The organism is Collinsella sp. AM10-26 (assembly GCF_003472525.1).
Classification (GTDB): Bacteria; Actinomycetota; Coriobacteriia; order Coriobacteriales; family Coriobacteriaceae; genus Collinsella.
Window position 1 is genome coordinate 5,930 of the sequence record NZ_QRMC01000006.1, and the last position, 57,413, is coordinate 63,342.

At 60.2% G+C, this 57,413-nt stretch carries 57 protein-coding genes and 1 tRNA gene (1 of these 58 cut by a window edge); 28 read left to right on the forward strand and 30 right to left on the reverse strand.

The window, feature by feature from the left end:
* From DW123_RS06305 to DW123_RS06425, 25 genes are all read left to right on the forward strand, one after another.
* On the forward strand, positions 1-1,968 hold a 1,968-nt coding region (locus DW123_RS06305; RefSeq protein WP_147351664.1), incomplete at its 5' end, for an ABC-F family ATP-binding cassette domain-containing protein.
* The gene (locus DW123_RS06310; protein WP_164473297.1) at positions 1,955-2,251 is read left to right on the forward strand and encodes a hypothetical protein; all 297 of its coding nucleotides are present in this window, start codon (positions 1,955-1,957) and stop codon (positions 2,249-2,251) included. The genes DW123_RS06305 and DW123_RS06310, both read left to right, overlap by 14 nt.
* A gap of 9 nt (positions 2,252-2,260) precedes the next feature.
* Positions 2,261-2,944: a site-2 protease family protein gene (locus tag DW123_RS06315; RefSeq protein ID WP_118273376.1), complete on the forward strand. Its 684-nt coding sequence runs from the start codon at positions 2,261-2,263 to the stop codon at positions 2,942-2,944.
* Positions 2,945-3,028: 84 nt separating this feature from the next.
* Entirely contained in the window at positions 3,029-3,841 is an 813-nt protein-coding gene (locus DW123_RS06320; RefSeq protein WP_118273375.1) for a ScpA family protein, read from the forward strand.
* A gap of 11 nt (positions 3,842-3,852) precedes the next feature.
* The gene (gene scpB / locus DW123_RS06325) at positions 3,853-4,572 is read left to right on the forward strand and encodes an SMC-Scp complex subunit ScpB (protein ID WP_118273374.1); all 720 of its coding nucleotides are present in this window, start codon (positions 3,853-3,855) and stop codon (positions 4,570-4,572) included.
* Positions 4,559-5,521, forward strand: a complete 963-nt coding sequence (locus DW123_RS06330) for a pseudouridine synthase (protein WP_118273373.1) — start codon at positions 4,559-4,561, stop codon at positions 5,519-5,521. The genes scpB and DW123_RS06330 overlap by 14 nt, the downstream gene beginning before the upstream one ends.
* A gap of 66 nt (positions 5,522-5,587) precedes the next feature.
* The gene (gene cmk / locus DW123_RS06335) at positions 5,588-6,274 is read left to right on the forward strand and encodes a (d)CMP kinase (protein ID WP_118273372.1); all 687 of its coding nucleotides are present in this window, start codon (positions 5,588-5,590) and stop codon (positions 6,272-6,274) included.
* Positions 6,275-6,277: 3 nt separating this feature from the next.
* Positions 6,278-7,006, forward strand: a complete 729-nt coding sequence (locus DW123_RS06340) for a lysophospholipid acyltransferase family protein (protein WP_118273371.1) — start codon at positions 6,278-6,280, stop codon at positions 7,004-7,006.
* A gap of 2 nt (positions 7,007-7,008) precedes the next feature.
* Entirely contained in the window at positions 7,009-7,908 is a 900-nt protein-coding gene (locus DW123_RS06345) for a 4-hydroxy-3-methylbut-2-enyl diphosphate reductase (protein WP_118273370.1), read from the forward strand.
* A gap of 2 nt (positions 7,909-7,910) precedes the next feature.
* Entirely contained in the window at positions 7,911-9,353 is a 1,443-nt protein-coding gene (locus DW123_RS06350; RefSeq protein WP_118273369.1) for a DUF512 domain-containing protein, read from the forward strand.
* Between the two features lie 10 nt (positions 9,354-9,363).
* A complete protein-coding gene (gene der, locus DW123_RS06355) occupies positions 9,364-10,698 on the forward strand; it encodes a ribosome biogenesis GTPase Der (protein WP_117735214.1) in 1,335 nt (444 codons plus the stop codon).
* Positions 10,691-11,374, forward strand: a complete 684-nt coding sequence (gene plsY, locus DW123_RS06360; protein WP_118273368.1) for a glycerol-3-phosphate 1-O-acyltransferase PlsY — start codon at positions 10,691-10,693, stop codon at positions 11,372-11,374. The genes der and plsY overlap by 8 nt, the downstream gene beginning before the upstream one ends.
* A 9-nt stretch (positions 11,375-11,383) precedes the next feature.
* Complete coding sequence (locus DW123_RS06365) at positions 11,384-12,391, forward strand: NAD(P)H-dependent glycerol-3-phosphate dehydrogenase (RefSeq protein WP_118273367.1); 1,008 nt, start codon at positions 11,384-11,386, stop codon at positions 12,389-12,391.
* Positions 12,392-12,409: 18 nt separating this feature from the next.
* Positions 12,410-13,081, forward strand: coding sequence for a ribulose-phosphate 3-epimerase (gene rpe / locus DW123_RS06370; RefSeq protein WP_118273366.1), 672 nt, complete (start codon positions 12,410-12,412; stop codon positions 13,079-13,081).
* Positions 13,082-13,087: 6 nt separating this feature from the next.
* The gene (locus DW123_RS06375) at positions 13,088-14,266 is read left to right on the forward strand and encodes a cysteine desulfurase family protein (protein ID WP_118273365.1); all 1,179 of its coding nucleotides are present in this window, start codon (positions 13,088-13,090) and stop codon (positions 14,264-14,266) included.
* On the forward strand, positions 14,263-15,072 hold the full coding sequence (locus tag DW123_RS06380; RefSeq protein ID WP_118273364.1) for a Nif3-like dinuclear metal center hexameric protein: 810 nt from the start codon (positions 14,263-14,265) through the stop codon (positions 15,070-15,072). Before DW123_RS06375 ends, DW123_RS06380 begins: the two co-directional genes overlap by 4 nt.
* Complete coding sequence (locus DW123_RS06385) at positions 15,069-15,788, forward strand: zinc ribbon domain-containing protein (RefSeq protein ID WP_118273363.1); 720 nt, start codon at positions 15,069-15,071, stop codon at positions 15,786-15,788. Before DW123_RS06380 ends, DW123_RS06385 begins: the two co-directional genes overlap by 4 nt.
* Before the next feature lie 2 nt (positions 15,789-15,790).
* Positions 15,791-17,005 (forward strand): bifunctional phosphopantothenoylcysteine decarboxylase/phosphopantothenate--cysteine ligase CoaBC, encoded by a 1,215-nt coding sequence (gene coaBC, locus DW123_RS06390; protein ID WP_233540143.1) that lies wholly within the window; start codon positions 15,791-15,793, stop codon positions 17,003-17,005.
* Positions 17,006-17,085: 80 nt separating this feature from the next.
* Positions 17,086-17,162, forward strand: a tRNA-Pro gene (locus DW123_RS06395).
* 294 nt (positions 17,163-17,456) lie between these two features.
* Positions 17,457-18,161, forward strand: a complete 705-nt coding sequence (locus DW123_RS06400) for a CDP-alcohol phosphatidyltransferase family protein (protein ID WP_117735207.1) — start codon at positions 17,457-17,459, stop codon at positions 18,159-18,161.
* A 66-nt stretch (positions 18,162-18,227) separates the two neighbouring features.
* On the forward strand, positions 18,228-18,662 hold the full coding sequence (locus tag DW123_RS06405; RefSeq protein WP_006236002.1) for an FHA domain-containing protein: 435 nt from the start codon (positions 18,228-18,230) through the stop codon (positions 18,660-18,662).
* 3 nt (positions 18,663-18,665) lie between these two features.
* Positions 18,666-19,544: a MerR family transcriptional regulator gene (locus tag DW123_RS06410; protein WP_117735206.1), complete on the forward strand. Its 879-nt coding sequence runs from the start codon at positions 18,666-18,668 to the stop codon at positions 19,542-19,544.
* A gap of 40 nt (positions 19,545-19,584) precedes the next feature.
* Entirely contained in the window at positions 19,585-20,115 is a 531-nt protein-coding gene (locus DW123_RS06415; RefSeq protein ID WP_117742765.1) for an adenine phosphoribosyltransferase, read from the forward strand.
* Positions 20,116-20,147: 32 nt separating this feature from the next.
* Positions 20,148-21,281, forward strand: a complete 1,134-nt coding sequence (locus tag DW123_RS06420) for an NlpC/P60 family protein (RefSeq protein ID WP_199406638.1) — start codon at positions 20,148-20,150, stop codon at positions 21,279-21,281.
* Positions 21,282-21,445: 164 nt separating this feature from the next.
* Positions 21,446-22,312 (forward strand): DegV family protein, encoded by an 867-nt coding sequence (locus DW123_RS06425; RefSeq protein ID WP_118273362.1) that lies wholly within the window; start codon positions 21,446-21,448, stop codon positions 22,310-22,312.
* 73 nt (positions 22,313-22,385) lie between these two features.
* Here DW123_RS06425 and DW123_RS06430 read toward each other — a convergent pair whose 3' ends face one another.
* Positions 22,386-22,997 (reverse strand): DUF1836 domain-containing protein, encoded by a 612-nt coding sequence (locus DW123_RS06430; RefSeq protein ID WP_199570204.1) that lies wholly within the window; start codon positions 22,995-22,997, stop codon positions 22,386-22,388.
* Positions 22,998-23,151: 154 nt separating this feature from the next.
* The gene (locus DW123_RS06435; RefSeq protein WP_199570203.1) at positions 23,152-24,090 is read right to left on the reverse strand and encodes an NAD(P)/FAD-dependent oxidoreductase; all 939 of its coding nucleotides are present in this window, start codon (positions 24,088-24,090) and stop codon (positions 23,152-23,154) included.
* Between the two features lie 118 nt (positions 24,091-24,208).
* Here DW123_RS06435 and DW123_RS06440 point away from each other — a divergent pair, with 118 nt between their 5' ends.
* Complete coding sequence (locus tag DW123_RS06440; RefSeq protein WP_117742762.1) at positions 24,209-25,510, forward strand: glycosyltransferase; 1,302 nt, start codon at positions 24,209-24,211, stop codon at positions 25,508-25,510.
* A 463-nt stretch (positions 25,511-25,973) separates the two neighbouring features.
* Here the strand turns inward: DW123_RS06440 and dut are convergent, their stop codons facing one another.
* Genes dut through DW123_RS06455 form a run of 3 tightly spaced genes read right to left on the reverse strand, consistent with a single transcriptional unit; the run spans position 25,974 to position 27,366 of the window.
* A complete protein-coding gene (gene dut, locus DW123_RS06445) occupies positions 25,974-26,417 on the reverse strand; it encodes a dUTP diphosphatase (RefSeq protein ID WP_118273360.1) in 444 nt (147 codons plus the stop codon).
* A gap of 4 nt (positions 26,418-26,421) precedes the next feature.
* Positions 26,422-26,865 (reverse strand): transcriptional regulator NrdR, encoded by a 444-nt coding sequence (nrdR, locus tag DW123_RS06450; protein ID WP_117742760.1) that lies wholly within the window; start codon positions 26,863-26,865, stop codon positions 26,422-26,424.
* Between the two features lie 51 nt (positions 26,866-26,916).
* Positions 26,917-27,366: a LysM peptidoglycan-binding domain-containing protein gene (locus DW123_RS06455; RefSeq protein WP_158553109.1), complete on the reverse strand. Its 450-nt coding sequence runs from the start codon at positions 27,364-27,366 to the stop codon at positions 26,917-26,919.
* 163 nt (positions 27,367-27,529) lie between these two features.
* Here DW123_RS06455 and lexA point away from each other — a divergent pair, with 163 nt between their 5' ends.
* Positions 27,530-28,174 carry a transcriptional repressor LexA gene (lexA, locus tag DW123_RS06460; protein WP_147330279.1) on the forward strand — a complete coding sequence of 215 codons (645 nt, stop codon included), beginning with the start codon at positions 27,530-27,532 and terminating at the stop codon, positions 28,172-28,174.
* Positions 28,174-28,878: a heparan-alpha-glucosaminide N-acetyltransferase gene (locus tag DW123_RS06465; protein ID WP_118273359.1), complete on the forward strand. Its 705-nt coding sequence runs from the start codon at positions 28,174-28,176 to the stop codon at positions 28,876-28,878. Before lexA ends, DW123_RS06465 begins: the two co-directional genes overlap by 1 nt.
* Here the strand turns inward: DW123_RS06465 and hflX are convergent.
* From hflX to DW123_RS06590, 25 genes are all read right to left on the reverse strand, one after another.
* Positions 28,863-30,152, reverse strand: coding sequence for a GTPase HflX (gene hflX / locus DW123_RS06470; RefSeq protein ID WP_117735198.1), 1,290 nt, complete (start codon positions 30,150-30,152; stop codon positions 28,863-28,865). The two genes, DW123_RS06465 and hflX, sit on opposite strands and share 16 nt — an antisense overlap.
* Positions 30,152-31,090, reverse strand: a complete 939-nt coding sequence (gene miaA / locus DW123_RS06475) for a tRNA (adenosine(37)-N6)-dimethylallyltransferase MiaA (protein WP_118273358.1) — start codon at positions 31,088-31,090, stop codon at positions 30,152-30,154. Before miaA ends, hflX begins: the two co-directional genes overlap by 1 nt.
* Positions 31,090-32,460 (reverse strand): tRNA (N6-isopentenyl adenosine(37)-C2)-methylthiotransferase MiaB, encoded by a 1,371-nt coding sequence (gene miaB, locus DW123_RS06480; protein ID WP_118273357.1) that lies wholly within the window; start codon positions 32,458-32,460, stop codon positions 31,090-31,092. Before miaB ends, miaA begins: the two co-directional genes overlap by 1 nt.
* A 45-nt stretch (positions 32,461-32,505) precedes the next feature.
* On the reverse strand, positions 32,506-32,823 hold the full coding sequence (locus DW123_RS06485) for a stage V sporulation protein S (protein WP_006235982.1): 318 nt from the start codon (positions 32,821-32,823) through the stop codon (positions 32,506-32,508).
* Positions 32,824-32,897: 74 nt separating this feature from the next.
* Complete coding sequence (locus DW123_RS06490) at positions 32,898-33,983, reverse strand: ATP-binding protein (RefSeq protein ID WP_118273356.1); 1,086 nt, start codon at positions 33,981-33,983, stop codon at positions 32,898-32,900.
* A 1-nt stretch (position 33,984) separates the two neighbouring features.
* Positions 33,985-35,535: a ribonuclease Y gene (rny, locus tag DW123_RS06495; protein WP_089573375.1), complete on the reverse strand. Its 1,551-nt coding sequence runs from the start codon at positions 35,533-35,535 to the stop codon at positions 33,985-33,987.
* A gap of 272 nt (positions 35,536-35,807) precedes the next feature.
* Positions 35,808-36,485: a regulatory protein RecX gene (locus DW123_RS06500; protein WP_117762991.1), complete on the reverse strand. Its 678-nt coding sequence runs from the start codon at positions 36,483-36,485 to the stop codon at positions 35,808-35,810.
* 11 nt (positions 36,486-36,496) lie between these two features.
* Positions 36,497-37,660 (reverse strand): recombinase RecA, encoded by a 1,164-nt coding sequence (gene recA, locus DW123_RS06505; RefSeq protein ID WP_304485477.1) that lies wholly within the window; start codon positions 37,658-37,660, stop codon positions 36,497-36,499.
* A 257-nt stretch (positions 37,661-37,917) separates the two neighbouring features.
* Complete coding sequence (locus DW123_RS06510; protein WP_118273355.1) at positions 37,918-38,448, reverse strand: CinA family protein; 531 nt, start codon at positions 38,446-38,448, stop codon at positions 37,918-37,920.
* Positions 38,449-38,460: 12 nt separating this feature from the next.
* Complete coding sequence (pgsA, locus tag DW123_RS06515) at positions 38,461-39,009, reverse strand: CDP-diacylglycerol--glycerol-3-phosphate 3-phosphatidyltransferase (protein ID WP_233505241.1); 549 nt, start codon at positions 39,007-39,009, stop codon at positions 38,461-38,463.
* Positions 39,010-39,108: 99 nt separating this feature from the next.
* The gene (gene rimO, locus DW123_RS06520; protein WP_118273353.1) at positions 39,109-40,458 is read right to left on the reverse strand and encodes a 30S ribosomal protein S12 methylthiotransferase RimO; all 1,350 of its coding nucleotides are present in this window, start codon (positions 40,456-40,458) and stop codon (positions 39,109-39,111) included.
* Positions 40,459-40,485: 27 nt separating this feature from the next.
* On the reverse strand, positions 40,486-40,983 hold the full coding sequence (locus tag DW123_RS06525; protein ID WP_022094699.1) for a YajQ family cyclic di-GMP-binding protein: 498 nt from the start codon (positions 40,981-40,983) through the stop codon (positions 40,486-40,488).
* 26 nt (positions 40,984-41,009) lie between these two features.
* Positions 41,010-42,545 carry a helix-turn-helix transcriptional regulator gene (locus DW123_RS06530; RefSeq protein WP_118273352.1) on the reverse strand — a complete coding sequence of 512 codons (1,536 nt, stop codon included), beginning with the start codon at positions 42,543-42,545 and terminating at the stop codon, positions 41,010-41,012.
* Positions 42,545-45,325, reverse strand: coding sequence for a DNA translocase FtsK (locus DW123_RS06535; RefSeq protein ID WP_233540144.1), 2,781 nt, complete (start codon positions 45,323-45,325; stop codon positions 42,545-42,547). Before DW123_RS06535 ends, DW123_RS06530 begins: the two co-directional genes overlap by 1 nt.
* A 1-nt stretch (position 45,326) precedes the next feature.
* The gene (locus DW123_RS06540) at positions 45,327-46,997 is read right to left on the reverse strand and encodes a ribonuclease J (RefSeq protein WP_118273351.1); all 1,671 of its coding nucleotides are present in this window, start codon (positions 46,995-46,997) and stop codon (positions 45,327-45,329) included.
* Between the two features lie 375 nt (positions 46,998-47,372).
* Positions 47,373-49,619, reverse strand: a complete 2,247-nt coding sequence (locus DW123_RS06545) for a polyribonucleotide nucleotidyltransferase (RefSeq protein WP_118273350.1) — start codon at positions 49,617-49,619, stop codon at positions 47,373-47,375.
* Positions 49,620-49,767: 148 nt separating this feature from the next.
* Entirely contained in the window at positions 49,768-50,046 is a 279-nt protein-coding gene (gene rpsO / locus DW123_RS06550; RefSeq protein WP_035138510.1) for a 30S ribosomal protein S15, read from the reverse strand.
* A 138-nt stretch (positions 50,047-50,184) separates the two neighbouring features.
* Positions 50,185-50,934, reverse strand: coding sequence for a DNA repair protein RecO (gene recO / locus DW123_RS06555; protein WP_117799100.1), 750 nt, complete (start codon positions 50,932-50,934; stop codon positions 50,185-50,187).
* Between the two features lie 14 nt (positions 50,935-50,948).
* The gene (gene era, locus DW123_RS06560) at positions 50,949-51,977 is read right to left on the reverse strand and encodes a GTPase Era (protein ID WP_118273349.1); all 1,029 of its coding nucleotides are present in this window, start codon (positions 51,975-51,977) and stop codon (positions 50,949-50,951) included.
* A gap of 12 nt (positions 51,978-51,989) precedes the next feature.
* On the reverse strand, positions 51,990-52,367 hold the full coding sequence (locus tag DW123_RS06565; protein WP_117763000.1) for a diacylglycerol kinase family protein: 378 nt from the start codon (positions 52,365-52,367) through the stop codon (positions 51,990-51,992).
* 9 nt (positions 52,368-52,376) lie between these two features.
* Positions 52,377-52,886: an rRNA maturation RNase YbeY gene (gene ybeY / locus DW123_RS06570; protein WP_118273348.1), complete on the reverse strand. Its 510-nt coding sequence runs from the start codon at positions 52,884-52,886 to the stop codon at positions 52,377-52,379.
* The gene (locus DW123_RS06575) at positions 52,883-53,869 is read right to left on the reverse strand and encodes a PhoH family protein (RefSeq protein WP_118273347.1); all 987 of its coding nucleotides are present in this window, start codon (positions 53,867-53,869) and stop codon (positions 52,883-52,885) included. The genes ybeY and DW123_RS06575 overlap by 4 nt, the downstream gene beginning before the upstream one ends.
* Entirely contained in the window at positions 53,850-55,142 is a 1,293-nt protein-coding gene (locus DW123_RS06580) for a MiaB/RimO family radical SAM methylthiotransferase (RefSeq protein WP_118273346.1), read from the reverse strand. The genes DW123_RS06575 and DW123_RS06580 overlap by 20 nt, the downstream gene beginning before the upstream one ends.
* Positions 55,143-55,151: 9 nt before the next feature.
* Positions 55,152-56,300 (reverse strand): molecular chaperone DnaJ, encoded by a 1,149-nt coding sequence (dnaJ, locus tag DW123_RS06585; RefSeq protein WP_118273345.1) that lies wholly within the window; start codon positions 56,298-56,300, stop codon positions 55,152-55,154.
* Between the two features lie 81 nt (positions 56,301-56,381).
* A protein-coding gene (locus DW123_RS06590; protein WP_199570202.1) for a DnaJ domain-containing protein crosses the window boundary here: on the reverse strand, positions 56,382-57,413 show its 3' portion. Its footprint extends 72 nt past the window's final position; 1,032 of the gene's 1,104 nt are visible here — the last part of the coding sequence; its start codon lies beyond the right edge, outside the window; its stop codon occupies positions 56,382-56,384.

Genomic DNA, 57,413 nt, shown 5'->3' on the forward strand with positions numbered 1-57,413 from the left:
TTCCAGATCAACCCCGGCGAGCGCTTCGCGCTCGTGGGCCCCAACGGCGCCGGCAAAACCACCATGCTCAAGATCATCATGGGCATCGACAGCCCCGACGCCGGCCAGGTCCAGTACGCCAAGGACTGCCAGGTGGGCTACCTCGAGCAGGAAACCAACCTTGAGCACAAAGACACCACCATCCTTGCCGAGGTCATGGCCGCCGCCAAGGAAATCCGCCGCATGGGCGAGCGCGCCAACGAGCTACAGGCCCAGATCACCGAGCTCTCCGAACAGGGAAAGGACGTCGACGCACTCCTTAACGAGTATGGCCAGGTCCAGGACCGCTTTGAGCACCTGGGCGGCTACGAGCTCGAGAGCAACGCCCGCAAAATCCTGTCCGGCCTGGGCTTTAAGGTCACCGACTTTGAGCGCCCGTGCTCCGAGTTCTCGGGCGGCTGGCAGATGCGTATCGCGCTGGCAAAGCTCTTCCTGCGCCACCCCGACCTGCTGCTTCTAGACGAGCCCACCAACCACCTGGACCTCGAGAGCGTCCAGTGGCTGCGCGGCTTTATCGCCAACTACGACGGCGCCGTCCTCATCGTCAGCCACGACCGCGCCTTCATGGACGCCTGCGTCGACCACGTCGCCGCACTCGAAAACCGTCGCGTGACCACCTACACCGGCAACTACAGCAGCTACCTCAAGCAGCGCGAAGACAACCTGGAGCAGATGCGCGCCAAGCGTGCCGCCCAGGAGCGCGACATCGCCCACATGCAGGTCTTCGTCGACAAGTTCCGCTACAAGCCCACCAAGGCTGCCCAGGCTCAGGAGCGAATCCGCAAGATCGAGCAGATCAAAAAGGAGCTTGTCATCCTGCCCGAGGGCCACAAGCACATCGACTTTAAGTTCCCCGATCCGCCGCGCTCCGGCGACATGGTCGTGGGCCTGGAGGGCGTCTCCAAGTCCTACGGCAAAAAGCACATCTACAGCGACATCGACCTCAAGCTCTACCGCGGCGAGCATGTGGCGCTCGTCGGCCCCAACGGCGCCGGCAAGTCTACCCTCATGAAGATCCTCGCCGGTCTGGAGCCGCCAACTACCGGCACGCGTGATCTGGGCACCAACGTGGGCGTGGCCTACTACGCCCAGCACGCACTCGAGGGCATGGCCGAGTCCAATACCGTCCTGCAAGAGATCGACACCGTCACGCCCAAATGGACCGTGCCGCAGCAGCGCAGCCTGCTGGGCGCCTTCCTGTTTAGCGACAACGATTCCATCGAGAAGCAGGTCCGCGTCCTCTCCGGCGGCGAAAAGGCGCGTCTGGCACTGGCCAAGATGCTTGTGGCCCCCGAGGCACTCCTGTGCCTGGACGAGCCCACCAACCACCTGGACATCGACTCGGTGGACATGCTCGAGAACGCCCTGCAGAACTTCCCCGGCACCATCGTGCTGATCAGCCACGACGAGCACCTGGTACGCGCTGTGGCCAACCGCATCATTGACATCCGCGATGGCAAGGTCACGGTCTACGACGGCGACTACGACTACTACCTCTACAAGCGCGAGGACCTCGCGGCCCGCGCCGCCGCCGAGGCGGCAGGGGAGGGTGCATCGGCCGCGACCAAGTCCGCTAAGGTCACCGCGGCCCAGCCCGACGCCCCCGCCACCGCTTCCAAGCCTGCCGAAGGCAAAAAGACCAAGGAGCAAAAGCGCGCCGAGGCCCAGGCCCGCGCTGCGCTCAACAAAAAGCTCAAGGGCGTGCGCAACCAGCTCAAGAAGATCGAGGCGGAGCTCGACAAAAAGCGCGCCCGCTATGACGAGCTTATGGAATTGATGGCAAGCGAAGAGCTTTATGCCGATCAGGTCAAGTTCAATGCCGCGCTGGGAGAATATAACGGCCTTAAGCAAGAGCTACCCAAGCTGGAGGACGAATGGCTGGAACTTTCCACCCAGATCGAAGAGGAGACCGCGCGTGAACTCTCGTAAGGCCGCTGCCGTGGCGATGAGCATCATCGCCATCGCCTGTCGCATCTGCGGCATCTTCATGAGTGCGATGACCGTGCTGCTGTGCTTTAGCGGCCTCACCGCCAAGCTGCAGATCGTTGGCTTTGTCGTTGAGCTTTCGCGCGCGCTGCCAAGCGCCATCGCCGGCTACGGCGTCATCACCTCGCCCTTTGGCGGCGTGTTCCGCCTGGATTACGCTATCGTCGCTGTGATTCTATTTGTAGCCGATTACCTGCTCACGCGCGCCTCGCGCCGAGTCCGCTAGGGGATAGCCATGTCCAGCAGCTACCTCATGAACCTGCTCGCCAGCGCCGTCGCCGTCATCGTGGGCATCGTCATCCACGAGAGTGCTCACGCCGCCGCGGCCTGGGCACTCGGCGACAAGACGGCGCGTTCGCGCGGTCGCGTGTCGCTCAACCCGCTCAACCATATCGACCCGTTTGGTACCATCATCTTGCCGCTGCTCATGCTTGCCGCCGGCGGCCCGGTGTTCGCCTTCGCCAAGCCCGTGCCCGTCTACCTCAACAACCTCAAGCACCCCAAGCGCGACGAGGTCCTGGTGAGCGTGGCCGGCCCTGCGTCGAACATCGCCCTCGCGTGCCTCGCGGCCGCCCTCATGCACGCAACGTACGGCAACCTCTACACCAGCATGTCCTTTGCCGTGGCATCACAGATCATGAACTTCGGCGCCACGTTCATCGTAGTCAACCTGTCACTCGCGTTCTTCAACCTCATCCCGATTCCGCCGCTCGACGGATCGTCGATTATCGTGCCGTTCCTCAAGGGCAAGGCACTCGCCAACTACTATCGTCTGCAGCAATACGCCATGCCTATCCTCATCATTGTGCTGTACCTGCTGCCCATGTGGACCGGCATCGACGTGGTCGGCCGCTATTTCGACGTTACCGTGTATCCGCTAGCCGAGTGGCTGCTCAACTTCGCAATCGCCGGCATCTAAGGTAAACTTACAGGTCGACCGTGCAAAACGGTCGTAACATGCACCCAAACCGCGCCGCGAAGGCGCCGTCAAAGGAGGTCGAAGATGTCGTATCGCGTGTCGACGCAGGTCTACAGCGGACCGTTCGACCTGCTGCTGCAGCTGGTAACCCGCCAAAAAGTAGATATCGGCGCCATCTCAGTCAGCGAGGTGGCCGAGCAGTACCTTGCCGAGGCCGAGCGCATCGAGGCGCTGGACCTGGACGTGGCGAGCGACTTTTTGCTGGTCGCGGCAACCCTTTTGGACATCAAGGCTGCCTCTCTGGTGCCGCAGGAGGCCCCGCGCAAAGCCGATGACGACGATGACGAGTTCGACGAAGACCTCGAGGAGCTCAGCACGCTTGACGGCGACGCGCTGCGTGAGGTCCTGATCCAGCGCCTGATTGCCTACAAGCAGTTTAAAGGCGCGGCTGCGGCCCTCGGTGCGCGGATGCAGGCCGAAAGCCGCATGCATCCGCGCGTGGCCGGCCCCGACCCCGAGTTCCTAGGCCTTATGCCCGACTACCTTGCCGGCATCACGCTGCGCGGTCTCGCCGTCATCTGCGCCGACCTGGACGGCAAGCGCCAGACCTTCCTGCTGGAGGCCGAGCATGTGGCGCCGCATCGCGTGCCGCTCGACCTGACGGTGGCCTCAGTCGACCGCTTTACGATGGCGCACCAAACCTGCACCTTCCGCGAGTTGTTGGACGGCGACGCCACCACCGAGCAGCTCGTTGTCACCTTCCTGGCCATGCTCGAGCTCGCCAAGCGCGGCTCGCTTACGCTGAGTCAGGATGAAATCTTTGGAACCATTCAAATCAACCGAGTCGAGGGAGCCGAGGCATACGTGCCCGGCGAGGGCCCCGAGCTCACCGAATAGGAGCGGCAACCATGTCAACCCTTTCCACGCTAGAGGCAAACAGCCTCAAAGGCGCTCTCGAGGCGCTGCTGCTGGTCTCGAGCGACCCCGTGAGCGCGCCCGCGCTGGCAGGCGCGCTGGATATCGCCCCCGGCGAATGCGTGTCGCTGTTGGCCGAGCTCAAGGTAGAGTATGAGGAGGCCAACCGCGGCTTTCAGCTGCGCGAGGTCGCCGGCGGTTGGCGCCTGTTTACGCACCCCGCCTACCACGACGTAGTCGAGGCCTATGTGTTGAGCTGGGACACGCAAAAGCTGTCGCAAGCGGCGCTCGAAACCCTGGCCGTCATCGCATACCACCAGCCCGTGACGCGCGAGGTGGTCAAGGGCATCCGCGGCGTCAATTCCGACGGCGTCATCGCGTCGCTCGTCGACAAGGGCCTGGTGCGTGAGCTCGGCCGCGACCCCCAGCGCGGTCAGGCCATCATCTACGGCACGACCAACGCCTTCTTGGAAAAGTTCGGTCTGCGCTCCACCCGCGACCTGCCCGACCTGGAGCAGTTTGCCCCCGACGAGCAGTCGCGCCAGTTTATCCGCGAGCGCCTGAGCGGCCGCAGTATTCAGTCCACGCTCGAGGAGCAGGCCGAGGACCTAGACGAAGAGCGCGAACTGCTCGATACCGATGTTGAGGACACCGATGTCGAGGAGCTTCTGGCAGCCGGTGATACCTCGGAGGATATGCATGACGAAGACTAACGAAGTGGGGGAGACGCGCGCCATAAGCAACGCAGCACCCGCAACCGACGCCCAGCCCGTCTATCCGCACACCATGCGCCTGCAGCGCTTTTTGGCGCGCGCGGGCGTGGCGAGCCGCCGTGGCTCGGAGGACCTGATGACCGCCGGCCGCGTGACCGTCAACGGCGAGGTCGCGACCGAACTGGGCACCAAGGTCGACGTCGACCGCGACCATATCGAGGTCGACGGCATGCCCGTCAAGCTCAACCAGGGCGCCGTGTACCTGATGCTCTACAAGCCGACCGGCTACCTCACCACCATGAGCGACCCGCAGGAGCGCCCTTGCGTGGCCGACCTGGTACCGCGCGACCGCTTTCCGGGGCTCTTCCCGGTGGGCCGCCTGGACCGCGACACCACGGGCCTTTTGCTCTTTACCACCGACGGCGACCTGTCGCAGGACTTGTTGCACCCCAGCAAGCACGTCTACAAGACCTACCAGGCACTCGTGGACGGGCAGCTGACCGACCGCGATCTCACGCCGCTGCGTCGCGGCATAGAGCTCGACGACGGCCTGTGCCAGCCGGCAATCTGCCGCGTCATCACCGCACGCGAGGCCGAGGCCGTGGCGCCACAGGGCGTCAAGCCCGGCACCACCGCCGTCGAGGTCATCATCCGCGAGGGTCGCAAAAACCAGGTTAAGCGCATGCTGAGCAAGATTCACCATCCGGTAATCCGTCTGCATCGCTGCAACTTTGCCGGCCTTGAGCTCGAGGGCGTGGCCAAGGGCTCGTGGCGCGAGCTCACCGACCGCGAGGTGCAGATCCTCAAAGGCGGCGGCATCCCGCCCAAGCATGCCAGCGCCATGCGCGGCGGCAAGCCCCAAGACACGCCCGCCAGCCGCACGCGTCACCACGGCAGCCACGGCTCCGCACCCAAGCGCAACACCTACCGCGAGCGCTATACGGGCTAGGCAACCCGCCGCGCCCCAACGCCCGCGAACCATACCAGCACATCAACCACCGAAAGGAAGCACTGCATGATCGTCGCCATCGACGGCCCCGCCGGTTCCGGCAAGTCCACCATCGCCAAGGAGATCGCCCGCCAGCTGGGCTTTAACAAGCTCGACACGGGCGCCATGTATCGCGCCGTCACCTTCGCCGCGCTCGACCGCGGCATCGACCTGGACGACGAGGCGGCAATCGACGCCCTCGCCGAGCAGATCGAGATCCGCTTTACCAACGGCACCGGAGAGGACACGCGCCTGACCGTTGACGGCCAGGACGCTTCGACCGCCATCCGCACCCCGCAGGTCGACGCCAACGTGTCCAAGGTCTCGGCCTATCCGGGCGTGCGCGCCGCCATGCTCATCCACCAGCGCCGCGCCGCCGAGGACCGCGATATCGTCGCCGAGGGTCGCGACATCGGAACCGTCGTGTTCCCCAACGCCCAGGTCAAGATCTTCCTGACTGCCGACCCGCGTGAGCGCGCCCGCCGCCGCGTGCTGCAGCGTCACCAAAACGACGCCCAGCCGCTCACGCCCGCGCAGCTCGAGGCCGAGGTCGACGAGACCCTCGACGCCCTTAAGCAGCGCGACAAGCTCGACAGCAGCCGCGAGGTCGCCCCGCTCGTGCCCGCCGAGGACGCCGTGCACGTCGACTCCACCGCCCACACCATCGACGAGGTCGTGACCATTATCGAGGACCTCATCAACCAAAGGAGGTAGCCCATGCGCCTGTTTAAGCAGACGCCCGAGGATTACTACAACGCCCCCTACGCCGAGTTCCCGGCGCTCATCCGCGGCACCGTCGTCGTGGTCATGGCCATCCTGTGGGCCTTCTCCAAGCTCATGTGGCGTTGGAAGGTCGAGGATGCCGATCTGCTGTTTGAGCGCCAGGACGACCGCGGCAGCGTGGTCATCTGCAACCACACCTCGATGGCCGAGCTCTTGGCCGTGGAGACGGCGCTGTTCTTTGGGGGCCGCCGCATTCGTCCCATCTTTAAATCCGAGTTTGCCAAGAGCAAGATTGTGCGCTGGGCCTTTAGCCGCGTGGGCGGCATTCCCGTGGAGCGCGGCACGGCCGACATGAAGTGCCTGCGTGCCGCCCAGCATGCCCTGCAGCGCGGCGAGGACGTCCTGATCTTCCCAGAGGGCACGCGCATCCGCTCGCGCGAGATCAAACCCGAGGTCCACGGCGGTTTTGCGCTCATCGCTCAGATGGGCAAGGCACCCGTCAACCCGCTCGCCATTTGTGGCTGGTCCGACATCACGCCTGCGGGCAAAATGCTCATGCGTCCCAAGAAGTGCTGGATCCGCGCCGGCAAGGCCGTCTCGCTTTCTGACGCGCCGGCCGGGCTTAAACGCACTGAGCGCTTGGCCTGGTTTGAATCCGAAGCCATGAACCGTGTCTATAAGATGCGCGACGAGCTGTGCGCTGAGCATCCGGGCAGGTTCTAGCCATGAGCGAGAACGTGACGAACACCGCCGCGGCTGCGCCCGATCAGGACGGCGCGCCCACCATCGAGATTGCAGCTCACGCCGGCACCTGCTACGGCGTACAGCGCGCGCTCGATATGGCATTGGCGGCCGCCCCGCAGGCGGAGGAGAACGCTCAGGTCCACACCCTGGGTCCGCTCATCCATAACCCCATCGTGGTGCGCGAGCTTGCCGAGGCGGGCGTCGGTCTGGCCGAAACCCTAGACGATGCCGCATCGGGCACCGTGATCATCCGCGCCCACGGCGTGGTGCCGCAGGTCATCGATGCCGCTCGCGAGCGTGGCCTTAACGTCGTCGACGCCACCTGCCCCTACGTGAAGAAGGTCCATGTGGCAGCCGAGCGCCTGGTACGCGAGGGCTACCGCGTGGTAGTCGTGGGCGAGCCGGGCCACCCCGAAGTCGAGGGCATCCTGGGCCACGCCGGCGATGACGCGCAGGTCGTGAGCTGCACCGCCGACGCCGATGCCTTGTCGCTCAAGGGCAAGGTAGGCCTCGTCGTGCAGACCACCCAGACCGCGCAGAACCTCGCCGAGGTCGTGGCCGCTATCACCCCGCGCGTGCAGGAGCTTCGTGTGATCAACACCATCTGCGCCGCCACGAGTGAGCGTCAACAGGCAGCAGCCACGCTTGCCAACCGCTGCGACTGCATGGTCGTGGTGGGCGGCAAGAACTCGGGCAACACCCGCCGCCTGGCACAGATTTGCGCGGACGCCTGCGAGCGCACGTATCACATCGAGGAAGCTTCCGAGCTCCAGGCCGCGTGGTTTACCGACGCTCGCCACATCGGCATCACCGCCGGAGCCTCCACCCCGCAAGAACACATCGAACGCGCCGTCACGCGCATCAAGGAGCTTTGCCGCTAACCATGGACCAGACCGTACCCGCATACGCCGCCGAGGTGGCTGATTACGGGCGCAGCCGCGACCCCGAGCCGGGTGAGGGCGCGCTCGTAAAGAACGTACGTCCCGAATCGCCCGCGTGGGATGTGGGTGTCGAGCCGGGCATGCGCGTGCTCACGGTCAACGGCGAGCAGCTCACCGACATGATCGTGTGGCTCTGGGAGGCCGACGACGACACCGTCGAGCTGGAGGTATTCGATCCACGCGACGGCACCGTCACCCCCGTCGAGCTCGACCGCTTTCCCGGCGAGGACTGGGGCCTGGAGTTCGATGGCCCCATCTTTGATGGCATGCGTACCTGCGTCAACGCCTGCGTGTTTTGCTTTATGACCATGCTGCCCAAGGGCGGTCGCTCCACGCTCTACATCCGCGACGACGACTACCGCCTGAGCTTTTTGCAGGGCAACTTTGTCACGCTCACGAACCTCTCCGACGAGGACGTGCAAAACGTCATCGAGCGCAACATGAGCCCCATGAACGTGTCGGTCCATGCCGTGAGCCCAGATATCCGCCGCCGCATGATGGGCCGAAACGCCCAACGAGGCATGGACGTGCTCGAGGCCATCATGGCCGCCGGCATCGAAATCCACGCGCAGATCGTGCTGTGCCCCGGCATGAACGACGGCGAGGAGCTGCAGAAGACCCTGCGCTTTTGCGAGGAGCACGAGCAAATCACCAGCCTGGGCATTGTGCCCCTTGGATTTACCAAACACCAGAATCGCTTTAGCTGGTCCTACAGCGACAAGCCCGAGCTGGCGCGCGAGACCATCGACATGATCCGGCCCTTCCAGGACCGTGCCTTCGAGCGCTTTGGCCGCCACACCTTCCAGATGAGCGACGAGTTCTATCTGGACGCCGGCATCGAGCCGCCCGAGGCCGATTTCTACGACGGCTACCCGCAGTACTACGACGGCATTGGCATGATCCGCTCCTATCTGGACGAGACGGACGACGTGCTCGTCGCCGATGCCGGGCGGCTCGCCCGTGTTCGCGAGGCTCTCGCAGCCCGGAGCCAGCGTCTCCTGTGCCTCTCGGGCGCCAGCGCGCGCGATACGGTGGCGCGTTTTGTGGAGTCGCCGCAGGGCCTTGCGGGCTCCGTCACGGCCATCAAAAACCGCTACTTTGGCGGTAACGTGGACGTGACCGGCCTCATCGTCGCCTGCGACATCTTGGAGCAGCTGCCACAGGACCTCTCGGGGGTTATGCTCTTTGTGCCTAAGCTCATGTTCAACGCTGACGGCATGACGCTTGACGAGTATCATCGTGACGATTTACTCGCAAGTCTTACCAGTCGCGGCGCCGAGGTTCATGTGGTGTCGACCATGCCGCATGAGCTACTCGATACCCTGGAGCACATCCTTGGCATTGTGCCTGCCGACTCTACTAATTCCGCTGACCCTACCCATTAAAGGAGAGCAGATGAAACCTATCGTCGCCGTCGTCGGACGCCCCAACGTGGGCAAGTCCACGCTCGTCAACCGCCTGGCCCAGACTTCGGACGCCATCGTCCACGAGTCCCGAGGCGTCACGCGCGACCGCTCATACCACACGGCCGATTGGAACGGTCGTGAATTCACCATTGTCGACACGGGCGGCATCGAGCCGCTCAAGAGCGATGACGTCTTTGCAACGTCCATCCGCGACCAGGCCCTCGCCGCCGCCGAGGAAGCCGCCGTCATCCTGTTTGTGGTCGACGGCCGCACCGGTGTCACCGAGGAGGACGAGTCGGTCGCCCGCATGCTCAAGCGCTGCGACAAGCCGGTCTTTCTACTGGTGAACAAGCTCGACAACCCCGATCGCGAGAACGACAGCATCTGGGAGTTCTATTCGCTCGGCATCGGCGAGCCCACGCCGCTCTCGGCCCTGCATGGCCATGGCACGGGCGACCTGCTCGACGATATCGTGGCCCTGCTTCCGGAAGAAGAGGACGAGGTCGCCGACGAGTTCCCCGATGCGCTGAACGTGGCCATCATCGGCCGCCCCAACGCCGGTAAGTCCTCGCTGTTCAACCGTATCCTGGGTGCCGACCGCTCCATCGTCTCGAACATCGCCGGCACCACGCGCGACGCCATCGACACGGTCGTCGAGCGCAACGGCAGGCACTACCGCATGGTCGATACCGCGGGCATCCGTAAGAAGAGCACCGTGTACGAAAACATCGAGTACTACTCCATGGTCCGTGGCCTGCGCGCCATCGACCGCGCCGACGTGGCGCTGCTCGTCGTCGACGCCTCCGTGGGCGTCACCGAGCAGGACCAGAAGGTCATGGGCTTGGCCATCGAACGCGGCTGCGCCATCGTGGTGCTGCTCAACAAGTGGGACCTGCTCGACGACGACCGCAAGCGCGAGGCCTGCATGGAGACCGTCGACCGCCGTCTAGGCGTCATGGCTCCCTGGGCCCAGTACCTGCGCATCTCTGCCCTGACCGGCCGCAGCGTGGAAAAGATCTGGGCAATGGTCGACGCAGCCGAAAAGACACGCTCGCAGAAGATCAGCACCTCGCGCCTCAACACGTTCCTCACCGACCTGCGCGAGTTCGGCCATACCGTGGTGGACGGCAAGCGCCGCCTGCGTATGCACTACGTGACCCAGACGGGCGTCAACCCGCCGACGTTCACGTTTTTCGTCAACCACAGCGACCTGGTCAACGACACCTACCAGCGCTATGTAGAGAACCGCATGCGCTCGACCTTCGACTTTGCCGGCACGCCCATTCGACTCTTCTTTAGGAAGAAGGAACAGAAGGATGCATAATCCGATTCTGCTGACCGCCATCTGCGTCGTGGTCTCGTTCTTTATCGGGGCGATTCCGTTTGGCCTGATCTTGGGCCGTGTGTTCAGCCACACGGACATTCGCAAGGCGGGCTCCGGCAACATCGGCACCACCAACGCGCTGCGCGTGGCCGGCCCCAAGGTGGCCGCACTCACGCTGCTGCTCGACTGCCTTAAGGGCGCCATCTGCGTCCTTATCGCCCGTCCGCTCATCGCCGATCTGGGCTATGGTTTTCCGCCGAACATCATGGCGCCTGGAGCCCCCGGCGACTGGATGCTCGGCGTCATTTGCCTGGCAGCCGTGTGGGGCCATATCTTCTCGCCCTACCTCAACTTCCATGGCGGCAAGGGTATCGCAGTTGGTCTGGGCGTCATCCTCGCCTGGTACTGGCCCATTGGCCTGTCGCTGCTAGGCATGTTTATCGTGGCCGTCGCCATCACCAAGTATGTGTCGGTGGGCTCGCTCGCCGCTGCCATCGGACTTCCCATCGCTGCCTGCGCGGTCTTTCCGTACAGCAGCCTGGGCCTCAAGTTTTGCATGGCGATGATCGGCATCACCGTAGTGTGGGCCCATCGCTCGAATATCCAAAAGCTCATGGCCGGTAAGGAGTCCAAGCTCTCGTTTACCAAGCGCGTCACCGAGCCCGACGATAAGTAGGAGAGAGTCATGAATGTTGCGCTGATTGGCTCCGGCTCCTGGGGGACCGCCGTCGCCGGCCTTGCTGCCGCGCGAGCCGAGCGCGTGACCATGTGGGCCCACAGCGAGCAGACGGCCGCCGGCATCAATGGCGAGCACCGCAACCCCCGGTATCTGGTGGGCTACGAGCTGCCCAAAAACGTTGTCGCCACGACGGAGCTGGCGCAGGCGCTCGACGGCGCCGAGGCCATCATCTTTGCCGTTCCTTCGACGCACCTTCGCAGCGTGTGCCACCAGGCCGCGCCCTTTATCGCCGCCGATACCCCGGTTCTGTGCCTCACCAAGGGCATTGAGCCCGAGTCTGGCCTACTCATGAGCGAGGTCATCGCCAGCGAGATCGACAACGAGGCGCGTGTCGCGGCGCTTTCGGGCCCCAACCATGCTGAGGAAATCTGCCGCGGCGGGCTTTCGGCCGCCGTCATCGCCAGCGAGGACCAGCAGGTGGGGGAGACCTTTAAGGACCTGCTCCTGTCCACTGCCTTCCGAATCTATCTGTCGCAAGACATGACCGGTGTAGAGGTCTGCGGCGCTATGAAAAATGTCATCGCCATCGTGTGCGGCATCTCCGCCGGCACCGGTGCGGGCGACAATACGCTCGCCCTTATCATGACGCGCGGCCTGGCCGAGATCAGCCGTCTAGTGCACGCCCGCGGCGGTCAGGCCATAACCTGCATGGGGCTCGCCGGCATGGGCGACCTCATCGCCACCTGCACCTCGGAGCATTCGCGCAACCGCACCTTTGGCTACGAGTTTGCCCACGGCGTGTCACTCGACGAGTATCAGGAGCGTACGCATATGGTGGTTGAGGGCGCCGTCGCGGCCCGCAGCGTCAGCGAACTTGCCCGTTCACTGGGCGTAGACATTCCGCTTACCTTTGCCGTGGAGCAAACGCTCTACAACGGTGTTACCTTGGATAGGGCGCTCGAAATTCTTACCGATCGCGTCCCCTCTCAAGAGTTCTACGGACTCACCGACTAGCGCAGAAAGGCTTCTACCATGGGTTCCATCAAAATCGCTCCATCCGTCCTCTCGGCCGACATGGCCAACCTGAAGGGCGAGCTCGACAAGATCGCCGGTGCCGACTACGTGCACTTTGACGTTATGGACGGTCACTTTACCGGCAACCTCACCTTTGGCGTTGACATCCTCAAAGCTGTCAAGCGTTCTACCAACGTGCCGGTCGATGCGCACCTCATGGTGTCGAACCCCGACGAGACGGTCGATTGGTACGCCGACGCCGGTGCCGACATGATCACCGTGCACTACGAGGCCTCCACGCACCTGCACCGCACGCTCACGCACCTGCAGCAGCGCGGCGTCAAGGCCGGCGTGGTGCTCAACCCCGCCACGCCCGTCTGCGTACTCGAGAGCATCATCGACGTCGTCGACATGGTGCTGCTGATGAGCGTGAACCCTGGCTTTGGCGGCCAGAGCTTTATCCCGGGCACCATCGCCAAGCTCCACGAACTCAAGGCCATGTGTGAGCGCCACAGCGTGTCGCCCCTGATCGAGGTCGATGGCGGCATCTCTTCCAAAAACATCGCCGAGGTCGTCAAGGCCGGCGCCAACGTGCTCGTAGCCGGCTCCGCCGTATTTAAGTCCGAAGATCCCGCTGCCGAGGTTGCGCTGCTGCAGAAGTTGGGCAACGAGGCCGCACAGGAGGCATAATCCCTTATGACCGCAGGTCAAAACCGCATACCCGTGAATCTTGACTATGCCGCCTCGACGCCCATGCGCGCCGAGGCGCTCCTTGCGCAGCGCGAGTACGACGACAGCGAGCTTGCCGGCGTCAACCCCAACTCGCTGCATTCGCTTGGGCGCAAGGCCGCTGCGCGCCTAGAAGTGGCACGTCGCGAGATTGCCCGCAGCTTTGGCGCGCGCGTCCGCCCGTCCGAGATCATTTTGACCAACGGCGGCACCGAGGCAAACCAGCTGGCGCTCCTCGGACTTGCCGAGGGCGCTCGTCAGCGCGATCGCAAGCGCGACCGTGTCATCGTTTCGGCCATCGAGCACGATTCGATTCTGGACAACCTGCCGCTGCTGCGCGCCGACGGCTTTTCCGTCGACCTGGTGCAGCCCTGCCGTGCGGGCTACATTGAGCCCGCCGCGCTTGTCGAACTGCTAGGCGACGACGTGGCGCTCGTGAGCGTTATGGTCGCCAACAACGAAACCGGCGTGGTGCAGCCCATCCGCGAGCTTGCCGCCGCCGCACATGCTGCCGGCGCCTTGTTTCATACCGATGCCATCCAGGGCTACTTGCATATTCCGCTCGATGTCACCGAGCTGGGAGTTGACGCTATGACCGTTGCGGCGCACAAGATTGGCGGCCCCGTGGCATCTGGCGCGCTTTACCTTAAGAGCCGCACGCCGCTGCGCCCGCGCATCTTTGGCGGCGGACAGGAGGCCGGCCGTCGTGCCGGAACGCAGGACCTGCGCACGCAGTTGGCTTTTGCCGCTGCCGCTTCCGCGCTGTTGCCGAATGTTGCCCAGGAGCGCACAACGCTGCAGGCCTTATCCGATAAGCTCTACGCTACGCTTGCGGCCCATCCTCGCATTCACGCCACGATGGGCGACTATGCGCATGCCGACCGCCTGCCGGGTATGGTTTCGATCTACGTCGACGGCATGGACTCCGAGGAGCTCATCGTCAAGCTCGATGCCGCCGGCTTTGAGGTTTCGGCCGGATCGGCTTGCTCGAGCGGCAGCATGGACCCGAGCCACGTGCTCAGCGCCATGGGCATTGGTCGCGAGCAGGCGCTGGGCGCACTGCGCATCTCCTTCGATGACCGCGTGAACCCGGCTGACCTGGACGACTTTGCCCAGACGCTCCTCTCGATCGTAGGTGCCGCATGATCGTCGCCGAGCTTGAGCGCGCGCTGCTTACACGCTATCCCAAGACTGATGCCGAACCCTGGGACCACGTAGGCTTATCCGTTGGCAACCCCGACGACGAGATCCGCGGCGTTGCTTGCGCGCTTGACGCAACCAGGGAAAACGTGCATCGCGCCTTGGAAGCCGGCGCCAACGTGTTACTGACGCACCATCCCATCTACATCAAGGCGCCCGAGGCGTTTTGCCCGCCCAGCGCGACGCGCTCCCAGTGCAGCGCAGCCCTCTACGAGGCTGCCCGCTGCGGGGTGAGCATTATCTCGCTCCACACCAACCTGGACCGCTCGCACGAGGCGCGCGCCTGCCTAAGTACGCTGTTAGACGCCGTGCCCGCAAGCTCGCTGGAGCACGTAGACGACCCCGAAGCGACTGGCCTGGGCGCGCTTGCAACGCTCAACGAACCCTGCAGCCTGCGCGACCTTGCCACTCGCGCCGCCACGGTGTTTGGCAGCGACCCACGCGTGTGGGGCGAGGCCGATAGCCCGTGTCGAACCGTCGCCATTTTGGGCGGCTCCCTGGGCGACTTTGGAGAGCTCGCCATCGTCGCAGGCGCAGATGTTGTCCTGACGGGCGAGGCGGGCTACCACGTGGCGCAAGACCTTGCCTTACGCGGACTGCCGGTAATACTGCTCGGCCACGACCGCTCCGAGGAGCCGTTCGTTGATATATTGATGAACTCTGCAGTTGGCGCCGGGGTCGACCCCCGTCATGCGATTAAAATACTGAACCCTTGCCAATGGTGGACTGTGACAAAAGGAGAGAACTTATGAGCGCCGGCGCTACGCTACTCAAGCTGCAACAGATCGATTTGGAGCTCGCCCGCAGCAAGAGCGAACTTTCCAATATGCCGGAGCTCAAGGAGCTCGCTTCCAAGCGCAAGACCTATGTGAAGCTCAAGGCCGAGATGACCAAGCTCTACGCCCAGCGCAAAGACCTGGACATTGAGATCGACGACCTCAACACCACCGAGATTCAGACCAACAACGCCATCGAGGCCGCCAAGAAGCGTCACGTCGACGGCTCCGACTACCGCGAGGTTCAGGACCTGGAGAATGAGCTCGCCACCCTGGCCAAGCGTCTGGACAAGATCGAGCACACCCGCAAGGACGTCGTTGTCGCCCATAAGGAGGCGCTCGACCGCGAGGTCCGCGCGCAGGCGATCATCGCCAAGTTCGAGGAGGGCGTGAAGGCCGATACCAAGGCCGCCCGCGCCAAGGCTGCCGACCTGCAGGCTCAGATCGACGCCGCCACGAAGGAGCGCACCGCGCTTGCCGCTACGCTACCGGCCGACGTGCTCACCGACTACGAGCGCCTGCTCAAGCAGTTCCGCGGGCTGGCCGTCGAGACCATCCAGGGCAACATCCCCACGGTCTGCCACACCGCGCTGCAGGCATCGTCCATGAGCGACCTCAACCATGACGGTAGGTCAATTACGCACTGCCCATACTGCCACCGCCTCCTGGTACTCCCGAGCAAGGAAGCCTAGCGATGACATCTGCACCCAACAATTCAATGCAACTTGAGGGAAAAACGATCCTGCTGGGCATTACCGGCGGGATCGCCGCCTATAAGTCGTGCAATATCGTGCGTCTGCTGCAAAAGCGCGGCGCACGCGTCAAGGTCGTTATGAGCGAGCATGCCACGGAGTTCGTGGGCCCGCTCACCTTCCGCGCGCTTACCAATGAGCCCGTTGCCGTGGGCCTATTCGACGATCCCTCCGACCCCATCCACCACATTTCGCTGGCGCAGGAGCCCGATCTGGTGGTCGTGGCGCCCGCGACGGCCAATATCATCGCCAAGATGGCCAACGGCATCGCCGACGACCTCATCTCCACCACGCTGCTGGCAACGCCGCGACCCGTCGTGATCGCGCCGGCCATGAACAACGGCATGTGGAAGGCACCGGCTACACAGGCCAATATGGCCACGCTGCGCGACCGCGGCGTGCACGTGGTGGGTCCGGGCAGCGGCTACCTTGCCTGCGGCGACGTAGACACGGGCCGCATGAGCGAGCCCGAGGACATCGTCGAGGCTGTCTGTGAGGTGCTCAACCCCGCGCCTCAGGATCTGGCAGGTAAGCGCATCGTGATTACCGCCGGCCCCACGCACGAGCCGATCGACCCCGTGCGCTTCATTGGCAACCGCTCTTCGGGCAAGATGGGTATCGCCCTGGCAGGGGAGGCTGCTCGCCGCGGTGCTGCGGTCACGCTCGTGTTGGGACCGACATCGCTCGATGTGCCCCACGGCGTGGACTGCGTGCGCGTGCAGACCGCCGCAGAGATGCTCCAAGCTGCCCTGAACGCCTTTCAAACGGCCGATGCGGCAATTTGTGCGGCCGCCGTTGCCGACTACACCCCCGCGGCCCCTGCCGACCATAAGCTCAAAAAGGCCAACGAGCGCCTGGATCGAATCGAACTGGTCGAGACGGTCGATATCTTGGCCGAACTCTCGCGCCAAAAGGGAGAGCGGTGCGTGATCGGCTTTGCGGCCGAGACCGATAACGTTGTCGAGTACGCCGAGCGCAAATTGGTCCGCAAGGGTTGCGATGCAATTGTCGCCAACGATGTCTCGCGCGCCGATTCGGGCTTTGGAACCGACACGAACAAGGCCTGGATTGTGAGCACAACGGGCACGCAAGAACTTCCCGTGCTAACAAAACCCCAGCTCGCAGATACAATTTTGGTCTTGCTTCAAAATTTGTAAAAAAGTTCTTGCACTAGTCTAAAGTTTCGGGTTAATATACTCCCTGTTGCGAGCGAGAGCAGAGCAACAAACAAAAGCTTCGGGACGTGGCGCAGCTTGGTAGCGCACTTGACTGGGGGTCAAGGGGTCGCTGGTTCGAATCCAGTCGTCCCGACCAGAAGTTTGCAGGTCAGGCACCTAGTGCCTGACCTTTTTTATCAAGAACCAACGTGGTAAGCAGCGAAGAATCAGCGGCTTTCTTGATCGATACTTTCGCTCAACAAAAACTTGTACGCCAGCCTCCAAAAACGATATTTTTCGACATGTTTGGAGGCTGACATACACAAAAACGGTACATTCACGTTGCGACAGCGCCTTCCTCATGTCTGGACTCTCTATGCTTACGCTGGATAGACATCGCCAGAACGGGTATAGTATCGAAAGTTTTATCGTTAACCAGCGGGGGAGTCCTGTGGGCATCAAAAAGAAGATCAAAAAGGAGCTTATCGGCACTTCCGATTACCCGTCGAATAAGATCTTTACGATCTCCAATTTCATCACCTTTACGCGCCTGATCCTCACCCTGGTATTTCTGTACCTGTTTGTGACGGATAACAACCGCGTCATCGCCATCGTTATCTACGCCGTTGCCGCCTCCACCGACTGGATGGACGGCCAGATCGCCCGCATGACTAAGACGGTCTCGTGGCTCGGCAAGGTCATGGATCCCATCTGCGACCGTGCGCTGCTGTTCACCGGCGTACTTGGACTGGTAGTCCGCGGAGAGCTGCCCATCTGGGTCTGCGTGCTCATTATAGGCCGCGACATCTATCTGGGCATTGGCACGCTTATCGTGCGTCATTATCACCGTCGCCCCATCGATGTCGTCTTTCCCGGAAAGATTGCCACCGCGCTGCTCATGACCGGCTTCTCGCTCATGCTGCTCGGGTTCCCCGTTGTTGACGGCCTGCGCCTTTTACCTTCAACCCTCACGGCCTTCCCGGGCCTCAACGGAAGCTCGGTGCCCCTCGGCATCTTCTTTGTGTATGGTGGTGTGATCTTCTCCATGCTCACCGCTGTCATCTACTCCATTAAGGGCAGTGTGGCCATTAAACAGGCTCTCGCGCATCCCGAGGACGAGGACATCGACTTTCTTAACCCCGAAATCGAAGACTGATTCGTTGGGGTATGATTACGTACGGTTCATTATTTGCGGCACGTCCGCGATAAGTTAGGGGTTGTCATGGACAACATGGTTAACAATATGCCTCAGAATGATAAGACTGCTGACGCTACCTGCGTATTCCGCGTGCCTTCAAGCGACGTCACCGTTCCCGACCTCATGGCCAACGTGCGCATCACCGCCCCCGTTCTGTCCATCGTCAAGGGTCCGCAGACTGGTGCCGCCTTTGAACTCGAGGACGACGTGACCACCATCGGCCGCGATCCCGCGAATGGCATCTTCCTCAACGACATGACTGTCTCGCGCAGCCACGCACGCATTATTCGTGAGGGCCTGGGCGCCCGTATTGAGGATCTGGGCTCGCTCAATGGCACCTGGGTCGACGGTGCCATTGTCAACGCGGCTCCGCTGCACGACGGCTCTTCCGTTCAGATCGGTACGTTTACGCTCATCTACCACGAGAGCACGCCGGAGCGCATCGAAACCGGTGAGTAGGGCATGGCCGAACGCAACTATCTGAGTATCGGCCAAGTCGTCAACCTACTTCGAGGCGCATACCCCGATCTTTCGAACTCAAAAATTAGATTTCTAGAAGATGAGGGGCTCATTACCCCTCATCGTACGCCTAAGGGATACCGTCAGTACTCCAAGGAGGACGTTGACCGCTTGGAGGTCATCCTGCACCTGCAGAAGACCCGCTATATGCCGCTCAACGTGATTAAGCAGCGCTTGGAAAACGCCACGGACCTGTCAACGCTCGCCTACGAGGTGGGCTTACTGTCCGATGTTCCGCTTAAGACAGAGCCCAAGGAGACCAAACAAAAGCTGCATCCCATCGAGACCATTCCCGATATGCTGGGCGTCGAGATCTCGTTTATCCGCTCGCTCGCCGAGAACGACCTCATTCGCATCATCAAGAGTCCGCAGAACCGTGAGCTCGTCGATGGTCGCGATTTTCCGATTATCCGCTACTGCTCCGAGCTGTCACGCTTCCATATCGAGCCGCGCAACCTGCGTCAGTACGTGTCTTCCGCCAACCGCGAATCCTCGATGTTTGAGCAAGTGCTCGTAAGCATGCTCGGCATGGATACCTCCGATGACGAGCGCGACGCCAAGCTCGAGCGTGCGTTTAAGAAGCTTCACGACCTGACGGAAGGCGTGCACACCGCGTTGCTCAAGAACCGCGTTTTTGAGTCGCTCAACGCTGTGGTCGAGGATGCCGACATCGATGCACTCGATGAGGAAATCGCTCGCTCCGAGTCCACCAAGGCCAAAAACGAAGAAGCTGCCGCGCCGGCTTCACACGAGGATTCTCTCGTAAAGCCGCTCAAGGTCGTCGCCCCCTCGCAATCCGACACTGTCACCGCGGGCAAATAACAGCTACCGCTTATCCGGCAACCCATTGAAAGGTCATGCAATGTACGACTTCGAATCTCAAATCGTCGACATCCCCGACTATCCCGAGCCCGGAGTCATCTTTAAAGACATCACGCCGCTCTTTGGCAATCCCGAGGCACTGAAGGCCATGGTGGATGCCCTCGCCGAGCACTTTGCCGGCATGGGAATCACCAAGGTCGTTGGCCCCGAGGCCCGTGGCTTTATGGTTGGCGTACCGGTGGCTGTAGCCCTTGGCGCCGGCTTTGTTCCCGCACGTAAACCGGGTAAACTGCCGCGCGAGACCGTGAGCCAGAGCTATGAGCTCGAATACGGAACGGATTCCATTGAGATCCATGCCGACGCTATCAGCTCTAAAGATACCGTGTTGATTCTGGACGACTTGGTCGCGACGGGCGGAACCGTCGAGGCAACAGGTAAACTGGTGCGAGATATGGGCGCAAAGCTTGTCGGTTACGGTTGTATCCTTGAGCTTGCGTTTCTCAACCCGCGCGAGAAGCTCACGCCGTCTGATGGCGATGTGGAGCTCTTTAGCCTGGTGACGGTGAACTAGCCGTTACCCTTAGTTACTGGAAAGGAAGCTACATGCGCACAGCAAACACGCACAAAAACATGGCACGCTGCGCTGCTACGGCAACCCTCGCTTGTGTTTTGGGCTTGGGCCTCGCGGCTCCTGCCTACGCCGATACCGCATCCGACCTTGCCGCTGCTCGTACGAAGCTCGAGCAGATCGGTACCCAAACCCAGCAGATTTACGATGAGCTCGCCACGCAGACGCAGGCGCTCGACCAGACTGCTGGCGAGATCACACAAAAGCAGCAGGAGATCGCCGATGGTCAGGCCAAGCTCTCGACCTATGTCGCCGGCGAGTACAAAACCGGCGGTCTGAGCCTGCTTCAGGTTCTGACCGGCGTCGATGACCTGAGCGATATGCTCAACCGTCTGTTCTACTACGGCAAAGTTTCCGATAAGCAGGCTCAGACCATTCAAGAGGTCAAGGAGCTTAAGCAGCAGCTCACCGATAAGCAGGCCGAGCAGGAGAAGAACGTCGCCACCACGCAAAAGAAGGTCGACGAACTTAACGCCCAGCAGGCTGAAGCCCAGAACGTCGTAAACTCTCTGGATTCTCAGCTGCAGGCTGAGCTTGCCGCCGAGGCCGAGGCCAACGCCGCGCTGCAGGCCGGCATCAACGCCAGTACCGCCGAGAAGGCCACGGTGAGCAACGAGACTGCCGGTACGACCGAGAACACCAACAACGGTGGCCAGACCAGCAATAACAGCAACCAGGGCGGCAACACTCCGGCTCCTACGCCGGCACCTGCTCCGACGCCGCAGCCCCCGACGCCCGCTCCGGCTCCGGCTCCGGCGCCTTCCGTTCCGAGCCAGTCCGTCGATGGCGGTTCTGTTGTCTCGCGTGCATACAGTAAGCTTGGTTGTGCTTATTCCTGGGGCGGAATTGGCCCGAACAGCTTCGACTGCTCTGGTTTTGTTAGCTACTGCCTCACTGGTCGCTATTGTCGCCTGGGCACCACGGGCACCTTTATGGGCTGGACGCGTGTGTCCGATCCGCAGCCCGGTGACGTTGTGGTCAACTCGTACCACACCGGCATTTACATCGGTGGCGGTCAGATGATTCATGCTTCCGACTACAACACGGGTGTTATCATCAGCTCCGTTGCCGCCGGCATGAACAACAACTATATCTTCGTACGCTACTAAGTATTCAGATAAAGCAAACGGATATGGACCTCGTGGCTTTGAGTCATGGGGTCCATTCTTTTGCCTTTAGTGCAGGCCGCTATCTAGTTTTGAATACTAGATAGCGGCCCAATCGTTCAGCAGTAAGGCTATAATTGTATGGGAACGATTAGAAAGGACCCTCTATGAACTGGGCACTTATCTCAGATTCAAGCTGCAACCTCCGCGATTGGCAACCGACCGCACCCCATACCACCTTTGCATTTGCGCCCCTCAAAATTCGAGTGGGGGAGCGTGAATTCGTCGATGACCTTTCGCTCGACGTTCATGAGCTCAATTGCGCTGTTCAGGCGGAGACGAACGCCTCTTCGAGCGCTTGTCCCAGCGTAGGGGAGTGGGCCGAGCTCTTCAAATTGGCAGACAATACCATCTGCATGCCGATCTCTGAGGGCGTGTCGGGCAGCTACAACGCGGCAGCCACGGCTCGCGATATGGTTCTTGCCGAGGAACCGGACCGCAATATTCATCTTGTCAATTCACGCGCAGCTGGCGGCAAAATTGACCTGATCTTCCTGCTGTTCGACCGTTATCTCGCAAGCAATCCGGATGTCTCATTCGAGGATGCTTGCGCATACTTCGATAGCCTTGAGCAGAACAGCAAAATCCTCTTCAGCTTGTGCAATTACGAAAACCTCGCCAAGGCCGGACGTATCCCTAAGGCAGCCGGCGTCATTGCCAACAAGCTCAATATTCGCATTTTGGGCACGGCGAGTGAGGCCGGTGAAATCGAACTCGTCGGACACACGCGTGGCGAAAAGAAGATGTTCAACAAGATCATCGACACCATGGAAGCCGAGGGTTTTACGGGCGGCGAGGTCGTCATCGACCATGTCGAGAATGAGGCAGGCGCCCAAGCACTCGCCAGCCGCATTGTGGAGCGCTGGCCCTGCTCCAAGACCATTATCATGCCCTGCAACGGCCTGGATTCCTATTACGCCGAGATGCACGGCCTCATCATCGGCTACGGCATGGGCGTAGCTTCGGGCAAATAAAGTCCAACCAAACAAAAATACGGGCGGGACAAAGTGACAGATGGCTCTTTGTCCCGCCCGTTTTATACGTGGGCTAGCTATTAAACCCGTTGAACTTGAGATAGCTCATCAGGTACGCCTTCGAAACGAAGGACGATACCGCACTGCGTACGAGCAGCGATTCGCGCGTAACCTGGTGTGCGCTATCGGGCACGGGAGTCTGCTCGACGGAAAACGCCGCACGAATCGATGCCTCAAGTTGATCGACCACATAATCGAATGCCGTCGGGGCATCGTAGCTCAAACGCTGAATGTTAAAGAGTGCCTGCACCGCAGCAATAGGTAGCACCTGCTTAAAAATGCAGATAGCGATCAGGCAGGCAATCTGCTCGCGGCCATATTGCTTTTTGACCGGAGCGGGCACCAGGCCGACCTTCACATAGTTATTGATCATCGATGGCGTAATGACAGGCTGCTCAACGCAAATGGACAGCGGATCCATCCACAGCGCAACATACTCAATAACCTGGTCGCGGTAGAGCGTCACATTGGGCAACTGCTCATAGCGCGGCAGACTCAACGTATTGAGTTTGCGCACGATATCGGACTGAATAAATGCATCGGGCAGCACCGTGGGCTGAATATCCTCAGGCTTAATGCTGACAGACGAATCGGACATCGGAATTACGTGGTTAACGTGGTTCATAAAGGTCCTCCGTTCCTTTTCAATATTGTATTCTAGATTTCCCAGTTTTGCATACCACATAGCCGCCAAGAAAATTGGCGGGACAGTGCACTGATGCATCTGTCCCGCCATTTAGTAAATTGATAACAACTTTACATAAGATATATTATCGTACTTATCCACGGAGAAACGCGTATGCGCTCGTTGCTGCTATGGCTCCGTCAGAAACGGCGGTCACAACCTGGCGTAAACGCTTGGAACGGATATCGCCGGCTGCGAATAAGCCGGGTGTACGGGTGGCCATCGAATCGTCGGTGACAATGCCGCCGTCAGGAGCCAGATCGACTAGATGCTCAATAAGCTCGGTATGTGGCTGCATCCCCGTAAAGACAAAGATGCCAAACGAGCCAAGTTCAAATGACTCGGTATGAGTCTTACCGGATGCATTGTCCTTAAAGGTGATCGTCGTTGGCATGGCTTCGCCCGAGAGCTCCACAATACTAGTTTGGTACCTAACTGTAATATTGTCCTTTTCGAGTACTCTCTGAACAACACCATCAGGCGCACGAAACTGGTCGCGGCGCAGCACGATGGTCACGCTGTTGGCAATGTCTGACAGGAACAGAGCTTCTTCGCATGCCGAATTGCCACCACCGATTACAAAGACCTGTTTGCCGCGGAAGAACATGCCGTCACATGTTGCGCAATATGAAACGCCACGACCGCGATACGTATCCTCGCCAGCGAAACCTGCCGGTCGCGGCGTGGCACCCATGCAAGCGATAACACTCGAGGCCAGCGTATCGCCCGTATCGTGATGCACCGTAAACAGCGCTGCATCGGCATCGTAATCGATACCCGTAACCATGCTCCATGCAACCTGTGCTCCCAGGCCCTCTGCATGCTGCTGAAAACGCTCGCCGAGTTCGGCGCCACTCAAGAGCGGAATGCCCGGATAGTTCTCGATCTCATTGGTTGTGGCGATCTGCCCTCCCGACATGCCCTGCTCAATCACGGTCGTCGTCAGGTTGGCACGCGCAGCGTAAATGGCGGCAGCATAGCCCGCGGGGCCGCCACCGATAATCGCAACATCGATCGGCTGATCGGTAATCATGGAATATCCTCTCGTCGAAACATTGACGTTCTTTGCGCTCATACCCAAATTTACGTGAACATGACACTCATGCACTACAATGATAAATCCGTGTCACAACGTCGAAGGGGAGTTATCGATGGATCAAACGCAGACGAGCGACGACGCTCCCCTGCTCACACACAGCACTCCCCAATCGGAGCAAACAGCGCTCTTGGCTCAGCAAAAACCTCTCGTGACCATCGTGCACGCCTCGGTCGGCTCAGGCCATAAGGCCGCCGCAAATGCGATTGCGCAGGCATTCGACCTCATCCGCGGCACCAATGGCATCCCCGAGGATGTTGAGATTGAAGTGCTCGATATCCTTGATTTTGGACGTATTAAATTCGACGGCAATAAGACCGCGGCTTCGTTTACGGGAGCCACACGCCCCATTTACGACCTGACCTGGAGATATACACTTACGGGACATCTTCTCTGGGGTGGCGGCACGGCATGGTCACGAATCATGTTCCCCGCCTTCAACGAATATATTCGTAGCCGCAGGCCCATAGCCGTGGTCGCAACGCACATCACAGCAGCCAATGTTGCCGTGGGTGCCCGCGTAATTACGGGTATCGATTATCCGGTCATCTGCGTACCGACCGACTACGAAGTCGAGGGCTGGTGGCCCCACAAGGACACCGATCTATTCTGTGTTGCCAACGAATTTATGTCCGAAACGCTGCGTCCGCGCAAGGTGCCCGAGGCAAAGATTCGCATTACCGGCATTCCTATTCGCACCGGATTCGACACGGATTACGATCGCGAGGAAGAGCTAGCCAAGTTCAACCTCCCCACCGACAAGACCGTCGTGCTGGTTATGGCCGGCGCCAGTTTACCTCAACCGTACGTCCGCTTTCGCGCGGCGATGGACCAGACCCTCCCCTTCCTACGCAGCTTTGAGGACATGCATTTTGTCTTTTTGCCGGGCAAGGATGAGGAATACGCCGCCCGACTCAAGAAGCTCTTCGACGCTATGAAGCTCGAAAACGTCACGGTTCTGGACTACGTGGACGACATGGCTGCCCTCATGCACGGCTGCGACCTGGCAATCCTCAAGTCGGGCGGGCTCACCGTCACCGAGTGCCTGTGCGCTCATCTGCCGATGATCCTGCTGGGCAAGTCCTATGGCCAGGAAAAGGCCAACACCACGATGCTCACCGGCATGGGCGCCAGCATGCATGTCACCACCGCACGAGAACTCATCGTAACCCTGCGCCACCTGCACGACCATCCCGAATCACTCAAAGCCCTACTCATCAACGGCGAAGTACTACGCCGCCCCCACGCAGCCGAAGACATAGCCATCGCCACCATGGAGCTCGTAGGCAAGCCCCAAAAGCGCAAAAGAGCCTTCTGCCGCTTCTACTGGGGCGAAAAACCTGCGCATATCCGCTAGCGTCTTAGCGTCCGCTGCTCGGCGGGAGCCGCCCTTATATCATTCCATGCTCAAACATTCTCGCGGGGCGCTCGTATCCCTCTCGCCCGCTTCTCACACATATCATTCCATGCTCAAACATTCTCGCTTCGCTTCGCTCGCTGCGAAACTGCGCGTGGAACGATATGTGTGAGAAGCGGGCGAGCGGCTACTCGCTTGAAAACAACAATCAATCTTTCTGATAAGCAGATGCGGCAAAGGAACAGTCCCTTTGCCGCATCTGCTTACTGCAATTAGTTACTTTGGTTCGCCTTTGCAGCTTCAAATTTGGGGATCCGGCGCAGCTGGTAGTGCGTAAACGTAGTTGACCGGCCCGGCCCGCCTATATATCGTCCCACGCGCAGTTTCGCAGCGAAGCGAGAATGTTTGAGCATGGGATGATATATAGGCGGGTCGGGCCGGTCAGCGGACAGTACGTAAACGACTAAGCGACGCCGCTAGAACCGAAACCGCCGGCTCCTCGGTCGGTTTTGTCTAGTTCTTCTGCTTCTATGAGGTTGACCGTGGGGACTTCTTGGATGACGAGTTGGGCTATGCGGTCGCCTTTGTTGATTTGGATGTCGTTGGTGGGATCCAGGTTGATGAGGATAACCTTGAGTTCTCCTCGGTAGTGGGCGTCGATGAGGCCCGGCGTGTTAACTATAGACAGGCCCTGCTTGATGGCCAAGCCGCTGCGGGGCTGTACGAAGCCGGCGTAGCCATCGGGCAGGGCGATAGCCAGCCCAGTAGAGACCAGACGGCGTTCGAAGGGCTTCAGGACGCAGTCCTCGTTGGAGCGCAAATCCAAGCCGGCATCGGTGGGATGGGCGTATTTGGGAAGCTCGACGGTGGGGTCGAGACGCTTTATGTTGACGGTAATGTTGGACATGGAATCACCTTAACTTGTCGAGCTCTTGCAGAAACTCATCGACGTCTTTGAAATCACGGTAGACCGAGGCAAAGCGGATGTACGCCACCTTGTCGATCTTGGCCAAGCGTTTGAGCACCATATCACCCAACTCATGCGACGTGACGGCCGTAAGCGTGCGAGAGCGCAGCTCGACCTCGATGTCGTCGATAAGCTCATTGAGCTTCTTAGTGTCGATATCACGCTTGATGGTGGCGCGCATCAAGCCGACGAGCAGCTTATTGCGATCGAACCGCTGCTTAGTTCCGTCCGACTTAATGACCTCAATTGGGTCTTCACATCGCTCGAACGTTGTAAAGCGGTAGTTACACGAGCAACATTCGCGACGGCGCTTAATGGTGTTATTTGACTCCTGCATACGGGAATCAACGACGCGGGTATGTGCCTTGCCGCATTTGGGACAGCGCATGGTACCTCCTCTTAAACGATAACAAGGGTACCATGCGCAGCGCGATAATGATTACGAACGAGCAGGAACCTTAAGATGCGCACCGGCGGCGAGCGAACCATGCTCCAGATGATTGACGTTACGGATCATGTCGGAAGTCTCTTGCGTGGAAAGGCCTTCGATTGGATATTCCTCGGCAAGCGACCAAAGAGAATCACCATGCTGAACGCGAATGGTCTCGTAGGTAACGTTGGAAACGGACTCGGCATACGCAGCGTGACGAGCACTAAAGACAGACGTAGCAAGGACAAAGAAGAGCGTAAGCGCAACGGCAACGGCGACAATCGTCGAAACCTTCAGGGCGGCGCGGGTAGGCGCGGCTACAGTCTGCTGATTGCGAGCAGGCTGCACGGTCAGAGGCTGAAAGCCGGAGCGGCCACCCTGAACAACCGTAAAAGTGGGTTCTGCAGGCGTCTCGAGCTTAAGGGCGAGGTTTCCCTGGACCATATTCGTTACATTCATCATGTTCTCCTCTCGCGTGTTTTGCTGAGAACAGTTTTATCAAGCCGCGCGGACAAAAATGTCTGGCGCGGGAACGAATGTTCGGTTATTATTATCTTCGAACAGTTGTTCCTGTCAAGCAAAATTCGAACATTTGTTTGACATGGGTAGAGAGGATGCCCTGATGGCTCGCAAAATTACCAAGCGCCAGCAGCAAATTTACGACTTCATCAAGGAATATCAGCAGGAGAAGGGTTATCCGCCCAGCGTGCGCGAGATGGCTTCTGCCGTGGGCCTTTCCTCCCCCAGCACCGTGCACGCTCATCTCTCTGCCCTGGAGGCGCGCGGGCTACTCAAGCGCGATGCCACCAAACCGCGCGCCCTGGAACTCTTTAACGAAGACGGTTCCTCTGTCTCTATTTCTAAATCTGACGAGCCCTCCGCACCTCGCGGGACGGTCTCGCTACCGCTCGTTGGTCGCGTCGCGGCTGGGATCCCCATTCTGGCCGAGCAGAATATCGAAGACACTTTTTCTATCCCGACCGAAATCGCCACTGATCAGGGGTCCTTTATCCTTGAGGTGCATGGGAGCTCAATGATCAATGTCGGCATCTTCAATGGCGATTACATCATCGTCCGTGAACAAAAGAGTGCCATGAACGGCGAAATTGTCGTGGCCATGATTGATGGTTCAGCGACCGTCAAGACGTTCTACAAGGAGCAGGGACGCGTACGCCTGCAGCCTGAGAATGACACCATGGAGCCTATCTATGCAACGAATCCCGTTATCCTGGGCAAAGTCGTCGGTTTGATGCGCCGGTTCTCGTAATGCAGAAACGCATCACCATCTTTGACACCGTCCGCGGGTTTACGATGATTTCAATGGCAGGTTTTCACGCTTGCTACGATCTCGCGTATCTGCACGACTGGGATATGCCCTGGTTTACCCAGACTGTCTTTCAAGACATCTGGCGCGCCAGCATCAGCTGGGTATTTTTGTTTATCGCGGGTTGGATGTGTACGCTCTCACGCAACAATGCTAAACGAGCGGCCAAGTACGCTGCCGCAGCTTTGGTCGTCTGGATCGCAACAACGCTCGTATCGGTCGACGATTCAGTGAACTTTGGCATCATTTATTGCATGGCAACGTGTACCGCTGTGGTTGCACTAACCCGTCCGCTACTCCAAAAATTACCGGGTTCATGTGGAATCGCGGCGTGCCTTGTTCTTTTTGCCCTAACTTGGGGCATTCCAAAAGCGGTCTACCCACTCCCCTACCTGGCATGGCTAGGATTTCCGGGCCCGGGTTTTGTATCGGGAGACTACTATCCACTCATTCCGTTTGTCTTTATGTACCTTACCGGCTTTTTTGCTGCCCAGGCAGCACAAGCATCAAGCCTCGAAGCGCCAGAATGGGCATACGCGAATCCCATCCCGGCGCTCACAGTCCTTGGTCGGCATGCCTTACCGTTCTACCTGCTCCATCAGCCTGTCATTCTAGGCGTACTAGAACTCGTTTATTCCGTACGATAACGTTCGAGCCGCGGTGCAATACGAGCCGGCAGTTTCGCCACAATACGAACGCCATCCTCAAGATATTCCTCATGCAAAAGGGTCCCCTGCTCATGCACCAGCGTGATGAGGGCGCCTTCGCGATAGGGAATGTCGGCGGAAATCAGCACATCGGTGGCGGCCGCCTCGCGAGCAATACGATCGACGAGATCGTCGAGCCCCTCGCCCGTTTGAGCCGAAAACAGAACGGCCTCGGGATAGCGACGACGGAAACTCAATCGATCAACGCTGTCGAGAAGATCGATTTTATTGAATACGGTCAGCGTCAAACGCTCTCCGGCGCCGATCTCATCAAGCACGCGGTCGACAGCCTCAAGCTGCCGCTTATAGTCCTCGTCAGACGCATCTACGACTTTGAGAATTAGATCGGCACCCAACACCTCGGACAGCGTCGATTTAAAGGCATCGACCAGACCATGCGGCAGCTTTTGAATAAAGCCGACGGTATCGGTGATCGTCATGCCGCGACCGCCGGGCAAGCGATACGAACGCGTCGTCGGGTCGAGCGTAGCAAACAGCTTGTCCTGCGAAAGTACCGTAGAGCCGGTCAGGCGATTGAGCAACGTCGATTTACCGGCATTGGTATAACCGGCTAGCGCGACACGAAATGCCGGTGACTCAATGCGACTCTTGGATTGAACGTCGCGACGCTGTTCAACCTGCCTGAGCTCACGACGAAGTGCAGCGATCTTATTACGAATGAGGCGACGGTCGACCTCGAGCTGACTTTCGCCCTGACCAAAGCGTGAGCCGATGCCGCCGCGCGTCTGCTCCTTGGCAAGATGGCTCCACATGCCGCGCAGACGAGGCAACAGATATTGAAGCTGTGCCAGCTGTACCTGTAGGCGTCCCTCACGCGTCTGAGCATGCAGACCAAAGATATCCAAAATCAGTGCTGTACGATCGATAATCTTTACCGGCTCGCCCACGGCTTTCTCCAAATAGGACTGCTGCGAGGGCGTCAGGTCGTCATCAAAAATAACGACATCGGCATCCATGCGATGCACCAGGCCGCAAAGCTCCTCTACTTTACCGGAACCGATAAACGATTTGGGATACGGCTTTACCAAACGCTGAGACAAGCGAGCCACGCACTGGGCACCAGCCGTGTGGGCAAGGCGCTCCAGCTCATCGAGCGAGCGATTGAGCGGCCATGCATTGTCGCGCCACTCAACACCGACTAAAATGGCACGCTCGGGCTCGGGTGCCGTGGGAACAAGGGGGAAACGGGCCATTAGGCAGCCTCAATACGATGCAGGATATCCTCAACGACCTCATCGATCGTACATTCATCCATATCAAACCACACGATACGGTCATCGCGCTTAAACCACGAAAGCTGACGCTTGGCATAACGACGCGAACGCATCTTAATGAGTTCGCGGGCCTCATCCATGCTCATCATGCCATTGAAAACATCGATGATCTCTTTATAACCAATTGCCTGCATCGACGTCAGGGCATCTCCCAGCCCCTGGTCCATAAGACCGCGGACCTCATCGACAAGACCCTGCTCAAACATCAGATCGACGCGCAGATTAATGCGCTCGTAGAGCACCTCGCGATTACGCGTCAGACCAAACCATAGGGCATGATAATGCTCGCGCGGAACACTAAACTGACTTTTTTGCTGTGCATAGGAGATACCATTATCATGCATCTCGAGCGCACGAATCACACGGCGCACGTTATGGGGATGAATAACAGCAGCCGATTCTGGATCGCGCTCGGCAAGCAGGGCATGCAGTTCTTCCTCGCCAATACGCTCGGCAAGCTCCTGATAGCCCGCACGGCGATCGTCCTCAAGTTCACCCGAGGGAAAGTCCATCTCATCGAGGGCGGCCTTGAGATACAGTCCCGTACCTCCGCAAAAAACCGGCAGGCAACCCGAACCAAGGAGACGTTCAACATGAGCGCGAGCGTCAGCCTGATAAAGCGCAGCAGAATATGCCACACCCGGCTCTACAATGTCGACGAGACGCAGCGGCGCCGTACACTCATCGGGCGCCATCTTTGCGGTACCGATATCCATGCCGCGATAGATTTGCATCGCATCGCACGACAGCACTTCGGACGAAAGACGAGCTGCCAAACAGTCGGCAACATCGCTCTTACCAACCGCCGTCGGACCGACGATCGCAACGGCGGAAAGACCTGCCCCGGGAGCAACCATTAGCGCGGCTCGCCCACAACGGAGCCGGACAAATACCAGGTCTTGGCAACATCAACGTCGACATCAACGATCTTGCCAACAAGCTGATCGATGCTGTAACCCAAGGGGATAGGCGCATGCACAGTCTGATTCTTGGGACTCTTGCCCAGCAGGACCGCGTCGTTCTTTTTACTCGTTCCCTCAATGAGCGCCGGCACAACGGTGTGCAGCTCACCCTGGTTATACTCGTGTGCCGTGGTCTCGATAACCTTAACCAGGCGGTTGAAACGCTCAAGAATAACCTCATGCGGCGTAGGATCGTCAATCTCGGCGGCCGGGGTACCGGCGCGCTTGGAATAGATGAAGGTATAGGCCTGAGCATAGCGGACCGTCTCGGCAAGTGAGAGCGTCTGCTCAAAGTCTTCTTCAGTCTCGCCCGGGAAGCCAACGATAATGTCGGTCGAGAGCGCGATGTCGGGCATGCGGTTGCGAATGCGATCGACCAGGCCCAGATAGTCCTCGCGTGTATAACGGCGATTCATCTCTTTGAGGATCCGCGTCGAACCTGACTGGACGGCCAGGTGCAGCTGCGGCATAACGGCAGGCGTCTCGGCCATGGCGTCGATGGTCTCGGGCAGCAGGTCCTTGGGATGTGAAGACGTAAAGAAGATGCGCTCCACACCCGTATCGCCCACGGCACGCAACAGATCGGCAAAACGCGGCTTGCCAAACAGATCGCGACCATATGAGTTAACGTTTTGGCCCAGCAGCGTAATCTCACGCACGCCTTGGCGTACCAAACCGGTCACCTCGTCGACAATCTCCTCGAAGGGGCGGCTCTTCTCGCGACCGCGAACGTACGGCACGATGCAATAGGTGCAGAAATTATTGCAGCCCGTCATGATGGGCACCCAGGCGTGATACTGGGTCTCGCGATGCCACGGCATGCTCATGGCGTCCGTATCCTCATGCTCATTGGTGCGGATATGACGCTTGCCGTCAAGGAACGCCTCGGCAATGAGCTCGGCCACATACGCGATGGAATGTGTACCGAAGATGACGTTGACGTTATCGACGTTGGTGAGCAGGCCCTCGCCATCGCGCTGCGCGATGCAACCGCCAACGGCAACCACGCGCTTGCCCGAAGGCGAAGGCGGCAGGCTTTTGCAGGAATTGCACTGACCGTACAGGCGAGTATCGGCGGCCTCGCGCACGCAGCACGTCATGAAGACAACGATATCGGCATGCGCAGGATCGAGCGCCATGAGGCAGCCATATGAATCAAGCAGACCGCTCACACGCTCGGAGTCGTGCTGATTCATCTGGCAGCCAAAGGTGCGGATAAAGTAGGTTTTACCGGTAAGAATATCGCGTACGGAACGCTGGTCCATGTGCATAAGTCCTAACGATGGGGAGCTAAACAAGGCAATCAGAAGCTATGCCACAGGCTTAACATCATCCATGACGACGTTATCCATAGCAGCTCGATTGATCTGGTGAACGTAGATAGAAAGGCGGATGGCCGTGCGCGACTCCCCGTTAATGAGGATGTCGGAGAACACAGGCGCGCAGGAAATATCAAAACCGGTTGGGATCAAAAAACCGCGCGCGATAGCCACGGCCTTAATGGCCTGGTTGACCGCACCGGCGCCGACACACTGAATGTTGACGGGTACACCATCCTTGACCATGCCGGCGATGGCGCCGGCAACGGACGCGGGCGATGATTTGCTTGATACCTTCAGGCAATCCATGAAGAAACTCCTGCGTTTAAAAGTACGTTTTAACTGCAATAACTGTATCGTACCGAGTGGACTCGGTAAAGGCACTATTCCTCTTTGGCAAGATCGAAGGTCACGGTGATTCGATCACGCGAAACGCGAATCTTTGGGTCGCCGCAAAGGTTGAGATAGTACCGGGCGGCAAGGTCATTAAAGTCGCGCTCCACAGCACGCGAAAACTGCGCCATATCATCCTTGGCAATACGTAGCCCGCGACGATCCTTTGCGAGATCGACAGGAGCCGGCGCATGCGAGGACGAATCACGCTCGCGCAGCAGACGCGCGGTCACACCGCGAACGGGTTTAATCTGCCCTGCCAAAATGCGATGAGCCGTGCGCTCGGACATCTCAAGACCCAAACCCGCACAGATACGGATAAAGTCCTCGGCATCAGAAGCAAGGCCTAAACGATCGATAACCGGAAGCTCGCTCTCGTCATCAATGAACAAGAGACGAGACGTATCAAGCCGACCTGACGCCTGAGCATAAAGGGTCGCGGCAATCTCAGACGGAGAGCCCAGATAGACATCGCAACCACGCAACTCCTCGAGCGCAAACTCACAAGCAGCGCGAATAATATTATGCGGACCGCGAGCACAGACGTAACGCCCGTCCTCATCCTTGACGGCCTGGGGCCAGCTGGACTGATCGGCACGCTCACTGAGGCGGTCGGCTGCGACGCTCACCTTGAAGGCTGAACCAAGATCGACGCCGGACGTGACCACACGGGCCTCGTCGGTGTTCTGCTTGATCGAAAACAATGCCATGCCACGACCGTGAACGCCCCAACGGTCCATCTTCATGCTCTCGAGCTTGGAGGTAACGCGGGCATCGAAGATTCGCTCTTGCATATCCTGCGGAACGCCCGAACCGTTATCCAGAAAGACAAGCGTGCGGACGCCATCTTCCTTGGTCGTGGCGAGATAGACCTTGTCGGCGCCGGCATCTCGAGCATTGCGGAGCATTTCTATGACGATATCCTCGACATTCTGAATGTCGTGTTTTGCCTGGCGCCGCTCAGCCTCCGAAACGCGGAGGCGGACATACCCCTCGCCAAGGTTCTCCTCGACGCGAAGGTTGCCCTCCCCCGACATCGACGCGATAAATGAGATGAGCTCGTTCGCGTCGCTCATGTTATTTAGCGATATCGACAGCGCGGCTCTCGCGAATCACGACGACGCGCACCTGACCGGGATACTCCATCTCTTCCTCGATCTGATGGGCGATATCGTGAGCCAGAACCGTGGACTGGGCATCGGAGATCTTGTCCGGCTGAACCATGACGTGGACCTCACGACCAGCCTGCATGGCATAGGTACGCTCGACGCCGTCATGGGAGTTGGCGATCTCCTCGAGCTTCTCAAGACGCTTGATGTAGTTCTCGGCAGACTCGCGACGGGCACCGGGGCGAGAGGCAGAGACAGCATCGGCGGCCTGTACCAGGACATCGAGCACCGTGTTGGGGTCGACATCGGCATGGTGAGCCTCGATAGCGTGGACGATAACGGGCTTCTCGCCATAACGACGGGCAAGCTCGGCGCCGATGACGGCATGCGGGCCCTCGACGTCGTGGTCGATTGCCTTGCCCAGGTCATGCAGCAGGCCGGCGCGCTTAGCGGTCACAACGTCCAGGCCAAGCTCGGAAGCCATCACGCCACACAGATCAGAGACCTCGAGAGAGTGCTGAAGCACGTTCTGACCAAACGAGGTACGGTAGCGCAGGGCACCAAGGGTCTTGACGATCTCAGGGTGTAGGTCGTGGATGCCGGTATCGAAGGCAGCCTGCTCGCCAGCCTCGCGCACGCGCTGCTGAACCAGGTCGGCAGCCTTGTGATACATCTCCTCGATGCGGGCAGGGTGAATGCGGCCGTCGGCGATGAGGTTCTCGAGGGCGACACGGGCGGTCTCACGACGAACTGGGTCGAAGCTCGAAAGAACGACGGTCTCGGGCGTGTCGTCGATCACGAGGTTGACGCCGGAAACCTGCTCAAAGGTCCGGATGTTGCGACCCTCGCGACCAATGATGCGGCCCTTGAGGTCATCAGAGGGAATATGCACGGAGGTAACGGTAACCTCGGCAGTGTGGTCGGCAGCGCAGCGCTGAATCGCCAGGGACAAGATCTCCTGGGCAGTCTTGTGGCACTCGGCGCGAACCTGCTGCTCGGACTCGCGAATGATCGTGGCGGCCTCGTGGGTGACCTCGCCGCGAACCTTATCGAGAAGCTCCTTGTGGGCGTCCTCGCGGGTAAGGTCGGCGATTCGCTCGAGCTCGGAGGTCTGCTTTGCGCAGAGCTCCTCGAGCTCACGGGAGCGTTTCTCGACCTGACCGGCCTGGCTGGACAGCTGATGCTCGCGCTTGTCGAGAGCGTCGTTGCGGCGGTCGAGGGATTCCTCGCGCTGCATCACGCGGTTCTCGAGCGTACGAATCTCGTTCTTACGCTGCTTGTCCTCGGCCTCGGCAGCTTGCTTGTTCTTGATGATTTCTTCCTTGGCCTCAAGCAGAGCCTCTTTTTTGAGGGTCTCGGCCTGACGCTTTGCATCACCGATCAAGGACTCAGCCTGTGCATGTGCCGACTGGATCTTTTCGTCGGCCTCGTGAAGACTACCCTGCTTGGCGGTGCGCATGTAGGCAATGGCGGCGATGGCACCCAAAACGATGCCAACGAGCGCTGCGATGATAGGCATGCTCACTCCTTTTGATGGATTCGTTACACAACAAAGCGAACCGTCCTTACGAACGGCTCGCGACATTTGAGTAATATGGGCGCAGCTTATGCGGGTCGGATACAGATAAACATATAAACAAACTCATCACAGATGAGCACATATCACAAAGCAAATGACAGTGTTTATCGTACGTTGAACCACAACAACTGTCAAATAAATGGCCCCAGTACGGCGGCTAAAACAAGGTGAACGGCAGGGCCACAAAACGCATACGCTTAAAGCGCACATTCCTAGCATTCGGCATCGAGACGCGCCTTAACGGCATCGGCGGCGATGTGATACGAGAAGCCCTTGCCCATCAAAAACCGAACCAGTTTTTCGAATCCGCGCGTCTCTGGAACACGCCGCTTGGCGAGCAGGGCTGACGCACGCGCCAAATCGTCTTCGACAGCAAAATAATCCTCGGGATAACCGGGAATGTCATCGAGCACAACATGACGGCGCTTGAGCTCGGTCTCGATTTTGCGCTGTCCCCAACCGCGCCGCTTGCGTTCCTCGATAAAGTACGAGCAAAAGCGGTTCTCGTCTAAAAAGCGATACTCGGTGGCGCGCTCGACGGCGAAATCGATCGCGGGATGGCGAAAGCCGTAGCGAGCCAACTTGTCACGGACCTCACCCGTCGCATGGTCGCGTCGCGACAACATCTCGGTCACCATGGTGAGAGCACATTTACGCTCGATGAGCTGAACCGCCTCACGAAAGTTATCCCAATCACAGGGAAAATCGGGGCGGTTTTTGACATACAGGCGCGCGACCCGCACGGGAATCCAAATGGACCGCTTAAAACCGCCCTCAAGCTCACAATCGATATGTGCGCAAGGCTTTTTGGACTCATATCCGCTCGAGAACGAGGAGGCAGCCTTCTTATCGGGAAAGACGACCGTGGCCTCGGTCACCGTATACGACATGAGCGTAACCGCTACTCGTCGTCGTCATCGAGCATGGCGGACCCATCGATGGCGTAAAGCTCGTCGAACTCCTCGCCGGAAGGCTGATCCGCAGCCGGCTGATCGGTCAGCTCGACCTCGGACGGAGCATCGTCATCAAACTCAAGCCCGCAGGCAAGGCGAACCTTATGCTCAATCTCGTCGGCGCAATCGGGGTGTTCGCGCAGGAACGCCTTGGCGGCCTCGCGACCGTTGCCGAGCTTGTCCTCGCCATAGGCAAACCAGGAGCCCATCTTCTTGCAAATGCCGCACTCGACAGCCATGTCCAAGATCGAGCCCTCCTTAGAGATGCCTGTGCCGTACATGATGTCGAACTCAGCAGAACGGAACGGAGCTGCCACCTTGTTCTTAACGACCTTGGCGCGCACGCGGTTACCGATAACCTCGTCCTTAAGCTTAATGCTGTCGATGCGGCGAATGTCGATACGCACCGAGGAGAAGAACTTAAGGGCGCGGCCGCCCGTCGTGGTCTCGGGGTTGCCGAACATGACGCCGATCTTCTCACGCAGCTGGTTAATGAAGATGCACGTCGTGTTGGACTTGGACAGCGAGCCGGCGAGCTTTCGGAGCGCCTGGCTCATCAGGCGAGCTTGCAAGCCGACCGTGGTATCGCCGATCTCTCCCTCGATCTCGGCACGCGGAGTCAGCGCGGCGACAGAGTCGACGACGATGGCATCGATGGCGCCGGAACGCACGAGCATGTCAACTATCTCGAGCGCCTGCTCACCCGTATCGGGCTGGGAAATGAGCACCTCGTCGATATCCACGCCAATGCGCGCGGCATACGTGGGATCGAGCGCATGCTCGGCATCGATAAATGCCACAACGCCACCCATTGCCTGGGCCTCGGCCAGGATCTCGAGCGAAAGCGTCGTCTTACCGGAGGACTCGGGACCGTAGATCTCGACGATACGACCGCGCGGCACACCGCCGATACCCAGAGCGGCGTCAAGTGCCAGAGCGCCCGTGGGAATGGCCTCGACCTCGAGCTCGGGGCCGCCGTCACCATACCTCATGATGGAGCCTTGACCGAACTTCTTCTCGATCTCGGCCTTGGTGGTGGCGATCATTTCTTCGCGCTCTTTACCCGTCGTGGGTGCATGGACGGTACGTACGGGACCTGAATTCTTGGCCATGAATAGCCCTCCTCTTAACAACCTGCATCGATAATAAACGAACGGCTGTTCGTGGTCAACCGTTCAGACCAATCATATGCAGGCAGTCTTTCCAAAACCCAACCAAACGCCGACCAAACACTGGCTAAATGCTTGACCACATAGGGCCAAATAAAAACAAGGAAGGAGAAAATATACCTATGACCAGCACAAACGCTAAATTCGCCAGAGGTCCCTATCTCCACAATTAAGGGGCCCTAAGGCCCCTTAAAACACGCCTATTCCATAGAGTTGAGCACAAGGGCAATGCGTCCCAATGCCTCCGTGACCGCATGGGCACGAACACACGAACGGTCGACCTCATAATGGCAACGCACAGAGTCCACGACCGGCACTTCCCCATCGACCGTGCGATACGCCCAGCCAATATAGAAGGTGCCAGCCGGATCGTCCTCGGTACCGCCGCCGGGACCAGCATAGCCCGTTGCGCTCACGGCAACATCGCTCTGGTACAGATCTAGCGACCCCGCCGCCATCTCGCGCGCGGTCTGATGCGACACCGCGGTATAGCGGTCGAGCGTTTCCTGCTCAACACCCAGCACACGATGCTTGATCTCATCACAGTAGGTTACCGCACCGCCACGCAGCACCGCCGAGGCGCCCGGGATATCGGCGATCGTCGAGGAGATCATACCTGCCGTCAGCGACTCAGCCGTCGAAACCGTCACGCCCCGAGCGCTCGCGCGCTCGACAATATCGCGCGCCAGCTCCTCGTTATGAGCGAAAATCTGCTCAAAAGAGTCCGTCATACCCACCAGGACCTAGACCGAAAAGACGATCTTGCGGCAGTGCCAGAAGTACTGGGCGCCCGAGATAACGGTCAGGACAACGGCAACGGCGTACAGGAAGCGCGATAAAGAGTAGATGCCGAGCGTCAGCGCCACCGGGCCAAGGTGCAAGCCGGCCATCGCAAAGACGCACAGGTAACCGCAGATGGAGACCATCGTGGTCGCCGTCTTGTACTTGCCGAGCTTATCGGCGGCAACGACCACACCAGCGGCACTCGCAACCATGCGCAGGGCGCTCACCAGCAGCTCGCGGAACAGGATAATGAACACCGACCACACGGTTACGGCACCAAAGTCCAAGAACAGCAGCAGGGCAGAGAACACGAGCAGCTTATCGGCGATGGGATCCAAGAACTTACCGAAGTCGGTAATCTCGTTGCGCGAACGAGCCAAGTAGCCATCAACCTTATCGGTGCACGACAGGATCACATACAGAATGAAGGCTGCAGCGGCGAGCGGGCCGTCGAAGGTGCTCCAATCTGTACCAGCAACACTCGTGTGAGAAAGCGCCGACACGATCATGAACACCGGAATAAAGACGATGCGCACACACGTCACGATGTTGGCGGGCGTCCAAACACTCGTCAGTTCCTTATTGCTCTCGTTTGCCACGATGCTCTCCTACTCCACAACATGGCCGATAAGCTCATAGCAGAAGCTATCGGTAAACTCGACCGTCAGAATATCGCCCACGGACGCCTCGCTGGCGTCCAAGTGCACCGCGCCATCGGAATCGGGCGCCTGGAACCAAGCATGGCCGATCAGCTCGGCGCCGTCCTCGGTCTCCTCGATGCCGTCGACGATCACCTGGGCGCGCTCGCCCACATGTGCGGCGGTGGCGGCAAAACCGAGCGACTCGGCCAGATCCATGGCCTCCTGGGCGCGCTCGAGCTTGACCTCTTCGTCGACCTGGCCCTCCATCTTGGCGGCCAGGCTGCCCTCCTCCTGCGAGTAGGCAAAGACGCTCGTGTAGTCAAAGCCGACGGTGTCCATAAAGTCGATAAGGTCGCGGAACTCGTCGTCGGTCTCGGTCGGGAAGCCGACCATGGCCGTGGAACGGATCACGATGCCGGGGATGCGCTCACGCAGATCGCGGAACAGGTCCTCGAGCTCCTGGCGCGAACCGGAGCGACGCATGGCCTTAAGGATGCGTGCGTCGCAGTGCTGCACGGGGATATCGATATAGGGTAGCACCTCGGGGGTATCGCGAATCGTCTCGATAAGCTCGTCGGTCATGCCCTCGGGCTGCAGGTAGAGAACACGGACCCAGACGTTCTGCGGACGCACGGCCTCGGCTACAGCGCGCAGCAGCTGCGCCAGATTGCGCGGCGAGCCCTCGGTGACGCCTTCGTCGGCAAAGTCGGTGCCCCAAATACCCGTGTCCTGGCCGATCAGCACGATCTCTCGCACGCCACCGGCAACCAAGTCGCGCACCTCGGAAATAATGCTCTCGGCATTGCGCGAGTGATAACGACCGCGGATGTAGGGAATCATGCAGAAGCTGCAGAAGCGGTTGCAGCCATCGGAAATCTTGACGTAGGCGACAGCGCCCTCGACAGTGCGCTTGACTTGCGGAATATAGGCAGCGATCTCACGCTCGACACCCAGCACGCCATCGATGACCGCCACGATGCCGTCCTCCTCGTCGGCCTTCACAAAGGCAGCGACCTCGGGCAGCTCGTCAGGCAGGTCGTCGCCATAGCGCGACGGCACACAGCCGCACATGACGATGGGGCAAGAACGAACGCCGTCCTGAACCTCGTTGGCGAGCTCGAGGGTGGTCTCGATGCTCTCGGACGTTGCGGAGGCGAGGAACGAGCATGTATTGACAATGGCGATATCGGCATCCTGCGGGTCGAATGCCTCCTCGTAGCCTGCGGCGGTCAAAAGAGAACGCATGCGGTCGGTGTCGACCTCGTTCTTAGCGCACCCGAGGGTGATGTAGAGCACGGAGCCCAACGGTGTATCCATGTTGGAGAGCGGTCCTTTCGAATGATATTAGCGGTAGTTGGTGAACTGCAGCGGCTGGCCGTAGTCCTGGTCGCGCAGGAACTGGATCACGGTCTGCAACGCATCCTTCGAAGCGGAGGAAACACGCAGCTTGTCGGCCTCGATGGTCACCTTGACCTTGAGCTTTTGGTCCTTGATGTCCTTGTTGATCTTCTTGGCGGTCGCCTGGTCGATACCCTCGACGATATGGCCGAGCACGCGCACGGTGCCGCCCGATGCCGCCTGTGGAGCATCCCACGAGACAGCCTTGAGGTCGATGCCGCGCTTGATGAGCTTGGAGCTCAGGACATCGATGATCTGCTTGGAGACAAAGTCGGCCGGGGCGTTGATCGTAAAGAGCTTGTCGCCCTTCGAAAGCTCGATCGTGGCGCCGGAATCCTTCAGGTCATAGCGCTGGGAAATCTCGCGCGTGGTCTGCTGGAAGGCGTTATCGACCTCTTGCATGTTGACCTCGGACACGACGTCGAAGCTGGAATCTTTAGCCATGATGTTTCCTTTCGCGTACGAGTGACTTAGTAGCTATCGTACGAATAGTCGGTAGAATCGGTGGACGTCTGACCGTCAGTTGCGGTATCGGTGCCATCCGTGGACTGGGCATCGGTGCCATCCGTGGACTGGGCATCGGTGCCGTCCGTGGTGTCGGTACCATCGGTGGTGTCGGTACCATCAGAACTTTCACCATTCTCGGAATCAGTCGTCTCCTTCTTGGGAACGGTGATCGTCACACGCGCCACGCCCGAGGTCTTGGTATCGTAACGGACCTTTTCGCCGTTCTTGGTAACGGTGACATCGGAAGGCTTGGACGTGGTGATCTCGATCGAGGACTCGGGCGTGTACTCCTGCTCAAAGGGGCCAGTCGCCTGGGCGCCATAGACCGACTTTCCGTCGACCTTGACCTCAATCCACGCAGTCTTTCCCTTAGCAACGGAGACTTTGACCTTCGTGACCTCGTTCTCTTCCTTCTTGGCCGTCGTCTTGGTAGCGTCCGAATCAGTCAACTCATCCGTCGCCTCATCGGTGTCATCGTCCTCGTCGACCGTTTCGGTCTTCTTAGAAGACTTCTTGGTCGTCGTCTTGGTAACAGCGGGCGTCTCGGGCGTGGTCTCGGGCGTCGAAGATGCGCAGCCGCGCAGAAGTACCACGATGAGCACGATCAGCAGCAACGCCACGGCACCGATACCTGTGTAGACGATACGCGGATCGAGCCCATTGTTTTGAGGAGCACGGGAACCGCCGCGTCCACGACTGGAACTGCTGCGGCCGCCTCCCTGAGGCATACGGCCACGGTTGCTATCGGAACGGCCGCGATAGCCACCCTGGCCCTGAAGGCCGCGCTGAACCGAGCGGGGCGCAAGTTCACCGCGGCCTTGATAGCCACGCTGGCCCGCACGCGGAGCCGAAGAGCGCTGGCCATACGGCTGTGGTTGAGAGCGAAGACGCGGCGTCACCTGCGTGGTATCGGCGTCCGCATAGCCACTGCGAGAGCGTCCGGTGGAGATACCACGGTGACCGCGATCGGAATAGCCGCCGTCGCCGTAGCCGGCACGAGGGTCACGCGCCACGCCGCGGGCAGCGGGAAGCGCACGGTCCTCGGGCATCGGCGTACTGCGGAACCGGTCACGCTGCGAGCGAATCTCCTCGCCCGAACCCGTCTCGGTAATATAACCGGCCTGCTGAGGACGCTGTCCATAGCGGGTCGAACGGCCGCCCTGAACCATCAGGAAGCGCCCGTTATCGACAGAGGAACGCGAATTGACATAGCCGGCGGCGTCCTGAAAACGACCGCCCTGCTGCGACGTCTCGCGCTCGTATGCCATCAGCTCGTCAAAGTAGGCATTGACGACCTCGCGCGGATTGAGGCCCAAAAAGCGAGCATAGCTCGAAATCATGCCCTGCGCATAGCCGCGCGGCGGCATCGAAGCAAAGTTACCGGTCTCGAAAAACTCGATGATCTGCGGCCTGATTTTGATGGTGTTGGCGACCTGCTGAATGGAAAGGCCCATTCGGCGACGCTGCTCGAGCAGCATGTCACCAAAGCGTGCAGCCATCAGAATCCTCCAAACTCACGATCTTCACGTGCCATCTCGGCGTCGACAGATTTCAGCGCGGCAAGCCCCTCCTCGTCCAACAGGACCTCGCGCGGCTTGGAACCGTCGGGCGGGCCGACGACACCCTTTTCTTCCAGCATGTCCATAATACGCCCGGCGCGCGCATAGCCAACCTTCAGACGACGTTGCAGGCCAGATGTGGAGCCAAGCTGCGATTCCACCACAATATGGGCGGCTTCCCAGATGAGCGGATCATCGTCTTGCGGCTCGGCGACTCCGGTGCGGACAATGCCGCCGCCACCCGCCATGGACATGGAAGCGGGCGCCACGGCGGACAGAATCTCCTCGTGGTAGTCGGGCTCGCTCTGCGACTTGACGAACTCGACAATCTCGTTGATTTCGTCGTCCGAGACAAAGCAGCCCTGGATACGGCGGGGCTTGCCCCAGTCGACCTTTGAGAACAGCATGTCGCCCAAACCGGTGAGCTTCTCGGCACCCATCTGGTCGATGATGACGCGCGAGTCGATGCCCGTGGCGACGTTAAAGGCGATGCGATTGGTGATGTTGGCCTTGATAAGACCCGTCACCACGTTGGAGCTGGGGCGCTGCGTGGCAACGATAAGATGAATACCGGCGGCACGGCCCAGCTGGGCGATACGCACAATCGAGGCCTCGACATCCTTACCGGCGACCATCATCAGGTCAGAGAGCTCGTCAATGATAATGACCAGGTAGGGCATCTTTTGCGGCGGGTTGTCGTAATGCTCAAACTCGCCAGCAGCCTGTTTTTCGTTGTAGGTCGAGATCTTACGCACGTTGAGACGCTCGAAGACCTTCAGGCGACGCTCCATCTCGGACACGGCCCATTGCAGAGCGCTCGCGGCTTGCTTGGGCTCGGTCACCACGGGCACATAGAGATGCGGCAGACCGTTATAGCCCGCAAGCTCGACGCGCTTGGGGTCGACCATAATCAGGCGAACGTCCTCGGGAAGCGCACGCATGAGCAGGGTCGTGATGATGGAGTTGATCATGACCGACTTACCGGAGCCCGTGGTACCGGCAATCAGCAGGTGGGGCATCTTGGCGAGATCGGCGACGACCGGCGTGCCCTCGGCGTCGCGGCCGATGGCGAGCTCGAGCGGACCGCCCTTCACATAGGGCAGCACGTCGCCCAGGTTGACGTTCTGGCGCTTACGGTTGGGAATCTCGATGCCCACGAGTGAGGTGCCGGGAATCGGGGCAAAGATACGCACCGACTGAGCAGCGAGCGAAAGCGCGATATCGTCCTCGAGGCTCGAAATCTTGCTCACGCGCTCGCCCTCGCCAGGTTGCAGCTTAAAGGTCGTCACCGTAGGGCCGGCGATCCAGCCGACCACGCGGGCACTGCGGCCAAACTCAAGCAACGTGGACTGCAGCGACTCGGCAGTCTGTTCAAGCTCCTTGTCCGAAGACGCGGCGGAAGCCGACTGCGGGCTGGCATGCAGGATCTCGAGCGGCGGAAGCTTGAGGCCGTCCTCTTCTTCATCCTCAGCATTCGTAGGAGTTGCGCCCGCTCCCCCATCGCTAGCCATAGCCGATTCGACAGCACTCGTGGCAGGCGTATCTGCAACCTTGGGATGCTTCAAGAAGTCGGGAATCTGAGGTGCGGCCGAGACAGGATTCACGGCAAACGGCGGCTCGGACTCGTCAATCTTATCGGGGTCGTCTTCCATCGAAAGCTGGCCGGTTACCTGGCCGCGCTTTGCATGGCGACGCGGCAGCAAAGTTGTCTTTGCGGTCTCAATCGGAGTCTCGTCGTCCTCGTCATCACCCTCGGTAAGCTCAATCTCGCTCTCGGACCAAGACGGGTCGGGCTCGCTCGTATTGAGCTTGGGAACCGTTTTGCCCTTCTTGGCATGACGACGCGGCAGCAGCGTCGTCTTAGCGCGCTCAGCCTCCACGGCATCGGACACGTCGACAAACGGATCCTCATCCTCGTCATCATCGTCCAAAACCGGGTCCGCATCGTTGCCCATGACCGTGGTCATGGCAGCATCAGAGCCCTTTTGACGAAGAATGCTCAGATGCGGACGGGCGACACCAGGCACCGACAGGGCCTCATCGTCACCCCACGGACTCGCGTTAACATCGGCACGACGGCGTTCGGCAAAATCTGCCGCACGATCGCGGGCGGAGCGCAGCACGCCGCCCACCGAAAAGCCAATGATAACCAAGCCCACGACGACAAGGCCCAGCAGGACTACCATCGCAATAGGCTTACCCAGGGCATTCTGCAGCGCACTCGCAATAAACGCACCGATGTAGCCACCCGAGGCGGACAGATTTTGCGGCGTAAACATAAGGTCGCACGAATCGCTCGTGCCCGGCACCATCAACGAAAGAATGGAGACGACGGCGATAAAGACCAAGGCGCCGCCCGCAACAGAGCGCACGTTGAGCGGCGAGTCCTCACCCAAAAAGAGCGTGGCGGCAAACAGCAAGATGACGATCGGCAGCACGTAGGCGCCCAGACCAAAGCCCAGGTGGTAGAAACCGGCAACCGCAGCCGTCACGGGCGCTGTTGCCGGAGAGATCACGGCAATGAAGGACGCGATCGCCAAAACGGCGATGACCACGCCGGCGATATCGCGATTGGCCGAAGGCTCGACCAAGGGCTCAAACTCATCAAACTCGGACTCGTGGCCCTTATTGGCACGCAGATGGGAACCGGCACCCTTAGCAGATGCCGGTTGGTTATTGGCCTTATTGCCTTTGGCGTTTTGTGCAGATCCGCGCGCCAAACTAAACCTCCATGACGACCGGGATGATCATCGGACGGGTGCGCGTACGGCTCCAGATAAAGTTAGAGAGCGAATCGCGCACGGCCTTGCGAATGGCATCGGAACCGCTGCTGGTAAAGCTAAACTTACCCTTCTCGATCGTCTTCATAATGGACGCGGAGGCATCCTCGGAGAACTGGTCGTCGATGGCAAACGAGACGCCGCGGCCCGAGAACTCGATGGCCTCGATCTTCTTGTGCTTGAGCGAGACGATGGCAACAGCGGTAACCATACCGTCGTTGGCGAGCTTCTGGCGATCGCGCAAGACGATGGGGTCGGTATCGCCGATACGCAGGCCGTCGACGTAGACGACGCCGGACTCGACGGGCGTACCGCGCTTGACGATACCGCCGCGCATCTCGAGCGTGTCACCGTTATCGAGGATAAAGATATGGTCGTCCTTGAGACCCATCTTGCGGGCCAGCTGGGCGTGTGCCCGCAGGTGCACGGCCTCACCGTGAACAGGCATAAAGTACGTGGGCTTGGCCATTGCCATCAGGAGCTTGAGCTCCTCCTGGCTGCCGTGACCCGAGACGTGGACGAGAGCGCGGTTCTTATCCCACACGTCGCAGCCGAGCTTGGCCAGGCTGTTGACGACCTGCTGGACGGCCTTCTCGTTGCCGGGAACAGGAGTTGCCGAAAGGATAACGGTATCGCCCTCGTGGATGGAGAGCGTCTTGTGCTCGCCATTGGCCATGCGGGACAGGGCCGACAGCGGCTCACCCTGCGAACCGGTGCACATGACGACAATCTTGTCGTCGGGCAGGTTATCAATGTCGAAGGCATCGATGATATCAGCGTCGTCGATGTTGAGGTAACCCAGCTCACGCGCCACGCGGGTGTTCGTGAGCATGGAGCGACCGGTCACAACGACCTTACGGCCGCACTTGCGGGCGGCATCGCAGATCTGTTGCAGACGATGGATGTGGCTCGAGAACGACGCGACGAACACGCGACCCGGCGCATTCTTGATGGCGTGCAGCAGGTTGGGACCAACCTCGGCCTCGGACTTGGTAAAGCCGGGAACCGTGGCATTGGTAGAGTCGGAAAGCAGCAGGTCGATGCCTTGCTTGGCAAAGCGACTGATGGCGGCATAGTCGGGCGTGACGCCGTCGATGGGCGTCTGGTCGAGCTTAAAGTCGCCCGTGTGCATGACGGTGCCCTGGTTGGTGCGGATGAACACGCCCAGAGCGCCGGGGATGGAGTGTGTCATCGAGAAGAAGTCAAGCGAGATGCCACCGAGGTTGACATGGCTACCGCCCTTGACCTCGCGGAACTTGGGTGCGCGGATGCGGAACTCGGAAAGCTTGCCTTCGATAAAGCCAAGCGTCAGCTTGCTCGAGAAGATGGGCACCTTGTTGTTGAGGTCCTGCAGCAGATACGGAAGCGAACCGGTGTGGTCCTCGTGGCCGTGGGTGACGATGATACCGCGGAGCTTCTCCTCGTTCTCCAGGACATAGGTGTAGTCGGGAAGCACCAGATCGATACCGGGCTGGGAGTCATCCGGGAACATGAGGCCGGCGTCGACGAGCACCATGTCGTCGCCGCACTCAAAGACCGTCATGTTCTTGCCGATGCCATCAAGGCCGCCGAGCGGGATGATCTTCAAGGGAGATGTTTTTTTAGCTGCCATAAGTGAGTGTTGTTTCCTTTCTTCGAAACGGGTCCGGAACAACCGACGGGGCGCTTCTGGCAAACCGACCGCCGGGCACATACAAACATGCATCACAAAGTCGACGCAATAGCTACAGTATGATACCCATTTGCCCACCAACAGACCACCCATGCATTAAAGCCCCATCTGAACCGATCTATCCCGCCGGTCTGTGGCCATCGGGGGCCGCGGGTAAAGTTTATCGCGAGTTCCGCATGAGCCGGAGAGCACTTAATGTGCTCTCCGTGCGAGCAGGACTGTAGAGCAGGAAACTTTACCCGCGGCCCCCGCCGGGAATAGCAAAAGGGCGACCCCCTTAGGAGTCGCCCTTGGTGAGCTGCTTGTGTGTAGCTGTTACTCGGCGTCGTGGTGACGGCGGGGCTTGCGGCCTCCGTTGTCGCCGGGACGGCGCGGACGGTCGCTGCGCTCGGAGCGCTCGCGACGCGGACGCTCACGGCGCTGGAAGTGCTCGCCGTCGCCCTCGGAGGCACCCTCGGCGCGAGCCGGGGCCTCGGGCTTGTCAAGACGATCGAGCGAGATCTTGCCGCGATCGTCGACCTCGATGACGACGACCTTGACCTCGTCGCCAACGTTGAGGACGTCCTCAACCTTCTCGACGCGGCCCTTGGCAACGCGGGAAATGTGCAGCAAGCCGTCCTTACCGGGCAGCAGGTTAACAAAGGCGCCGAAGGGCTGGATGGAGACCACACGACCGGTGTACTCCTCGCCCGGCTCGGGAACCTTGATGATGAGCTTGATGCGCTCGACGGCCTGGTCCACGGACTCGCCGGTGCCGCCGACAAAGACGGTGCCGTCCTCCTGGATGTCAACCGAAGCGCCGGTCTCGTCCTGGATGCCGCGGATGACCTTACCGCCGGAACCGATGACGTCGCGGATCTTATCGGTCGGAACCTGGATGGAGACGATGCGCGGAGCGGTGCTGCGCGTGGTATGACGCGGCTCGGGGATCACATCGAGCATCTTCTGCAGGATGTACGCACGACCCTCCTTGGCCTGCTGCAGGGCGCGGGCCAGGATGTCGAAGGTAAGGCCGGTGGCCTTGTTGTCCATCTGCAGGGCGGTAATGCCCTCGGTGGTGCCGGTGACCTTAAAGTCCATGTCGCCCAGGAAGTCCTCGAGACCCTGGATATCGGACAGGACCACGGTCTTGCCCTCCTCCTGGATCAGGCCCATGGCGATACCGGAGACCGGGCGCTTAATGGGCACGCCGCCGTCCATAAGGGCGAGCGTGGAACCGCAGGTCGAAGCCATCGAAGAGGAGCCGTTGGACTCCATGACCTCGGAGACCACGCGGATGGCGTAGGGGAACTCGTTTTCGTCGGGGAGCACCGGAAGCAGGGCGCGCTCGGCCAAGTTGCCGTGACCGATCTCGCGGCGCTTGGGGCTGCCCATGCGGCCGGTCTCGCCGGTGCAGAACGGCGGGAAGTTGTAGTGGTGCATGTAGCGCTTGCCCTCGGTGGGCTCGATGGTATCCAGACGCTGGCCCTCGTTAAGCATGCCGAGTGACAAGACAGAGAGCACCTGGGTCTGACCGCGCTGGAACAGGCCGGAGCCGTGAACGAGCGGCAGGTAGTTGTCCTTCACCATGATGGGACGGATCTCGTCGGCGGCACGGCCGTCAACGCGCTCGCCGGTCTCGACGACCATGGTGCGCATGGCCTTCTTCTCGAGCTTCTTCAGCGCCACGGGAATCTCACGCTCCCAAGCGGCCTGCTCCTCCTCGGTGAACTCGGCGCGGATGGACTCCTTCAGAGCCTCGACTTTGCCGATACGGGAGAGCTTGTCGACGTCGCGCAGGGCGGCTGCCATCTCGTCGTAGTGGGCGAAGATGCGCTCCTGGACCTCCTCGACGGGCTGATCGAGCGGGTACTCCTTCTTGACGATGGGGCCGTTGACCTGCTCCCACTCGGCGACGAACTCGTCTTGAGCCTGGCAGAAGGCGGCAAGGGCCTCCTGGCCAAACTTCATGGCGGCGAGCATGTCGTCCTCGGAGATCTCCTCGGCGCCGGCCTCGACCATCGAGATGAAGTCGGCAGAGCCGCCCAGCTCCAGGTCCAGATCGGAGTTCTCGCGCTCCTCGTAGGTGGGGTTGACGATAAATTCGCCGGTCTCCACGTTACGACCGATGCGCACGCAGGCAAGCGGGCCCTCGAAGGGCACGCCGCCGAGCGTCATGGCCAGAGAGGCACCCATAACGTTGATGACGTCAAAGGGGTTGACCTGGTCGGCGACGAGCGAGGTGGCGACGATGTGCACCTCGTTGCGGAAGCCGTCCGGGAAGCTCGGGCGAATCGGACGGTCGATCATGCGCGCGGTGAGCGTGGCCTTCTCGCTGGGACGGCCCTCACGCTTAAGGTAGCCACCCGGGATGCGGCCAGCGGCGTACATCTTCTCGTTGAAGTCGACGGTCAGCGGGAAGAAGTCGTAGTTCTTGCGCTCCTTGGAGACGACCACGGTGTCGAGCATCGTGGTGTCGCCCTGCTTGACCAGGCAGGCGCCGGTTGCCTGCTTGGCAAGCTCGCCGGACTCGAAGGTGTAGGTCTTGCCGTACAGCTCAAAGGTCTTGGATACGAGTGTCATTGTTCTCCTTTACCCCACAGGCCCCTTGCCTGCGGGCTTCTCATGTGACGCGGGCCCCCTGCCCCCGCCACGCTTCAGAGCGTGATTGTTCACGCCCTTACACAAAAAGAGCGCCCCGCATGCAGGACGCTCTTAGCATGTACAAATCCTACTGGATGTTGTCGCGGATGCCCAGAGCCTTGATGAGCTCACGGTACTCGACGATGTCGTTCTTCTTGATGTAGGAGAGAAGACGACGACGACGGCCGACGAGCATGAGCAGGCCACGACGGGTGTGGAAGTCCTTCTGGTGGGACTTCATGTGCTCGGTCAGCTCCTTGATGCGCTCGGACAGGATGGCGACCTGAACCTTGGGGTTGCCGGTGTCGACCGGGGTGTTACCGAACTGGGCAGTCAGCTCCGCCTTGCGCTCTTTGGAAACAGTCATTGTTTCACCTTTCGTTTTGCGTCGCCATCGGGCGACTCGATTCGCCTCGGACTGGGAAGCCGCCGGTGGAGCGAGCAACCAAGGTCGAGGTACCAACAGGCCGATATGTTACCACAAGCAGCCCGCGTCTGTGCATCATCACCGACCCAACATGAATTCCATCGCACGGAGGCGCTGATCGGTGTGCGTCGCAGCCCAAACATGCGAAAGCCCGAGCAAGAATGCCGCCGTATGCGGGTCGATTCGCTCGGCCATAAGCGCATCGAAGGTCATGGACATGAGGGCGCGCAGCCACGCGACCTCACCGGTCGACACCAGCTCGGCACCCGGAACGCTCGACGCACACGACCCGCACATGAGCCCGCCGGCCTGGGGCGAAAAATACGACAGCATAGGGTCTCCGCACAGCACGCAAGCCGAAAAATCGGGTCGGTAGCCAACGTGCGATAGCAGCTTAAAGACATATGCCGCCACGAGCAGGTCCATATGCGCCGCGTCGAGCCCGCCGCCCACCAGGGCAAGCGCCCGCTGCGTGATGGCAAAGGTAAACGGGTCCTCGGCGTCCTCGAATGAGCACACACGCGCGACCTCGGCAATCGCGCTTGCGGCGCAGGTCGTCTCGTAATCGGGCGCGGCGCCGAGCGGCGCTTCCATAAGCTCGGCCTGGGAAACCACATCGAGCGAGCGTCCATGTGCGAGCAGCATATCGACGGTACAGAACAGCTCGCAGCGCGCTGCCAAGCGCCCACCGGGTTTGCGCGCGCCCTTTGCCACGGCACGAACCTGCCGACCCCGCTCGTCAAGCATCGTCAAGATCAGGTCGGTCTCTTTGAGCTTAGTCTTATCGAGCACGAGCACTTTCGTGCGATATGTGCGAGAGCCTGCCATATGCGTTCGAAAGGCTAGTCTTCGGCGCTATACCCAAAACGGCGAATCTGAGCCTCGTCGTCGCGCCAACCGGCCTTGACCTTTACGTCCAGCTCCAAAAAGACCTGCGTGCCAAAGATGCGCTCAAGATCACGACGGGCATCGATGCCGATATGTTTGATCATCTCGCCGCCCTTGCCGATGATGATGCCCTTTTGGCCCTCGCGCTCGACGTAAATGGTGGCATGTACGCGCAACACCTTTTTGGTCTGCTCGAGCGCATCACAGATCACGCCCACGGAATGCGGAATCTCATCACGGGTGCGGCGAAGAACCTTCTCGCGCACAAACTCGGCAACGAGCGTCTCGTCGGAAGCATCGGTGCCCATGTCCTCGGGGAACCAGCGAGGACCCTCGGGCAAAAAGTGCGCAACGGTCTCGATGAAGGCATCGACGTTAAAGTTCTTGACCGACGACGTCACGATCTCGTCGTCATAGTCCATGAGCTCGTGGGCTGCCTTGAGCTGCTCCATGACCTGTGCGGGGTCGGCCTCATCGGCCTTGGTGAGCACCAGGACCTTCTTGCAGCGGGCGCTCTTGACGCGCTCGGCAACCCAGGCATCTCCCCTGCCGATCGGCTTGGTGGCGTCAATCAAAAACGCGACGACGTCAACATCGTTCAGCTCGAACAGCGCACTCTTGTTGAGCTCGGAACCCAGGCCATCCTTGGGCTTATGAATACCCGGGGTATCGACAAAGACCAGCTGGTAGCCGGGACGATTGACGACGGCGCGCATACGGCGGCGGGTCGTCTGTGCCACCGGCGAGGTGATGGCAACCTTTTTGCCGTAGCAGGCATTAAGTAGCGTGGACTTGCCGGCGTTAGGGCGACCGACCAGGGCCACGAAGCCGCTGCGGAAACCGGGTTCCACGTCACCAAAGCCCATTGGACAGTCGTCCTCGTCGCATAGGGCGTCGAGTTCCTCATCGCTCATGCCCTCAAACGGGTCGAATTCCTCGACCTCGTCCAGAACCTCATCGGTAGGCTGCATATTGTCGGACATGGGAATCCCTTTCTAAATAAAGCCAAGCGCGTGGGCAAATACCAGCACGCCCACAATCGCGGCGGTGATGGAAAGAACGTATACAGAGGCGGCGGCGATGTCCTTCGCACGCTTGGCCAGCGGATGAAGTTCCTGGGTCGCCAGGTCGACGATGGCCTCCATAGCGGTGTTGCACAGCTCGCCGTGAATCACCAGGCCACAACAGATGATAATCGTGGCCCACTCGGCAATGTCGAGCCCCACGATGCAGCCGGCAACGACGGTGCACACGCCCGCAACGAGCATGACCTTAATGTTGCGCTCGGTCTTGACGGCGGTGACGAAGCCCTCCATGGCGTAGGAAAACGACTTTAAGAAGGACGGATGGTCCTTGTTCGATCCGGGAATCATAGACGGCTCCTAGTCGTGGACGTGGTTGGTGATGGGGCCGACGTGGACTAGCTTGGGGTCCTCGCCGCGCTCGAGCGCCAGATCGCGCAGGATGGCGTCCTCGCGGGCCTCCATGACCTCGGCCTCGTCGTCCTCGATGTGGTCATAGCCCAGCAGGTGCAGCATGCCGTGTACGAGCATCAGACGGCACTCGCCAGCGGGGCTATTGCCAAAACCGGGGGCCTGACGGGCAATAACCTGCGGGGCCAAGATAATATCGCCGAGCTCGAGCGTCACATCGGCGGGAATGTCATCGTCAAAGGCCGAATCGCACTCGAACGAGAGTACATCGGTGGTGCGGTCGATACCGCGCCACTCGTGGTTGAGCCCGTGCATCTCGTCCTCGTCGACATACGAAAGGGAAATCTCGACCTCACGCTCAACACCCTCGGCGGCAAGCACAACCCCGCAGATGTGCTCCACCTCTTGCGCGTCGAGCAGCGTATCGAGCTCGGCATCGTTGCTGATCAATACACTCAACGGGACTCCTTTCGGTCGCGCGAGCGCTGCTCACGCACGTCATCATAAGCATCGTATGCCTCGACGATACGACCCACCAAGGCATGGCGCACCACGTCGGCACGCTCGAGGTGAGAAAATGCGACATCGTCGACACGGCCCAAAATCTGCTCAACGTCGGCAAGACCGCCACGACGACCCACCAGGTCGCGCTGGCTCAGGTCGCCGGTAATCACGAACTTGGAGTTGAAGCCCAGGCGCGTCAGAAACATCTTCATCTGCTCGGGCGTGGTATTTTGCGCCTCATCGAGCACCACGAAGGCATCGCTCAGCGTACGACCACGCATGTAGGCGAGCGGGGCGATCTCGATCACACCACGCTCCATAAGCTCGTCGGTACGTTCACGATCCATCATGTCAAAAAGGGCATCGTAGAGCGGTCGCATATACGGGTCGATCTTTTCCTCGAGGGTGCCGGGCAAAAAGCCCAGGTTCTCCCCCGCCTCGACAACCGGGCGCGTCAGGATCAGGCGGCCCACCTCATGGCGCTTGAGCGCGGCGACGGCGAGCGCCATGGCCAGATAGGTCTTACCGGTACCGGCAGGACCCAAGCCAAAGGTGATGGTATGCGAGCGGATAGCATCCACATAGCGCTTTTGCCCGAGCGTCTTGGGACGAATGGCGCGACCGCGGTATGAAAGCAGCACGTCATCGCGAAGCGATGTGGCCTCATGCTCGCCGTCGCGCAAGACGGCTAGGCAACGCGAGACATCGTCGGAAGAAAGGGTACGATCGACGGCCGCCTCACGAAAAGCATGCTCGAAAAAGCGCGCAACGAGCTCGACCTCATCCGGGTCACCGCTCACGGCGATGCTATCGCCACGGGCGACCACGTGGGCGCGAACCAAGCTTTCGAGCGCACGAAGGACGCCGTCGCCAGCGCCCAAAACGCGCGAGGGGTCAACTCCCTCGGGAACGGTAAGTCTAATCTTCGAGGCTTCCATGAACCTCCCTGCGTGCATGGACCAAGCCGGAATCATCGACTCCGATAATAGCAACATCGAGCAGGCACGGGGCTGTAAGTCCACAGGTATCGTCAAGACGGGCATGATGGAACGAGCCGAGCGTCAGGTTGTCACCATACTCGAGCACGGCGCGCTCAACGGTTCCCACGCGACGACGAGCGTCGGCAATGGCGAGCTCCTGAGCAGCCGCGCGCATGCGGCGGCTGCGCTCGGCCATGACCTCAGGTGGTACCTGGTCGGGCATGTCGGCGGCGAGGGTGCCGGGGCGCTTGCTATAGCGGAACACGTGCATGCGCGAAAAGCCCACGCGACGGCATAGCGCCAGCGACTCCTCGAACTCCCCATCCGTCTCACCGGGAAAACCGACGATAACGTCGCACGAAAGAGACGCCTGCGGCAGGTTGGCGCGAATCATGCGCACCGTGTCCTCAAAAGCCTCGGCACTATAGGGACGGCCCATGCGATGCAGGGTCGCCGTGCAGCCAGACTGCACAGGCAGGTGCAAAAACGGGGCGATACGCTGCGGGTAGCGCGCCATAACCTTAAGCAGGCCCTCAGAGATATCCATGGGCTCGACCGAAGAAATGCGCACATGCGGAATAGACGTGCGCTCCATAATGGCCTCGAGCAGCTCATCGATCTCGACGTGTTCGTCGGTCGCGCTCTTGCCATCGTAGGCACCCAGGTTCACACCGGTCAGCACCACCTCGGGCACGCCGGCCTCCTGGGCCTCGCGAACTTGCTCGAGCACGGACTCGACGGGCACGGAGCGCTCGGGGCCGCGTGCCTTCCACACAATGCAATAGGTGCAGCGATGGTTACAGCCGTCCTGAATCTTCACGCCCAGGCGAGAGCGACCGAGCGCATCGACCACCTCGCCATCACTGCAGGCGGGAACGCTATCGGACTCAACGCCCAACACCTCGCAGACACGTTCGGCGACATCGATCTTGGACGGCTCGGCGATCACGCGGTCGGAGAGCTCCAGCAGTTCCTCGGGATGCAAATTGACCACGCATCCGGTCACGACCACATAGGGCTCGTTTGGATGGGCCAGTGCATGGCGGACGGCCTTACGGGTCTTGGCCTCAGCCTCGCCCGTAACGGCACAGGTGTTAATGACGATCAGCTCTGCATCCTCGGGCTCCACCATCGCAAAACCCAGGCGCATAAGATCGGCAGTGATACGGTCGGACTCAACCCGGTTGACACGGCAACCGAGGTTGACAACAGAGATATGGGGTGCGAGCACGCGGGCTCCTTAATCGAGGATGTCGTCGAGGGCACTCTTGATGCGATCGGTAACCGATTTCTTGCCGGGAGCGACGTCGTCGCCGGACTCGGCGGCGAAGGCCTCGAGCAGGTCGCGCTGCTTGGCCGAAAGGCTCGTGGGAACGAGCACGCGCAGCTGAACGACCAGGCGGCCACGCGAGCCGCCACCGCCAATGCGGGGCATGCCGAAGTTACCGACGCTCACGGTGTCGCCGTACTGCGTGCCGGCGGGGACCGTGACCTTAACGACCTCGTCAGGCATAATGCCCTCGACCTCGATCTCGCAGCCGAGAGCCGCCTGCGCAATCGAAATATCGCTCACGAGGTACAGATCGTCGCCGTTGCGCTTAAAGCGCTCGTGGTCGGCGACGCGCACGTTGACAATCAAGTCGCCCGAAGGCTCGCCGCGAAGGCCGGCCTCGCCAAAGCCGCTCACACGCAGCTGGCGACCGGTCGAAACGCCGGCGGGAATATCGATGTCGATCTTTTCATGCGAAGGCGTGCGGCCCTGACCGTCGCAGGTCTCGCAGGGATGGTCGATAACCGTGCCCTCGCCATGGCAGTCGGGGCAAGGCGAGGAGGACTGAACCTGGCCCAGGAACGAACGCTGGACCGTCGTGACATAGCCCGTACCGTGGCAGCGGCCGCACTGCTTTTCCTGTGCACCCTCGGCCCTACCGGTGCCATTGCAATCCTCACAGGGAGCAAGGCGGTCATAACTAATCGTCTTTTTGCAACCGAGCGCCGCCTCCTCAAGGGTCACCGAAAGAGAGATGGCCATATCGCGGCCGCGACGACGCTCACGACGGCTGCGGGCGCCACCGCCGGCACCGCCGCCAAAAAACGACGAGAACAAGTCGTCCATGCCCATGCCACCAAAGATATCGTTGATATCGACGTAGCCCGAACCACCAGGGCCGTCGACAGTGCCATAACGGTCGTAGTTAGCACGCTTCTGCTCATCGGAAAGAACGGAATAGGCCTCGTTGAGCTCCTTGAACTTGGCCTCAGCATCGGGGTCGTCCGAAACGTCCGGGTGTACGGTACGGGCCTTCTTTAGAAACGCGCGCTTAATCGTCCGCGCGTCGGCATCCTTGTCAACGCCAAGTACCTCGTAGTAATCCCTATTTTCCGACACGACCGAATCCTTCCAACTTTCATTATTGTCACAGTGCGTCCTATACCCAAGCTGGGCCGACCGCAAACAGAGGGTTTGATGTTATTGCATTTGATACGGCGAAAGCATGGCCCGTTGCGAGCAGCTCGCAAACCAAACAGACACGAGCGCGAACATGAAGCCGTTGGCAAAACCGTTGGCAAACTGCATCGCACCACGCTTCCACCACAGCAGGCTGCGATGAAGCACACCGTCCGAAAGCACCATGAACAGGCCCATGGTAAACGGAATAAAGCACATCACGGCAAAGGCCGAGAACACGCCCGAGATGGCCGACAGCACCAAAAACGGCGCCACAATGCCCATCAGGTAAAAACCGGTACGAGCTTTGCCTTCCAAGCGCTCGGCCTCAACATGGGCGCGGCCGACCAGGTCGCCGCCCGCGGCACCGTTGGTGCCAGCATGACCCATGCCGCTAATGCGGACCTCGTCGCTATCGTGCGTGCCGGCAGGAAACTCAATCGTCTGCTCGGAGGTTACGCGAGTACGACCGCTGCCACCGCAATCGGGGCAGGGGTCGGCCACGACCTTACCGGAACCGCCGCACTCGGGGCAGACCGACTGGAACGTGCCCGCACCAAACAGGAAGGACAGGTCGACGTCGATGTGGCCGCGGCCACCGCAGCTCGGGCAGGTATGGGCATGCTCAGACGAAACGGAGCCCGAGCCGCCGCAGTTGCTACAGGTGTCGAAGCGCGTGTAGCGGACGGTCTTGTGGGCACCGCCTTTGGCCTCCTTGGCGTCGAGCTTAATATCGACGACCACATTGGCGCCATTCTCGGGATTGTAGGCAGCCTGCCCACGACGCTGCTGGCCCCAGGCACCACCAAAGGGAAAACCGCCCTCAAAAGGATTGCCATAACCCGTGCTGCCGGCATAGCCGCCACCATAGGGCGAAGCCGTAGGAGCACCGGCAAAGGGATTGCCAGAACGCATGGCGTCGTAGCGCGCACGTTTTTGCTCATCCGAAAGCACGGCGTAGGCCTCGGAAACCTCTTTAAACTTTTCCTCGGCATCCGGCTCTTTGTTGACGTCCGGATGGAGCTTGCGGGCCTTTTGCTGAAAGGCCTTTTG

What these genes read in the sequence shown, in the direction of transcription:
- DW123_RS06315 (WP_118273376.1), top strand. Translation starts at nt 2,261, where the DNA reads ATGTCCAGCAGCTACCTCATGAACCTGCTCGCCAGCGCCGTCGCCGTC.
- DW123_RS06320 (WP_118273375.1), top strand. Translation starts at nt 3,029, where the DNA reads ATGTCGTATCGCGTGTCGACGCAGGTCTACAGCGGACCGTTCGACCTG.
- scpB (WP_118273374.1), top strand. Translation starts at nt 3,853, where the DNA reads ATGTCAACCCTTTCCACGCTAGAGGCAAACAGCCTCAAAGGCGCTCTC.
- DW123_RS06330 (WP_118273373.1), top strand. Translation starts at nt 4,559, where the DNA reads ATGACGAAGACTAACGAAGTGGGGGAGACGCGCGCCATAAGCAACGCA.
- cmk (WP_118273372.1), top strand. Translation starts at nt 5,588, where the DNA reads ATGATCGTCGCCATCGACGGCCCCGCCGGTTCCGGCAAGTCCACCATC.
- DW123_RS06340 (WP_118273371.1), top strand. Translation starts at nt 6,278, where the DNA reads ATGCGCCTGTTTAAGCAGACGCCCGAGGATTACTACAACGCCCCCTAC.
- DW123_RS06345 (WP_118273370.1), top strand. Translation starts at nt 7,009, where the DNA reads ATGAGCGAGAACGTGACGAACACCGCCGCGGCTGCGCCCGATCAGGAC.
- DW123_RS06350 (WP_118273369.1), top strand. Translation starts at nt 7,911, where the DNA reads ATGGACCAGACCGTACCCGCATACGCCGCCGAGGTGGCTGATTACGGG.
- der (WP_117735214.1), top strand. Translation starts at nt 9,364, where the DNA reads ATGAAACCTATCGTCGCCGTCGTCGGACGCCCCAACGTGGGCAAGTCC.
- plsY (WP_118273368.1), top strand. Translation starts at nt 10,691, where the DNA reads ATGCATAATCCGATTCTGCTGACCGCCATCTGCGTCGTGGTCTCGTTC.
- DW123_RS06365 (WP_118273367.1), top strand. Translation starts at nt 11,384, where the DNA reads ATGAATGTTGCGCTGATTGGCTCCGGCTCCTGGGGGACCGCCGTCGCC.
- rpe (WP_118273366.1), top strand. Translation starts at nt 12,410, where the DNA reads ATGGGTTCCATCAAAATCGCTCCATCCGTCCTCTCGGCCGACATGGCC.
- DW123_RS06375 (WP_118273365.1), top strand. Translation starts at nt 13,088, where the DNA reads ATGACCGCAGGTCAAAACCGCATACCCGTGAATCTTGACTATGCCGCC.
- DW123_RS06380 (WP_118273364.1), top strand. Translation starts at nt 14,263, where the DNA reads ATGATCGTCGCCGAGCTTGAGCGCGCGCTGCTTACACGCTATCCCAAG.
- DW123_RS06385 (WP_118273363.1), top strand. Translation starts at nt 15,069, where the DNA reads ATGAGCGCCGGCGCTACGCTACTCAAGCTGCAACAGATCGATTTGGAG.
- coaBC (WP_233540143.1), top strand. Translation starts at nt 15,791, where the DNA reads ATGACATCTGCACCCAACAATTCAATGCAACTTGAGGGAAAAACGATC.
- DW123_RS06405 (WP_006236002.1), top strand. Translation starts at nt 18,228, where the DNA reads ATGGACAACATGGTTAACAATATGCCTCAGAATGATAAGACTGCTGAC.
- DW123_RS06410 (WP_117735206.1), top strand. Translation starts at nt 18,666, where the DNA reads ATGGCCGAACGCAACTATCTGAGTATCGGCCAAGTCGTCAACCTACTT.
- DW123_RS06415 (WP_117742765.1), top strand. Translation starts at nt 19,585, where the DNA reads ATGTACGACTTCGAATCTCAAATCGTCGACATCCCCGACTATCCCGAG.
- DW123_RS06420 (WP_199406638.1), top strand. Translation starts at nt 20,148, where the DNA reads ATGCGCACAGCAAACACGCACAAAAACATGGCACGCTGCGCTGCTACG.
- DW123_RS06425 (WP_118273362.1), top strand. Translation starts at nt 21,446, where the DNA reads ATGAACTGGGCACTTATCTCAGATTCAAGCTGCAACCTCCGCGATTGG.
- DW123_RS06430 (WP_199570204.1), bottom strand. Translation starts at nt 22,997, where the DNA reads ATGAACCACGTTAACCACGTAATTCCGATGTCCGATTCGTCTGTCAGC.
- DW123_RS06435 (WP_199570203.1), bottom strand. Translation starts at nt 24,090, where the DNA reads ATGATTACCGATCAGCCGATCGATGTTGCGATTATCGGTGGCGGCCCC.
- DW123_RS06440 (WP_117742762.1), top strand. Translation starts at nt 24,209, where the DNA reads ATGGATCAAACGCAGACGAGCGACGACGCTCCCCTGCTCACACACAGC.
- dut (WP_118273360.1), bottom strand. Translation starts at nt 26,417, where the DNA reads ATGTCCAACATTACCGTCAACATAAAGCGTCTCGACCCCACCGTCGAG.
- nrdR (WP_117742760.1), bottom strand. Translation starts at nt 26,865, where the DNA reads ATGCGCTGTCCCAAATGCGGCAAGGCACATACCCGCGTCGTTGATTCC.
- DW123_RS06455 (WP_158553109.1), bottom strand. Translation starts at nt 27,366, where the DNA reads ATGAATGTAACGAATATGGTCCAGGGAAACCTCGCCCTTAAGCTCGAG.
- lexA (WP_147330279.1), top strand. Translation starts at nt 27,530, where the DNA reads ATGGCTCGCAAAATTACCAAGCGCCAGCAGCAAATTTACGACTTCATC.
- DW123_RS06465 (WP_118273359.1), top strand. Translation starts at nt 28,174, where the DNA reads ATGCAGAAACGCATCACCATCTTTGACACCGTCCGCGGGTTTACGATG.
- hflX (WP_117735198.1), bottom strand. Translation starts at nt 30,152, where the DNA reads ATGGCCCGTTTCCCCCTTGTTCCCACGGCACCCGAGCCCGAGCGTGCC.
- miaA (WP_118273358.1), bottom strand. Translation starts at nt 31,090, where the DNA reads ATGGTTGCTCCCGGGGCAGGTCTTTCCGCCGTTGCGATCGTCGGTCCG.
- miaB (WP_118273357.1), bottom strand. Translation starts at nt 32,460, where the DNA reads ATGGACCAGCGTTCCGTACGCGATATTCTTACCGGTAAAACCTACTTT.
- DW123_RS06485 (WP_006235982.1), bottom strand. Translation starts at nt 32,823, where the DNA reads ATGGATTGCCTGAAGGTATCAAGCAAATCATCGCCCGCGTCCGTTGCC.
- DW123_RS06490 (WP_118273356.1), bottom strand. Translation starts at nt 33,983, where the DNA reads ATGAGCGACGCGAACGAGCTCATCTCATTTATCGCGTCGATGTCGGGG.
- rny (WP_089573375.1), bottom strand. Translation starts at nt 35,535, where the DNA reads ATGCCTATCATCGCAGCGCTCGTTGGCATCGTTTTGGGTGCCATCGCC.
- DW123_RS06500 (WP_117762991.1), bottom strand. Translation starts at nt 36,485, where the DNA reads ATGTCGTATACGGTGACCGAGGCCACGGTCGTCTTTCCCGATAAGAAG.
- recA (WP_304485477.1), bottom strand. Translation starts at nt 37,660, where the DNA reads ATGGCCAAGAATTCAGGTCCCGTACGTACCGTCCATGCACCCACGACG.
- DW123_RS06510 (WP_118273355.1), bottom strand. Translation starts at nt 38,448, where the DNA reads ATGACGGACTCTTTTGAGCAGATTTTCGCTCATAACGAGGAGCTGGCG.
- pgsA (WP_233505241.1), bottom strand. Translation starts at nt 39,009, where the DNA reads ATGATCGTGTCGGCGCTTTCTCACACGAGTGTTGCTGGTACAGATTGG.
- rimO (WP_118273353.1), bottom strand. Translation starts at nt 40,458, where the DNA reads ATGGATACACCGTTGGGCTCCGTGCTCTACATCACCCTCGGGTGCGCT.
- DW123_RS06525 (WP_022094699.1), bottom strand. Translation starts at nt 40,983, where the DNA reads ATGGCTAAAGATTCCAGCTTCGACGTCGTGTCCGAGGTCAACATGCAA.
- DW123_RS06530 (WP_118273352.1), bottom strand. Translation starts at nt 42,545, where the DNA reads ATGGCTGCACGCTTTGGTGACATGCTGCTCGAGCAGCGTCGCCGAATG.
- DW123_RS06540 (WP_118273351.1), bottom strand. Translation starts at nt 46,997, where the DNA reads ATGGCAGCTAAAAAAACATCTCCCTTGAAGATCATCCCGCTCGGCGGC.
- DW123_RS06545 (WP_118273350.1), bottom strand. Translation starts at nt 49,619, where the DNA reads ATGACACTCGTATCCAAGACCTTTGAGCTGTACGGCAAGACCTACACC.
- rpsO (WP_035138510.1), bottom strand. Translation starts at nt 50,046, where the DNA reads ATGACTGTTTCCAAAGAGCGCAAGGCGGAGCTGACTGCCCAGTTCGGT.
- recO (WP_117799100.1), bottom strand. Translation starts at nt 50,934, where the DNA reads ATGGCAGGCTCTCGCACATATCGCACGAAAGTGCTCGTGCTCGATAAG.
- era (WP_118273349.1), bottom strand. Translation starts at nt 51,977, where the DNA reads ATGTCCGACAATATGCAGCCTACCGATGAGGTTCTGGACGAGGTCGAG.
- DW123_RS06565 (WP_117763000.1), bottom strand. Translation starts at nt 52,367, where the DNA reads ATGATTCCCGGATCGAACAAGGACCATCCGTCCTTCTTAAAGTCGTTT.
- DW123_RS06575 (WP_118273347.1), bottom strand. Translation starts at nt 53,869, where the DNA reads ATGGAAGCCTCGAAGATTAGACTTACCGTTCCCGAGGGAGTTGACCCC.